Below are 56,005 nucleotides of genomic sequence, written 5' to 3'. Positions count from 1 at the left end.
GCACCGCTGATCTACATTGCAACCACGCAGCTGGCCGCCACCTATGCCAGTGCCGATGAAATCGACGCGCTCAAGGCCATCCAGGCCCAGTTCCGCCAGGCGATCGAAGACCGTGATGTGGAAAACCGCGTGCTCTACAACGACGCCTTCCACCTGGAAATCGGCAAGATGGCGCACAACGACTACCTGCTGCCGAGCCTGCGTCGCTTGCTGATCGACCACACCCGGCTGGGCAAGATCTTCTATCGCCACCCGACCACCGATGACATGCAACGTGACCTGGAAACCGCTTGCGCGCAGCACGACCAGATGATCGATGCGATCGAGCGCCGTGACCCGCAAACGGCTGGGCAACTGGTGCGTGAGCACTTCGAGCTGTCGCGCCGGCGCATGGCTGAATACGCCGCACCACAAGGGCTGGATGTACCCATACAGATATGAATGACCCGGTCAGGCCGGCGCTGGCTGACCGCTCGACGACAACAAGCACCAGGTTAGCCCAATGACAAGAATAAGTTCGTTACCTGCCGATGATGCCACCTGTGGCTGGTATCACCTGAGCCAGCCCCGCACGCCAAGGCCGGCCCACAGCGGCAACACCCAGGCCCGCTGGGTGATCGTCGGCGCCGGTTTCACCGGCCTGGCTGCTGCGCGCCAACTGGCAACGAACTTTCCGCATGACGAAGTGGTGTTGGTCGAAGCCCAGGAGGTCGGCTTCGGCACCTCCGGGCGTAACGCCGGTTTTGCCATCGACCTGCCGCACGACATCGGGGCCGAGGACTACATTGGCGACATCGATATCGCCAAAACCGTGCTCAAGCTCAACCTGGGCGGGCAGTCGTACCTCAAGGAGCTGATCGAGCGCTACGCCATCGAGTGCCAGTTCCGCCACTGCGGCAAGTACCAGGCGGCCGTCGAGGACCGCGGTATTGCCGTGCTGGACGCCTACCGCCGCGGCCTGGACAAGCTGGGCCAGCCTTACGAGGTGATCGAGGGCCGTGACCTGCCCGGGCACATTGGCACGCATTTCTACCGCAAGGGCCTGTTCACCCCGGGCACTGCCTTGCTGCAGCCCTCGGCCCTGGTCAAGGGCCTGGCCGACAGCTTGCCGAGCAATGTTTCGCTATACGAGCACACGCCCATCACCGATGTGGAGTATGGCGACAAGGTAGTGCTGCGCCACGCCAAGGGCTCGATCACAGCCGACAAGCTGGTGCTGACCACCAATGCCTTCGGCATGAGTTTCGGCTTCCTCAAGGGCCGCATGCTGCCGGTGTTCACCTACGGCAGCATCACCCGCCCACTGACCGCTGAAGAGCAGGCGCGGCTGGGGGGCAACCCCTACTGGGGCGTGATCCCTGCCGACCCGTTCGGCACCACCATGCGCCGTACCGTCGACAACCGCCTGCTGATCCGCAACAGCTTCAGCTACAACCCCGACGGGCGCAGCAACCGCAAGTTCCTGCAGCGCTTTGCCGAGCGCCACCGTGAATCGTTCGCCCGGCGCTTTCCAATGTTGCCCGGGGTGGGCTTCGAGTACACCTGGGGCGGTGCCCTGGCGCTGTCGCGCAACCACATGGGGTTTTTCGGCAAGTTGGCGCCCAATGTAGTCGGCGCACTGTGCTGCAACGGCCTCGGCGTTACCCGTGGCACGGTCACCGGCAAGTTGCTGGCTGACTGGCTGGCGGGCGACAAGAACGAACTTATCGAGTTTTTGCTAAATGCCCCCGGGCCTTCCGCGAACCCGCCGCAACCCCTGGTTTCGTTGGGTTTGAACGCCAACTTGATGTGGGGGCAGTTCCGCGCTGGCAAAGAAAGCTGATCGCTGACAGGCATCAGGCATAGCACAGACAGGTCGGCATCCAGTTAGCCGGCACGGGCTCGCTCGGCCCGAAATTGACCACCGGTGGTTATTACCGGGTCCCCGGGGCTGAACAGTCTTTTCAGTTTCGCGGGCGCGTTCGCCTTGAAAACACGTAGTAAGCAGAAATGGTAGGAACAATAATGACAAGTCCGAATGTTTCGATTGAAGAAGTACCGATCAACAGCTTTCACCAGTTGCTGACCTTGCGTTCCGGTGGTGGTTCGTTCGTTGACGGCTATGTACTGAGCATCATTGGCGTGGCCATGGTGCAGATGTCTGCAGGCTTGAGCCTGAGCAGTTTCTGGCAAGGCATGATTGCCGCATCGGCGCTGATCGGCATTTTCTTCGGTGGTTTCTTCGGCGGCTGGCTCACCGACCACTTTGGCCGCAAAAGGGTGTTCTTCGTCGGCCCGACCTTGTTCATCCTGGCCTCGCTGGCGCAGTTCTGGGTGGAGTCGGCCCTGGCGTTGTTCCTGCTGCGGTTTGCCATCGGCATTGCCGTGGGCATTGAATACCCGGTGGCCACCTCGTTGCTGGTGGAGTTCCTGCCGAAGAAAAACCGCGGGCCGCGCCTGGCCACCCTGACCGTGCTGTGGTTTGCCGGTGCGGCCACCGCCTACATGGTCGGTGAGGCCATTCTGCGCCACGGCGGTGAAGACGCCTGGCGGCTGGTGCTGGCCAGTGCCGCGGTGATCGGCGCACTGCTGTTTGCCCTGCGCCTGGGTACCCCGGAATCGCCACGCTGGCTGATCAGCAAGGGCCGTTCGGCCGAAGCCGAGCAGGTGATCAAGCGTGTGTACGGCCCTGGCTTCTCGCTGAACAACCTGCCGGAAGAGCCCAAGACCCGCAAGCTGTCGTTCCTCAGCCTGCTGCACTCCGGTTACGGCAAGCGCATGTTGTTCGTCAGCCTGTTCTGGACGTGCTCGGTGATCCCGGTGTTCGCCGTGTATGCCTTCGCGCCCAAGGTGCTGGGCGCACTGAACCTGAAAGGGGACTGGGCCGCCATTGGTTCGGTGGCGATCACCTGCCTGTTCGTGGTCGGCTGCATTATCGGTACCCGCCTGCTGAATACCATTGGCCGGCGCACCACGCTGCTGCACAGCTTCTTCTGGTCGGGGCTGGCGCTGCTCGGGCTCGGCGCCTTCAGCAACGCCAGCGAGATGCTCATCCTGGCGCTGTTCGGCGCCTACGCGCTGTTCATCGGCGGCGCCCAGGTGCTGCAACTGGTCTACCCCAACGAACTGTTCCCCACCGAGATCCGCGCAGGCGCGGTGGGCGTGGGCACCTCGCTGTCGCGCGTTGGCGCCGCGATCGGCACCTGGCTGGTGCCCATCGCCCTGGACAGCTATGGCATCGGCGCGACCATGTACGCCGCTGCAGCGGTGACATTCATCGGCCTGGCGATTTCCGTCGCGCTGGCCCCGGAAACCCGCTCGCTCAACCTGCAACAAGCGGCTTCGCTGAGCTGAATGCGTATGACCCGCCGCAGCCACGTGTGCTGCGGCCTTCAAAACACTGAGCAACGCACTGGAGAATCTACCGTGAAATTCGAAGGCATCTACACCCCGGCAATCACCCCGCTGGCTGCGGACGGCTCGATCGACAAGGCGGCGTTCGCCGAGGTCCTCGAATACCTGGTCGAAGCGAAGATCCACGGCGTCATCATTGGTGGCTCCACCGGTGAGTACTACGCCCACACCGCCCAGGAGCGTGTCGAGTTGGCCGCCCAGGCCAAGGACGTGCTCAACGGCCGCCTGCCGCTGATCGTTGGCACCGGTGGCATCCGCACCGAAGACGCCGTGGCCTTCGCCCAGCATGCCAGGGAAATCAAGGCCGATGCGCTGCTGGTCGGTACCCCGCCGTACGCGCTGCCGACCCAGCAGGAAATCGCCCTGCACGTCAAAGCCGTGGACGCTGCCGCCGGCCTGCCGATCATGCTCTACAACTACCCAGGCCGCATGAGCGTGAGCATGGGCGAGGCGTTTTTCGACGCCGTGGCCGACGTGAAGAACATCGTCGCCATCAAGGAAAGCTCCGGCGACATGGCCCAGCTGCACCGCCTGGCCATCCATCGCCCGAACATCCAGTTGTCCTGCGGCTGGGACGATCAGGCCCTGGAGTTCTTCGCCTGGGGCGCTCAGAGCTGGGTCTGCGCCGGCTCCAACTTCATCCCGCGCGAGCACGTGGCCCTGTACGAGGCCTGCGTGATCGAAAAGAACTTCGACAAAGGCCGCAAGATCATGAGCGCCATGATGCCGCTGATGGACTTCCTCGAAGGTGGCAAGTTCGTCCAGGCGATCAAGCACGGCGTTGCCCTCAACGGCCTGAAGACCGGTGGTGTGCGCAAGCCGCTGTACGACCTGGATGACGCCGAGAAGGCCGAACTTCAGCGTGTGGTCACCGACCTCAAGGCCACCATCGCCCAGATCAAATAAGGAGGCTGGAAAAAATGGCTGAATTGCTGAGCAAGGAACAATACGCGGCCATCGCCGCCGACCTGCAACTGCGCACCCAGGCGTTCATCGACGGTGAGTTCCGCGATGCAATCTCTGGCCGCACCTTCGTCACCACCAACCCGGCCACCGGCAAGCAGCTGGCCGAAGTCGCCGCCTGCGACGTCAACGACGTGAACGTCGCCGTGGCGGCGGCCAAGCGGGTGTTCGAGGCAGGCACCTGGTCGAAGATGCAGCCGAACGACCGCAAGCACGTGCTGCAGAAGTTCGCCCAGTTGCTGGAAGACAACGCCCACGAACTGGCAGTGCTGGAAGCGCTGGACAGCGGCAAGCCGGTCAGTGAATGCCAGACCGTCGACGTGCCGGAGACCATCCACACTATCCGCTGGCACGCCGAGCTGATCGACAAGATCTACGACGCCACCGCCCCGACCGGCAACGCTGCCGTGACCATGGTGGTGCGTGAAGCCATTGGCGTGGTCGGCCTGGTGTTGCCATGGAACTTCCCGCTGCTGATGCTGGCCTGGAAGATCGCCCCGTCGCTGGCCGCCGGTTGCTCGATCGTGGTCAAGCCGGCCAAGGAAACCACCCTCAGTGCCCTGCGTGTGGCCGAGCTGGCCCATGAAGCCGGTATCCCGGCCGGTGTGTTCAACCTGGTGCCCGGTGGTGGCCGTGAAGTGGGCGAGGCCATTGGCCGCCACATGGACATCCCGATGGTCAGCTTCACCGGCTCCACCGACACCGGCCGCCTGTTCCTGAAATATGCTGCCGAGTCCAACCTCAAGCGCATCGTTCTGGAGCTGGGGGGCAAGAACCCGGCCGTGGTCATGAACGACTGCGAAGACCTCGACGAAGTGGCGCAGTTCGTCACCGCCGGTGCGTTCTGGAACATGGGTGAGAACTGCTCGGCCTCCTCGCGCCTGATCGTGCACAAGGACGTGAAAGACGAACTGCTGGGCCTGATCGCCAAGCACTTGAAGGACTGGAAGCTGGGCGACCCGCTGGACCCGGACAACCGCCTGGGCGCGATGGTCAGCAAGTCGCATTTCGAGAAGGTCAAGTCGTACCTGGAATACGCTGCCGGGCAAAAACTCAGCATCGTTCAGGGCGGCGAAACCGAGAACGGCGTGTATGTGCAGCCGACCATCGTTGACAACGTTGGCCGTGACAGCAAGCTGTTCGTCGAGGAAATCTTCGGCCCGGTGCTGAGCGTGACCAGCTTCGCAACGATTGATGAAGCCATCGAGCTGGCCAACGACACCGTGTACGGCCTGGCCGCCTCGGCCTACACCGGCAGCCTGCGCAATGCGCTGCGCCTGTCGCGTGAAATCCGCGCCGGGGTGGTCACGGTCAACTGCTTCGGCGAAGGTGACGTGACCACGCCGTTCGGTGGCTACAAGGAGTCTGGCTTTGGTGGGCGCGACAAGTCCATCTGGGCCCATGACCAATACACGGAGCTGAAGACCATCTGGATCAACGCTTCGTGAGCTGAGCAAGACCGGTGCTGTTCTGACGGAGTTCGGCACCTGGCCGCCCTTGCAGTGGCTGTACCGGCGATGAGCCGGTACAGCCACTGCAAGGGCGGCTTTTTACTTGAATTTGGGCCCCGACCGGGTATTCAGCCCCTTGGCCATACGGTCGTACAGCACCACATTCACCGTCGCCGCCAGGTTCATGCAGCCCTCGGTCGGGATGTAAATGGTCTCTTCACACCAACCGCGCACTTCTTCGCTCAGCGACCCGTCTTCTGGGCCGAAGATGTAGATGGCGCGGTCCGGGTGGGTGTATTCCGGCAGGGGCCGGGCGCCGTCCACCAGCTCTACCGCCACCGGGGTGCAGCCCAGCGGAATGATGCGTTGCAGGTCATCGATGCCGATCAGCGGGATGTCGTAGTGCACGCGCTTGGTGTCGGTGACGAAGTCACGGGCGCGCTCATACCGTTTGCCGGTGTAGAACACCGAGTTGACGCCGTAGCAGCCCGCGGCGCGCATCACCGAGCCGACGTTTTCCGGCGACTTGGGGTTGAACAGGCCGATGCAGCTGTATCGTTTGTTTGCCACGTACCGGGGCCCTTCGCGAAAAAAAGCGCGATTATACGGGCTGCCCGGTAGCAGCGGGGGGCGAATCGATGGTCAGTCTTTCTTCAGCAAGCCAGCCAGGCCGGCAAACGGGTTGTGCGTGGCCTTGGCGATGCTCGGGGTGCTGGTGGAGCCTTCGCTGAAGTACTGCTGGTCGGTGTACCGCGAATGCTCGTTGTCGTGGCAGTACAGGCACAGCAGCTCCCAGTTCGAGCCGTCCTGGGGGTTGTTGTCGTGGTTGTGGTCGCGGTGGTGCACGGTCAGCTCGCTCAGGCGCTTGCCGGCGAACTCGCGGGCGCAGCGGCCGCACACGTGCGGGTACATTCTCAGGGCCTTGTCGCGGTAGCCCATTTCCTTGTCACGCTTGGCGTCGGCGAGAATGCGGTCCAGGCGCGCGGTGGCGGCAGCGGAAGAGGAGGCGCTCATGGTGTTTCCTTTGTTCTGATCAGGCAGGTGACGGTTATGCCATTGAGTCTAGCGCGCTTGCAGGGCGGGCGGACAGGCGAAAGCGTTGATTTAGGCGTAGCCTGTAGGAAGGTTCCCGACAGGAGGTTACTGATGTTGCGCGCGATCCTAGCCGTGCTGTGGCTGGCGGGCCTGCCCATGGCAGATGCCGCCAGTACGCCGCCCCGGCTGGCGACCCCGGTGCCCGGTGCGCCGGGTACGCCAACGCCCACGCCTTACCCGCAGATCACCCCGAGCACGCCGCCCAAGGCTTATGACAGCCAGCCGGGTGCGCCTTTGCTGCCACCGATGCCGGTGCCCGGGCCGCCGAAGGACCAACCCTTGCCGGGGTTGCGGCCGGAGCCGGCGAAGCCGGCGCAGGATGATGACTGACTGCAGCGGTGCGTTGGCGGTGGGATTACTAGGGGGCCAGTGCCCTGTGGGAGATAACACAGCCCTACGGGCTGCGCTGTCGCGCAGAGAACTCAATTCGTAACCGCGACGCGGCCTGTGTGGGAGCGGGCGTGCCCGCGAAGAATCCAGCGCGGTGGCTGGCACCGGCTACGCCGGTGATCGCGGGCACGCCCGCTCCCACAAAGACCCCGCTAAATCAATAAGTTATGTACTGTTCTATGAGAGCGGCCTTGTGTCGTGAAAGGGGCGCAAAGCGCCCCCGGCAATCTCAAGCGATACCCAATTCGCCAAACACGAACGCATACTCCAGCGCCACATCCTTGAGCCCCTGATACCGCCCGCTCATCCCGCCGTGCCCGGCGCCCATCTCGGTCTTGAGCAACAGCAGGTTGTCATCGGTCTTGCGCGTGCGCAGCCGCGCCACCCACTTGGCCGCCTCCCAGTACTGCACGCGGCTGTCGTTGTAGCCCGCCACCACCAGCATCGCCGGGTAGGCCTGGGCCTTCACGTTCTCGTAGGGCGCATATGCCTTGATCCGCGCGTACACCTCCGGCTCCTCAGGGTTGCCCCACTCGTCGTACTCGGTCACGGTCAACGGCAGATCGGGGTCGAGCATGGTGTTGAGCACGTCGACGAACGGCACTTCGGCGGCCGCACAGCGGAACAGTTCGGGGCGCAGGTTGAGCACCGCGCCGATCAACAGGCCACCGGCACTGCCACCACTGATGGCCAGCCGGTCGGGCGCCGTCACGCCCTGGGCGAACAGGTGTTCGGCACAGGCGATGAAGTCGCTGAAGGTGTTGTGCTTGTGCGCCTGCTTGCCGGCACGGTACCAGGCTTCGCCCAGCTCGCCACCACCGCGTACATGGGCGATGGCGAAGGCCACGCCGCGCTGCAGCAGGCTCAGGCGTGCATGCGAGAACCACGGGTCGAGGCTTTCGCCATAGGCGCCGTAACCGTACAGGTACAGCGGCACGGTCTGGCCCAGGTCCTGGCGGCGACGCACCAGGCTGATCGGCACCTGGGTGCCGTCGGCGGCAGTCGCCCACAAGCGTTCGCTGACATAGTCGTCGGCATCGAAGGCGCCCAGTACCGGTGTTTGCTTGAGCACCACCTGGGCGCCGCTGGCCAGTTCCAGCTGGCGCACCTGGGCCGGGCGGTTGAGTGCTTCGTAGCGCAGGCGCAGGCGGGGGCTGGCGAACTCCAGGCTGTCTTGCACGTACAGGCTGTAGGCGGCATCCGGCAGCTCGACACGGTAGGCCGCCAGACCTTGCGGGCGCACTTCGATGATCGGCAGGCCGCCTTCGCGCAGGCTCAGGGTGAGTGCGCCGGCATTCAGGCTCAGCCCTTCAAGCATGACTGCCTCGCGGTGCGGCACCAGTGCCTGCCATTGCTCGCGGCCCGGTACCTCGGTAGCCGGGGCGTAATACAGGGCGAAGTTGATGCCGTCCTGGTTGGTGCGGATGAACCAGCACCACGCGCCGTCGAGCTGGCCGTGGTCGGGGAAGTATTCATGGCCCTCGACACGTGGCGCCAGGCAAACGAATGGTGCCTGTGGGGTTTCGGCGTTCAGCACCCAGGCTTCGCTGGTGGTCTTGCTGTTCAGCAGCAGCACCAGCTGGCGCTCGGAACTGGTGCGGTAGCAATGCAGGAAGAAGCGCCCGTCGGGCTCCTCGAACACGCGCTCGGCACCGGGGCTGCCCAGCGTATGGCGGCACAGGCGCCATGGCCGGTGGGTGTCGTCCAGCTCGGCGAAGAACAGGGTCTGGCTGTCGTTGGCCCAGGTCATGCTGCCATCGCAGTCTTCGAAGGGCAGGGCGGTGATCGCGCCGCTGGCGAGGTCTTTCACGTACAGGCTGTAGACCTCGTCGCCACTGGTATCCAGGCTGTAGGCCAGCAGGCGGTGGTCGGGGCTGACACTGAACGCGCCCAGCGACAGGAAGCCGCCGTTGGCCAGTGCGTTGGGGTCGAGCAACAGCTGTTCCTGGCTTTCATCGACGGTGTTGCTGTCGTCGGCCGGGCGTGGGCAGCGGTAGTGGCGCGGATATTCGTCGCCAGCAGTGGTGCGGGTGTAGTACAGGTACGGCCCCCAGGGTGAAGGCAGCGACAGGTCGGTCTCCTGGATGCGGCCCTTGATCTCTTCGAACAATTGCTCGCGCAGGGGCCCTTGGTCGGCCAGGCAGGCTTGCTGGTAGGCGTTTTCGGCCTGCAGGTAGGCGAGCACCTCGGGGGTGTCGCGCTGTTGCAGCCAGGCATACGGGTCGGCGGCCTGGTCGGCATGGGCAATCGGCGGTTGGGGCTTGGTCGGCATCGAGGATCTCTTGGTTGGGGTGGCCTGGGCCCGGCTGCGAAGCGGCCGGCGCAGGCAAACACTGTGTGCGCCCGGAAAAGTGTTTATCATAGGCACCTCTTTGCCTGGCTTGCACGAACACCATGATCGAGAACGACTACACCTTGGCCTGGGGCCTGTACGCGGTTGCCGCTTTGGGCTGCCTGCTGGTGGGCTTCAAACTGACCGGCTGGATGTGGCGCTGGTTGCGCGAGCCCCTGCGCGTGGTGCTGGCGGTGCTGTTGCTGACGCCGACCGTGGTTGACCCGGTCAAGGACAGCTTCGCTCCGGCCATCGCCATCACCACCCTGGATGTGGCGTTCAAGGTTGGCAACAATGCCTGGCGCGCAGTTTCCGATTTTGCCATGTACGGCATGATCGCCTTTGCCTTGTATGCCCTCTTCGTATTGCTGCGCTGGCCGCTGGAAAAGCGCGCCCGCGAGCGGCGGGCCCAGGCTGAGGCCGCGGCCCAGCGCGAGCAGGCCGAAGATGACCGGCTCGGCGCCCAGGCCCCTTTGGCCGCCGAGCGCAGCGACCGTTACCGTGACCTCCCGCCACCTGCGGCACCCCGGGGAAATGGCCGGGTCGAGCCCCGTCTGTAAGCGGAGACACAGCCATGTGCGAACTGTTGGGCATGAGTGCCAACGTCCCTACCGACATTGTCTTCAGCTTTACCGGCCTGATGCAGCGCGGTGGCCGCACCGGCCCGCACCGCGATGGCTGGGGCATCGGCTTCTATGAAGGGCGCGGCCTGCGCCTGTTCCAGGACCCGGCTGCCAGCAGCGAGTCGGAGGTAGCCAGCCTGGTGCAGCGCTACCCGATCAAGAGCGAAGTGGTCATTGGCCATATCCGCCAGGCCAACGTCGGCAAGGTCTGCCTGGCCAACACCCACCCGTTCATGCGCGAAATGTGGGGCCGTAACTGGTGCTTTGCGCACAACGGCCAGTTGGGCGCCTTCAAGGGCCTGGGCAGTTTCTATCGGCCGGTAGGCGATACCGACAGCGAGGCGGCCTTTTGCGACCTGCTCAACCGCATTCGCAGCGCCTTCCCCGAGCCGGTGCCGGTGGAACAGCTGTTGCCGGTGCTGGTCGAAGCCTGTGCCGGTTACCGCGGGCAGGGCGTGTTCAACTGCATGCTCAGCGACGGTGACTGGCTGTTCTGCTTCTGTTCGACCAAGCTGGTGCACATTACCCGGCGTGCGCCGTTTGGTGCGGCACGCTTGAAGGATGTCGACCTGATCGTCGACTTCCATACGCAAACCACCCCCAACGACGTGGTCACGGTGATTGCCACCGAGGCCCTGACCGAGAACGAGACCTGGCAGCGCTACGAGCCGGGTCAATGGGCCCTGTGGCGGCACGGTGAATGTGTGGCGCACGGCCAGAGCTAAGGACGCTGCATGTTCAGAAGTTACCTGCGGTTGCTGCTGTTCACCTTCGGCCTGTTGGCCGGTATTCAGGTGCCGGGGCTGGTGAAAGACTACAGCCAGCGGGTGGAGGCGCACCTGTACGAGTCGCGCGAGGCGCTGGACGGCTTCAAGCAGACGGCCGAGCGCTTTTTCAATGGCGACCTGCAGGCCTTGCTACGGCACTACCGCAGCAGTGATGACCCAGTGTTCAACAGTGACGCCAACAGCATCGAAAGCCTGATCATCCGCAACCAGTTGCTGGAGAACGAGTGGCAGGCCCTGCAAGGGCCTTGGGCCGCACGCACCTGGCATGTGCTGGTGCAGGCCGACCCGCAGCTGCGTGAAGAAACCCTCAACGGCTACAGCTACCAGATTCTGCTGGTGCCCGAGGCCATCGGCTGGGGTGTTGGCGCAGGGTTCGTGCTGGCGTTCTTGGTCGAAAGCCTATTGCTGGGGCTTGGCTGGGTGATCCTCGGGGGGCGGCGTCGGGTGGTGAAAGAGAGCTGGCGCTGAGTGCTGGCGCGCAGGTGCCGCTGTTCACGCCAGTTTTGCGCTTATAGGATTAACGGCATTTTCTTCCAGGCACTCGCTTGCTAGGCATCGCACCGCAATGCAGGAAAATTCCAAACAGAGTCATCCACCCTAACGCTGGATTTGACGTCAGTAAGAGTGGTTGGTAGCCGACAAACAAGAAGTAGGATTGTTCGATTGCTCTCATATAATACGTTATGAAGAACACGTTGTAGGCAAAGCAGATAAAGAGCAGCGAATAACCTAGATGTCGTCCGGAGCACAGGTGCCGTAATGTGAATGCAATGACTACGCTGCCTATGATCATTATTGAAAAAGACAGGGTATTCATTGTTTTTCCCACTCAACCAGGATTTGCTCTCCCGTCATCATGTGTATTCCGACCTCATATCCATGAAAAGCCCCAACTACAACTTCTGTCAGTTGAGGTGCGAAAGCTATAGCGCGCAGAGAGCGGATGTATGTAGGATGCTTCTGATCTTTGTGCTGACAATTAATAATTAATATTTCCGCTCGTTGTGCAGCGCGTCAGTTCGCTGCGTATTAACGCGTGCTTGTGGGATTACTATGCCCAATCACTCGACCGAGTTTGACTACAGGATCCGCGTTAGCGATGTTGGCGCAAGCTTGCAGCAAGCATCTGCAAACGCGGTAAGGTAGGCACATGCACGACAACAACGGAGGCCGCGTGGTGGAACGCCTGCTACTCAATTGCGACATGGGTGAAAGTTTTGGCAGCTGGCGCATGGGCCTGGATGCCGAGGTCATGCCCTACATCGACTGCGCCAACATCGCCTGCGGTTACCATGCCGGTGACCCTGGCATCATGCGCCGCACCGTGGCCCTGGCACTGGAGCACGGGGTGGCGATCGGTGCCCACCCGGCCTACCCGGACCTGGTCGGCTTCGGGCGCCGGTCCATGGCCTGCAGCCCCGAGGAAATTCGCGATTTGCTGCACTACCAGATCGGCGCACTGGAGGGCATCTGCAAGGTGCTCGGCGGCCGTGTGGCCTATGTCAAGCCGCATGGTGCGCTGTACAACGACATGATGGCCGACCCGCTCAAGCTGCGCACCGTGCTGGAAGCTGTGGCGGCTTACGGCAGCGACCTGCCGCTGATGCTGATGGCCACCGCCGACAACCGTACTGCCCAGGCGCTGGGCGATGAAATCGGCGTGCCGCTGTGGTTCGAGGCATTCGCCGACCGGGCCTATACCGCCAGCGGCCACCTGGTCTCGCGGCGCCTGCCCGGCGCCGTGCATCACGACCCGGCGCGTGTGGTGGAGCAGGCCGAGCGCCTGGCCCGTGGCGATACGCTGGTGGCGAACGATGGCAGTGCCTTGAAGCTGGCGGCCAGCACACTGTGTGTGCATGGCGACAACGACAGTTCGGTAGCAGCGGTGCGGCAGATTCGCCAAGCCCTCGATGCCATGGAGCGATGATGAAGCTGCGTATCGAAGTGGTCGCGGTCGACAGCCTGATGGTGCGCCTGTTCGAGCGTATCGACGAGGCCAACATGCCGTGGATGCTTGCTGCCAGCCAGTGCTTGCGCGCAGCGTTCGGCGAGCACCTGCTGGACTTGGTGCCGTCGTACACCACGCTGATGGTGCACTTCGACCTGCCGCCGGCCGAGGCGAGGGCGCTGATCGCCCAGGCCCTGGACGGTTTGCAGCCTGACGCCGGCAGTGGTGGCCGGCGCCACGAGATCCCGGTGTGGTACCACGCCAGCGTCGGCCCGGAGCTGCCTGTACTGGCTGCCCGCAGCGGCTTGACCGAGGGTGAAGTGGCCCGCTTGCACAGCGAGCGCGAGTACCCGGTTTTTGCCTTGGGCTTCGCCCCCGGGTTCGGCTTCATGGGCCTGGTCGATGAACGCCTGGCCAGCCCCCGCCTGAGCACCCCGCGCAAGCGCGTGGCGGCGGGCAGCGTGGGTATTGCCGAGCGCCAGACAGCAGCGTACCCGGCGGTGTCGCCGGGGGGCTGGAACCTGATCGGGCGTACCCCGGTGCGCCTGTTCGACCATGAACGTGAGGGCTATAGCCTGTTGCAACCCGGTGACCGGGTGCGCTTCGTGGCGGTTACGCGTGATGAGTTTCTGGCCCTGGGCGGCGATGTGGAGGCGCAAGGATGAAGCAGTTGACGATCGAGGCCAGCAACGCCTTGTGCCAGTTGCAGGACGCCGGGCGCTTCGGCGTACGGCACCTGGGCGTGACCCAGGGCGGGGCGCTGGACTGGGTGGCGATGTACTGGGCCAACTGGCTGTTGGGCAATTCGCTGGCCGCACCTGTGGTGGAGGTCGCGCTGGGTGGCTTCTGTGTGGTGGCGCAGCAGGATTGTGTGCTGGCGCTGGCCGGTGCCGACCTGGATGCGCGAGTTGATGATCAGCCGGTAGCGCCCTGGCGCAGCTTTGCTTTGGGCAAAGGGCAGCGCTTGGCCCTGAAGCAGCCCAAGCAGGGCGTTCGGGCGTACCTGGCGGCGCCTGGCGGGTTTCGCGGCGAGGCGGTGCTGGGCAGCTGTGCCACCGTGGTGCGCGAAGCGCTGGGCGGTACAGACGGCCAGGGCGCTGCGCTTGGTAAAGGCCAGCGGCTGGCTTTTGCGGGTACGCCGGCAACCCTTCGTGAAGTGCCGGATGCGTTGCGCCCGCGCTATCACCACAAGCCTGTGCTCGACCTGGTGATGGGCGCGCAGCTCGGCGATTTCAGCGGTACCAGCCTGTACCAGGCATTCAACACGGACTGGACCCTGGACAGCCGGGCCGACCGCATGGGCATCCGCTTGCTGGGGCCGCAGCTGGTCTACCAGGGTGCGCCGATGATTTCCGAGGGCATTCCCCTGGGGGCGGTGCAGGTGCCGCCGGACGGGCAACCGATCGTGTTGCTCAATGACCGGCAGACCATTGGCGGTTACCCGCGCCTGGGGGCATTGACGCCGCTGGCGTTGGCGCAACTGGCGCAGTGCATGCCGGGGGCGCAGGTGAAGTTCAGGGCGGTGGTGCAGGATGAGGCGTGGCGGGAGCAGCAGCAATACTTGGGCCGGTGGTTGTAAGGCTGCGGGCCCTTTCGCGGGCACGCCCGCTCCCACACAGGCCTGCGCCATACCTGTAGGAGCGGGTTTACCCGCGAAAGGGCCGGCACAGCCCCCCACTTGGACAGGTCTTATCCCTTCTTCCGTCTTCGCTAGAGCCCACAGATACCGTTTGTTTAGAACTATACCTCGCGGTAGTGTTTCTGATGTCATCTGAGTTCACCCTTGGCTGCAGTGGGCGCAAGCGCTTGAGTAACGGTCAGGTTACGCGTGCCTGATAATTCTGCTAGTTGATTCATGTGGGGCACTGACTATCCTGTTGAGAGGAGGTCGTTAGGCTTGTTTTCTGAGTCCACCTTGATTTTGAGTAGGCTTGAAAATTGATAAGGTGTCCACATGGATTACACACCGCATGGGTACTCTTCATCGCGGCTGATCGAATGTTTTGCGCTTGGGTATGCTGGTGAACGTATTGATAGAATATCGGGGTGCTATCCGCTCGGTGCTGGGAGACGTTCTTACAGTCCGATCCTGATGAGATTTACTTCGTCAGATGCTTTAAGCCCCTTTGGTGATGGGGGGGGAAACGGCTACGCGTATTGCAGTGGTGATCCAGTCAACTACAATGACCCGACAGGCAAGACCCGGGTGCCCAGTCGAATTATGGCGGGTAGGGGGCGTTCTCTTAAACTCACCTGGAATGAAACAAAGTTTAAACTCGACCAATCCAGCCCCGGCGAACTTTTGGAGCTTGTTAAGCGCTCACCGGATTATGCTCTGCAGATTGAAGCGGCTGAAGCGGCAAATGTGCTTAATCATATTGAAGCGCTGAGGCGTAATCCGCGAGCCGAGACGCCGCTGGGGCTGTTTGCCTTTAGCCGAAAAGTGTTTGAAGATGCGCGCTCGCTGTTTGTTAGTATGCCTTCCAGAATTCAGTCGCACTTGCAGGCGCCTTCGCCAGAGCAAAGGCAGCGTCTGGAGTGGCAGCTATACAAGTGGAGGAATATGATTCAGTTTGAGAGCGAACGCGCTCATATCCGCATCAATTCGGTTGCTAGAAAGTTGCTTGCTCCGATACAGGAAGACATTCGATCGTGGCGTGGTCAGTGATTGCGATAATGATCAGGCCGTTTCGCTGTCAACAATTGAACCCTACGGTCTACGGGCGCCTACGATAACCTGCTCGTATGCAGCCCGTAGGTACGTCATTTGGACAGATACCGCATCCCTTCCTCCAACCCCTGCAAGGTCAGTGGGTACATCTTGTCCTCGATCAACTCCCGCACCAGGTGGGTCGAGGCGGTGTAGTCCCAAGCCTGCCGGGGATAGGGGTTGATCCAGATGATCTTCCTGAATTTCTCCATGAAACGCTGCAGCCACACATACCCGGCTTCTTCGTTCCAGTGCTCCACGCTGCCACCGGGCTGGGTGATTTCGTAAGGCGCCATGGCCGCATCGCCAACGAAGATCACTTTGTAGTCGTCGCCATACTTGTGCAGCAGATCGAACGTGGAAAACCGCTCCGAGGTGCGGCGCAGGTTGTTCTTCCAAACCGACTCGTACACGCAGTTGTGGAAGTAGTAATACTCCAGGTGCTTGAACTCGGTCTTGCAGGCCGAGAACAGTTCTTCGCACACCTTGACGTGGGCGTCCATGGAACCACCGATGTCGAACAGCAACAGCAGCTTCACGGTGTTGCGCCGCTCCGGGCGCATCTGGATGTTCAACAACCCGGCATCGCGCGCGGTGTGGTCGATGGTGCCGTCGATGTCGAGCTCTTCGGCGGCGCCTTCACGGGCGAACTTGCGCAGCCGGCGCAGGGCCAGCTTGATGTTGCGCGTGCCCAGTTCCACCTGGTCGTCGAGGTTCTTGTACTCGCGCTGGTCCCAGACCTTCACCGCCTTGCCCTGGCGTTTGCCAGCCTCGCCCACGCGGATGCCCTCGGGGTTGTAGCCGCCCGAGCCGAACGGGCTGGTGCCGCCGGTGCCGATCCACTTGTTGCCGCCGGCGTGGCGCTCCTTCTGCTCTTCCAGGCGCTGCTTGAAGGCCTCGATGAGCTTGTCCAGGCCACCCAGCGACTGGATTTGCGCGCGTTCTTCGTCGCTGAGCGAGCGCTCGAACTCCTTGCGCAGCCAGTCTTCCGGAATCAGCGCCTCGATGTGCTGGTCGAGGTTTTCCAGGCCTTTGAAGTAAGCGGCGAAGGCGCGGTCGAACTTGTCGAAGTGGCGTTCGTCTTTCACCAGAATGGCGCGGGCAAGGTAATAGAATTCGTCCATGTCGGCGAACACCACGTGCTTTTGCAAGGCCTGGTGCAGGTCGAGCAGTTCACGCACCGACACCGGCACCTTGGCCGCTCGCATTTCATTGAACAGGTTGAGCAGCATGGCCCGGCTCCTGTCAGCGGTTGCCGCGCCGGCTCATGAAGGCCAGGCGCTCGAGCAGTTGCACGTCCTGCTCGTTCTTCACCAGCGCACCGGCCAGCGGCGGGATCGCCTTGGTCGGGTCGCGTTCACGCAGCACCGCTTCACCGATGTTGTCGGCCATCAGCAGCTTGAGCCAGTCGACCAGCTCGGAGGTGGAAGGCTTTTTCTTCAGGCCAGGTACCTTGCGTACGTCGAAGAACACGTCCAGCGCCTCGCTGACCAGCGCCTGGCTGATGTTCGGGTAGTGCACGTCGACGATCTGCTGCAGGGTGCTGCGGTCGGGGAAGGCGATGTAGTGGAAGAAGCAGCGGCGCAGGAAGGCGTCGGGCAGCTCCTTTTCGTTGTTCGAGGTAATGATGATGATCGGGCGCTGCCGGGCCTTGATGGTCTCGTCGATTTCGTAAACGTAGAACTCCATCTTGTCCAGTTCCTGCAACAGGTCGTTGGGGAACTCGATGTCGGCCTTGTCGATTTCGTCGATCAGCAGGATGACCCGCTCCTCGGCCTCGAAGGCCTCCCACAGCTTGCCTTTCTTCAGGTAGTTGCGCACGTCATGGACCTTGTCCACGCCCAGCTGCGAGTCGCGCAGGCGGCTGACCGCGTCGTACTCGTAGAGGCCCTGGTGGGCCTTGGTGGTGGACTTGATGTGCCAAGTGATCAGGCGCGCGCCGAACGAAGCTGCCAGCTGTTCGGCGAGCATGGTCTTGCCGGTGCCGGGTTCGCCCTTGACCAACAGCGGGCGTTCGAGGGTGATGGCCGCGTTTACTGCCAGTTTCAGGTCGTCTGTGGCGACGTAGTCGCGGGTGCCTTCGAACTTCATGGGGCTGTCCTCTGTTGTAAGCCTGTGCCGGCCTCTTCGCGGGCACGCCCGCTCCCACAGGAATTGCACAAACTTCTGAATCTGCGGAAGTACCTGTGGGAGCGGGCGCGCCCGCGAATGGCCCAACACCTGTTTTCGATTTGTTACCGACTATAACGCGGGCCCGGGCAGCTGCAAACGCGGACCGGGTATTCAGTCCCTGAATGTCCCGTCACGCTGTTTCAGTCGGACTTCGGCGCCGGTTGCTCATAGCGTGCATTGAACGCCTGGATGAAGCCGTTGCGCAGGATCTGCAGGAAGGCCTCGAAGGCGCTGATGTTCTGCTTGTGCACGCTGCCGCTGAGCTCCACCCGGGTGGCGAACTGGTTTTTCGGCTGGTTCTTCAGCACCGTCTCGGAGGCGCCCACCAGGGCCTCCCACACCGAGCGGAAGAAGCCTTTGTCCTTGTCCTCGACATCCTGCTGCCAGTCGAACACGTCCACGTCACGCAGCAGCGGTTTGATGTAGCCATTGAGGCGGCCGTTTTCCGCCTGCGCCTCGATGACCACGTCACCATGCCCTGCGCTGAAGTCGAACTTGCCGTAGGCACTGGCGAAGTCATTCAGGTTGCGCAGTTCTATGCCGGTGGCACGCAGGCGGAACTCGAAGTCATCGAAGTCACTGAACGGGTCGAAGGTGGCGCGGCTTTCGACCTTGGCATTGCCGGCGATCAGCGCCGTGCCCTCGAAGCTGGCGTCGCGCCGGCCTTGCTTGTCGCGCACGTTGGTCAGGTTGCTGATGGTGGCGTCCAGCCGGGTTGCCTTGAGGTTGACCGGGGGGTTGGAATTGAAATTGCGAAAGGTGAGGGTGCCATTGTCGATACGCACTTCATCGAGGGTAATCGGCAGCAGCTTTTCCAGTTGTTGCCGCCAGTCAGTGCCCTGGCCGGTCTGCGAGGCCTGCTTGTTGCCGCCGTCGACGAAGTTCAGTTCGGGCTGCTCGAAGATCACTTTCGCCACCACGGCCTTGTCGTAGATCAGCGAGTGCCAGCTGACCGCCAGGTCGATAACCGGTGCATCCAGCAGCGGCACTGGCACCTTGCCGCTGGTCTTGACGATCCGCAGGCCGTTGATCCGGTAGGCCCCGCGCCACCAGGCCAGGTCCACGTCGGCCACGTGGCCACGGTAGTCGCCCATGTCGGCCAGCTTGTCGTTGAGGTAGTCGCGTACCAGGTAGGGCAGCGCCAGGTGCAACGCCACCAGCAGCGCCACCAGGCTGGCCAGGCCGATCAGCGGCCAGCGATAACGGGCTTTCATCGGGGTGTCTCCCAGGAGGATGTGCGGTGGACCGCAATGCGCCCGGCTGAGTTCGAACAGGCTTTACGGGCCTACGGCCGGGGCTTACCCTTGAGGTCTTTTCCTGCTCGCTTTCATGCCAAGGACCCCTGCCATGAGCCGTATCTTTGCAGACAACGCCCATTCCATCGGCAACACGCCGCTGGTGCAGATCAACCGGATCGCCCCGCGTGGCGTGACCATCCTGGCCAAGATCGAGGGGCGCAACCCGGGCTACTCGGTCAAGTGCCGCATTGGCGCGAACATGGTCTGGGATGCCGAAAGCAGTGGCCGGCTCAAGCCGGGCATGACCATAGTCGAGCCCACCTCCGGCAACACCGGTATCGGCCTGGCCTTCGTTGCCGCCGCGCGTGGCTACAAGCTGATGCTGACCATGCCCGCCTCGATGAGCCTCGAACGGCGCAAGGTACTGAAGGCGCTGGGCGCCGAACTGGTGCTGACCGAGCCGGCCAAAGGCATGAAGGGCGCCATCGACAAGGCCAACGAAATCGTGGCCTCAGACCCGGCGCAGTACTTCCTGCCAGGCCAGTTCGAAAACCCGGCCAACCCCGCCATTCACGAAAAAACCACGGGCCCGGAAATCTGGAACGACACCGACGGCGCGGTAGACGTGCTGGTGGCGGGGGTGGGCACGGGCGGCACCATCACCGGTGTGTCGCGCTACATCAAGCATACCCAGGGCAAGGCGATCCTGTCGGTGGCCGTGGAGCCAGAGGCTTCGCCACTGATCACCCAGACCCTGGCCGGCGAAGAGCTCAAGCCCAGCCCACACAAGATCCAGGGCATCGGGGCTGGCTTCGTACCGAAAAACCTCGACCTGTCGATTGTCGACCAGGTGCTGACGGTGGCCGACGAAGAGGCCAAGGCCATGGCCATTCGTCTGATGCAGGAAGAAGGCATTCTCTGCGGCATTTCTTGCGGCGCAGCCATGGCGGCGGCCGTGCGCCTGGCGGAAAAACCGGAAATGCAAGGCAAGACCATCGTCGTGGTGCTGCCCGATTCCGGCGAGCGTTATTTGTCGAGCATGCTGTTCAGCGACATGTTCAGCGACCAGGAAAACCAGCAGTAACCGGCCATGCCGCTGACCGGGCTCAATGTTCGGCGGCCTGGTTGACTGCACAATCTTCATCGACACGATCCCGCCCGGGTGGTTTGTACCGCGGCGGGATCGGTTTATGATGGCAGGATGATTTTCAGGAGAGCAGGCCGCGCAGCCCTGTTTCTTCCCCTAGGAGTGATGCATGACCTTATCCTTTGCAGCCAAGGCGGGTGTCTTGCTGGTGTTCTTCGGCAGCGTGCTGTTCGTGCACCTGCGCGGCAAGGCCCGCCTGCCGGTGTTGCGCCAGTTCGTCAACCATTCGGCGCTGTTCGCCCCCTACAACGCCTTGATGTACCTGTTTTCCGGGGTGCCGTCCAAACCCTACCTGGACCGCCAGCGCTTCCCGGAACTGGATGTGCTCAAAGACAACTGGCAGGAAATCCGCGAAGAGGCCATGCGCCTGTTCGACGAGGGCTATATCCGCGCCGCCGAAAAGGACAACGACGCCGGCTTCGGTTCGTTCTTCAAGAAGGGCTGGAAGCGGTTTTACCTGAAGTGGTACGACAAGCCGCTGCCATCGGCCGAGGCGCTGTGCCCGAAAACCGTCGAACTGGTCAGCAGCATTCCCAACGTCAAGGGCGCGATGTTCGCCCTGCTGCCTGGCGGTAGCCACCTGAACCCGCACCGCGACCCATTCGCCGGTTCGTTGCGTTACCACCTGGGCCTGTCCACGCCGAACTCCGACGCCTGCCGCATCTACGTCGATGGGCAGGAATACGCCTGGCGGGACGGCGAAGACGTGATGTTCGATGAAACCTACGTGCACTGGGTGAAGAACGAGACCGACGTGACCCGGGTGATCCTGTTCTGCGACATCGAGCGGCCGTTGAGCAGTCCGCTGATGACCCGCATCAACCGCAAGGTCAGTGCCTTCCTGGGCCGCGCCACCGCGCCGCAGAACACCGACGACGAGCGGGTGGGCGGCATCAACCAGGCGTATGCCTGGAGCAAGCGCTTCTCCAACAAGCTCAGCACCCACGTGAAGCAGTTCAAACGGGCCAACCCCAAGGCCTACCGGGTCCTGCGCCCGGTGCTGGCGGTGGTCGTGGCTTATCTGCTTTACCGCTGGTTGTTCTGAGCGCAGGCAGGCCTGTGCGCGGGTTCACCCGCGCACAGGCCTGCTCACCTCACACTGGCGCCCGCTATTGCCCAATCGTGGATTCACCGCTATTCTCCACAACACTTCCTTCCCTGAAGCCTGAATCATGCCCGCCAAGCCCTCCACCACCAGCTTTGCCATCGCGCCAGTCGCGGGCATGGTCGTGCGTGGCAGCCAGCAGCCGGCCATGGTCAGTCATTACCCACCACCTGTCAGTGGCGCCGTAGGCGGCGTAGCTCCGCCATGCTGCGTGGTCGTGTTGGGCTGATCGGCTTAGGCCGAGTCCCTTCGCACACGCAACCCACTGAACCCGGCCGGCTACTTAGTGCGCTTTAGCGCAGGCCGTCCGCTTGGCTTATCTGCCTATCATCAGGTGGCAATACATGTCCTTTTTCAACAAAGCATCCGTGGCCTCGGCGGCCACTACCAGCCTGTTCGTCCTGCTGTGGAGCAGCGGGGCGATCGTTTCCAAACTTGGCCTGGCGCATGCCAGCCCGTTCGCCTTCCTGCTGCTGCGCTCTGCCTTGGCCCTGGCGGGCCTGTTGCTGATCGGGCCGTTGCTGGGGCTGCGCTGGCCACGCCGTAAGGGCGCCATGCTGCGTGCCCTGGGCACTGGCTGCGTGTTGCTCGGGGCTTACCAGATCTTCTATCTGCTGGCCCTCGACACCCACGTCACGCCAGGCATCATGGCCACGGTCATGGGCGTGCAACCGATCCTCACCGTCGTGCTGATGGAGCGCCAGCGTTCGATCAGCCGCCTGTTCGGCCTGGGGCTGGGCTTGAGCGGCTTGATCATGGTGGTGTACCAGGGGCTCAACCTGGGTGGGATGTCGCTGGCGGGCATGCTGTTCGCCCTGCTGGCGCTGGCCAGCATGACCTGCGGTTCGATCCTGCAAAAACGCATCACCGACAACCCCATGGGCACGCTGCCGCTGCAGTACCTGGCCGGCTTTGCCCTGTGCGCGCTGTTCGCACCCTTGCAACCCTTACAGGTGCAGTGGACCGGGGGTTTCGTGGCTGCCTTGCTGTGGATGGGCCTGGTGGTTTCGCTGCTGGCCACCTTGCTGCTGTATCGGCTGATCGCCAAGGGTAACCTGGTCAACGTCACCAGCCTGTTCTACCTGGTGCCGGCGGTGACCGCGGTGATGGACTTGCTGATCTTCGGCAACCGCCTGGCGCCGCTCAGCCTGCTGGGCATGGGGTTGATCGTGGTCGGCCTGCTGTTCGTGTTCCGCAAGCCTGCCAAGCGCCTGGCCGAGGCCTGAGCCCTAGCGGAACTCGGCGGGGATGGCGTGCCGGAGTACGCCTTCCTCGAAGTCCAGCAGCCCGGCTTCGCGCTGGGTGAGCAGGTAGTAGAGCAGGGTGTCGATTGAGCGCTGTTGCGGTACTGCCACGGCCAGCAGTCTTACCGACTGCTCGGTTTCACAGGCGCAGCCGAAATCCTGCAAGGCAGCGCGAACCTGATCGAGGGTTTCCGGGGGCTTGACCAGCACCCGGAACACCGAGGTGCCGCTGCTTTGGCGCAGTTCGGCGAACCAGGTCTGGCCGTCTTCTTCATAGGTGCCGATAAGGTCACCCGGCGCGATGCCGTACACATGAAAGGGGATGTTGTCCACGGCATGGCCGCCTTCCACAGCCTTGGCCCAAAGGCCTTCGACCGAGGCCGGTGGGTAGCCGTTGGCGTCCTGTTCCAGGCGGAACAGCACCTTCTTGCAGGTTGGGCTCATGCCGTTCTCCCGGTCAATTGCGCGCCGGGCGCAGTACCAGCCACAAGGCCACAGCAATCAGCAGGCCGCCATACAGGTGCGCCAGCGACAGCGGCTCGTCCAGCAGCCATGCGCCCCATAGCACGCCGAACACCGGGATCAGGAAGGTCACGGTGCTGGCCTTTACCGGGCCTATTTCTGCCAGCAGACGGAAGTACAGGATATAGGCGAATGCCGTGCACAGCAGGCCCAGGCCGAGCAGCGACAGCCAGACCTGCCAGCCGCCCCAGCTGGCGGGCGGCTGGCTGAGGGCGCTCCAGGCGAACAGCGGGCTGAGCATCAGCGTAGCGCCGAGCATGCTGCCCAGCGCCGACAGGCGGCTGTCCAGGCCGCTGACCCAGCGCCGCGCGAGGAACCCGGCAAAGCCGTAGCAGGTGGTAGCTGCCAGGCACGCCAGGGCGCCTTGCAGCAGGGCCATGTCCAGGGCCACCGGCCCGGCCCCGCTGAGGATGCCGACACCGAGCAGGCCAAGGAAAATGCCGCAGAGCTTGGCCAACGTCATGGGTTCACGGAAGCACAGCACGCCGATCAGCACGCCCATCAGTGGCGTGGTGGCGTTGAAGATCGCCGAGTAACCGGCTGGCAGCACCTGGGCAGCTACTGAATAGAAGGTTGCCGGGATGCCGGAGTTGATCATGCCCAGTACCAGGCAGGCCCCGAGCTTGCCCTGGAAGTCCCAGCGCACGCGGCTGGCGGCGACGATGGCGACCAGGCCCAGGCAGGCGATCGAGACGCGAAAGAACGCGGTCGGCACCGTGCCCAGCTCGGGGGCGATAATGCGCATGAACAGGAAACTCGCCCCCCAGACGGCAGCAAGGGTCAGCAGGCGGGTTAGGGCAATCGGGCTCACAACGGTCTCCGGAGGGCAGGGCAGGGGCGCGAGTGTACGCGAGGGGGCGGGGCGATACTTGTGCTTTCTTGCGCAGTGAACCTGGCCCGCATTTGCGTCAGGCCGACTAAGCTGTGTAACTCATTCACCCATGAGGTGCCCGGCATGCCCCAACCCTGGCCCGCTGTCGAAATCGCCCGCACCATCCTGGCGGGCTTCGACGATTACCGTGACCACTTCCAGCGCATCACCCTCGGCGCCCGCCAGCGCTTCGAACAGGCGCGCTGGCAGGAAATCCAGCAGGCCGCGGCTGCGCGCATCAGCCTGTATGAAGAAAAAGTCGCCGAGGTCAACGGCTGGCTGCGCCAGGCCTTCCCCGCGCCGGTGTTGCTGGACGTGGCGCAGTGGCCGCTGGCCAAACACGCCTACATCCAGCAGATCGACCCCCGGCTGGACGACGAGTTGGCCGAGACCTGGTACAACTCGCTGTTCTGCAGCCTGTTCAGCCACGACCAGATCAGCGATGGTTGCATGTTCATCCACACCACCCGGCCGTCGCTGCGCGGGCGTGAGCGCGCCGCGCAAACCCGTACCTATGCGCTGGGCGGTAGCCTGAAGGGAATGCTGCAGGCGATCTTTGCCGACTACCCGTTCGATGTCGCCTACGGTGACCTGGAGGGTGACCTGGCACGGCTGGAAGCGCAGGTGCGCGAATGCCTGCCCGACTGGATTTGCAAGGACCCGGAGCTGGCGGTGGAGCTGTTCGTGCCCGTGCTGTATCGCAACAAAGGTGCCTACCTGGTCGGCCGCCTGTACAACCGCGATGAGCAATGGCCCTTGGTGATTCCCTTGCTGCACCGCGAAGGCCATGGCATTGAGGTGGACGGGTTGATCACCGACGAAGCCGAGGTGTCGATCATCTTCTCGTTCACCCGCTCCTACTTCATGGCCGATGTGCCGGTGCCGGCCGAGTTCGTGCATTTTCTCAAGCGCATTCTGCCGGGCAAGCACATTGCCGAGCTGTACACGTCGATCGGTTTCTACAAGCAAGGCAAGTCGGAGTTCTACCGGGCCTTGATCAACCACCTGGCCAACAGCGATGACCGCTTCGTCATGGCGCCAGGGGTGCGTGGCATGGTCATGAGCGTGTTCACCCGGCCGGGCTTCAACACCGTGTTCAAGGTCATCAAAGACCGCTTTTCACCGTCGAAAACCGTTGACCGCGCCACGGTGATCGACAAGTACCGGCTGGTGAAAAGCGTGGACCGGGTAGGGCGCATGGCCGATACCCAGGAGTTCGCCGATTTTCGTTTCCCACGCAGCAAGTTCGAGCCCGATTGCCTGGCCGAGTTGCTCGAAGTGGCGCCCTCGACCGTGGCCCTGGAGGGCGACACGGTGCTGGTGCGCCACTGCTGGACCGAGCGGCGCATGACCCCGCTGAACCTGTACCTGGAGCGCGCGGGCGAAGGCCAGGTACTGGCGGCGCTGGAAGACTACGGCCTGGCCATCAAGCAACTGGCGGCAGCGAACATTTTTCCTGGTGACATGCTGTTGAAGAACTTTGGCGTCACCCGGCATGGGCGGGTGGTGTTCTATGACTATGACGAAATCTGCTTTCTGACCGAGGTGAATTTCCGCCACATACCGCCACCGCGGTATCCGGAAGACGAGCTGTCGGGCGAGCCGTGGTATTCGATCGGGCCGCACGATGTGTTCCCCGAAGAGTTTCCGCCGTTTCTGTTTGCCGACATGGGCCAGCGGCGCTTGTTCAGCCGCTTGCACGGCGAGCTGTATGACGCGGATTACTGGAAGGGCCTGCAGGCGGCCATTGGCGAGGGGAAGGTGATCGACGTGTTCCCGTATCGGCGCAAGGGGCGCTGATGGCGGTGTTGCAGGCCAAGCCCCTCACGCCTTCAGGCACTCTTCAGGCACTTCAGCTCACTGAAGTGGTCGCGCACCTTGGCCAACCGCGCTTGCAGCAACTGCCGCTGCTGCACGCTACTTTGCTGCACCAGGTCTACCAACAGGCTGCGCGCCTGTTGTTCGGTGTTCTGGAAGGCCGCGCGGTATTCCGGCGTCCATAGGCTTTCCTTGTGTTGCAACAAGGTCGCCAGGCGCGGCTCGAAGCTGGCGTCGTTGCGTTGGTTCATCGCCAGCAGCAGCTGTTGCTGCCAGTGGGCGCGGTTGGCGATCCATTCGCGGTTCTGGTCGCCCAGCGCTGCTGACCAGGCTTGTACGCGTTGCTTCTGCACCGCGGACAGTGGGCCAAACCAGGCGCTCAGGCGTTTTTCCATACGTGCGCTGCGCTCGCTGACCTGCTCGGCCAGCGGGGTATCGACGTACTCTTTTTGCCGCTCGGCGATGTCGTCGCGGAACGCTTCACGCATTTCGGCCACCTGGCGGTCGCTCATGCCGCGCAACAACTCGGTCGCCGAAGGGGTGATTTCCTCGGCCACACGGCCAATCGCCTGGCGCGCTTCGCGGGTGCGTTGCTGCAGCGCCTGGTCGGTCACCTGGTTGTCGGCGACCATGGCGCGGACCCGCTCCAGCCAGTCGAGGTAGCCCGGTAACTGGGTCTTGCAGTGCCAGGCCAGGTGTTGCTTGAGGCGGTCGTCGAGCAAGGCCTTTTGCGTGCCGTTCATGTCCAGGTAGTCGCCCAGCGACCACGGCACCAGGCGGTCGAGGTTGCGGTAGGCCAGGTCCATGCGGCTGCAGGCGCCTAGGGCCAGGGCGAATCCAAGGGCAATGAGCAGGGCTTTGGACAGGCGTGAAGGCATATGCTGTTCCTTGCAGTGGCTGGCCAGACGGTAGACGCGAGGGGGGCACGGCGGTTCCACTGCATCAGCGGTCGGGCGGCGCGCTGGCTTCAGGTGTAGAATAGCCGCCTTGTCATGAGGATCATCGGAAATGGCTCTGCTTGGGCGTTACAACAGTTTGCAAATCGTGAAACACGTGGACTTCGGTCTGTACCTGGACGGCGGCGCCGATGGCGAGATCCTGCTGCCCGGGCGCTATATCCCGAAAAACGCCGAAACCGAAGTCGATGACTGGTTGAACGTGTTCATCTACCTGGACAGCGAAGACCAGCTGATTGCGACCACCGAGAAGCCCAAGGTGCAGGTCGGTGAGTTTGCCAGCCTCAAGGTCAAGGACATCAACGGTGCCGGCATCTTCCTCGACTGGGGCTTGTCCAAGGACCTGTTGATGCCGTACTCGGAAGAGGCGCGGCCGTTGAAGATCGGCGACTACTGCGTGGTGCACGTGTACCTCGACAAGCGCACCCGCCGCATCACCGCCACTTCCCGCCTGGACCGCTACCTCGACGTGGCCCCGGCCGATTACAAGGTCGGGCAGCCGGTCGAGCTGTTGGTGGCTGGCGAAACGCCGATGGGCTTCAAGGCCATCATCAACAACCGCCACTGGGGCCTGATCCACAAGAACGAAGTGTTCAAGTTCCTGCGCTCGGGCATGCACGAGAAGGGTTTCATCAAGGAACTGCGCCACGACGGCAAGATCGCCCTAAGCCTGCAGCCGGTGGGCGCCGCCCTGGCCGACAGCCTGCAGGAGCAGATCATGGCGCGCCTGGAGGCCGAAGGCGGGGTGCTGGGGGTGTGTGACAAGAGCGACCCGGCGTTGATCAGCAAGCTGTTCAATGTCAGCAAGGGCAACTTCAAGAAAGCCATTGGCGGCTTGTTCAAGCAGGGCTTGATCGTCATCCATGACGACCGGATCGAAAAGGCCTGATCAGGCCTGAACGAAGTTGCGGAAGTCCAGCTGCTCGCCACCTGGGCGGGTGTCGCGCAGCAGCGAGTCGCGGTCGGCGCTCAGCGCCAGGCTGATGGTCGAGCGGCGCTTGCCAGGCTTGCGCACTTCCATCTGCTCCAGGTGGGCCTTGAGGAAGTTGGTCGGCACTTTCAGGTGCTGCAGCTCGTCGGTTTGCGGGGTGTGCAGCAGCAGGTTGACCCAGTCGGCCTGGCCCTTGCCCAGCAGCGCCACCGGCACTTCGAACCACCACAGGTTGCGTTTGTTGTCCAGAATGGCGAACAGGGTGTTGCTGCTGTTCAGCACCGGGCGGGCCAGTGCTTGGTTGCGCCGGGCGATGGCGGCGGGTTTGTCGAGTTTCATGCAGGTTCCTGCGGGTTGACGCTATGAAGGCCTGCATTGTGAGGGGTGCCACGGGGCGGGGCAAGGTTTGATGGTTGTGCCTGCTGCGGGCGCGCCAGGCGGGGGGCGCGGGCGCTGCCTTGGGTTGCGCCCCACCCCCGCCATCAGCCGGCCCTGGCGGTGCGTCAGCGACGAAGCGGCGGGCTCAGCTCGGAGGTTGCCCCGTCAGCGGTGGTCACGGTCGCGGTGAAGCTGCGCAACCCGGCGATGTCGTCCAGCGCCTGGGCAAACCGTGCCTGCCCTTGTGCGTCACTGTTCACCTGCACTTCGCCAAGGTAGTGCTCGGCCTCGGTGGCGTCGGCCTGGGCATTGCCGAAGAACTCAACGCGCAGCAGGCTCGATGCCGGCCCCTGTACTTCACCGCGCAGCACATTGCCTTCCAGCGCCAGCAGCCGTGGTGCCGGCTGATTGTGGTTGGGCAGCGGCTGGCACGGCTTGGGCTCGCCCTTGGCGTTGCAGATAAGTGCCTGGTCCTGCTTTGGCAGGTCGGCGCCAACCCCGCGTGAGCCCACATACAAGGCGTGTGCCTGGGCTGGCACGCCAAACACGATGGCCCCGGTGCGCTGCCCGGGTACGCATGAGCCGCCCGCCTGGCAGCGGCGGATATCCTGGCTGTTGGCCCAGATGCGGTTCCCGCTGAGGCGTGTGGTAGTCACCTCAGGCTCCGGGCGCAGGGCCACGCCGATGCGGTTGCCGTGGATCAGGTTGCCGTCGAGGATGTTGCCCTCACCGGTGACGCTGACCCCGATCGAGTTGCCGCTGAAGGTGTTGGCCGCCAGGTAGTTGCGTTTGCCCCAGTTGATCTGCAGGCCGTCGGAGTAGTTCTCGAAGCGGTTGCGCACCACGCTGTTGTCGTTGCCCAGCAGAATCTCGATACCCTGTGAGGGCTCGGGGTTGGCTGCTGTGGAGCGGAACAGGTTGTCGGCTACCAGGTTGAATGCTGCGCCACGGGTCAGCTCCAGCCCATCCCCGTTGTCGATCAGTTGGTTGCGCAGCACCTTGTTGTTGGTGGTGGTGGTGGCAGTGGGGTTACCCGCGCCGTCGTCGCCAGTCAGCATGATGCCGGCGCCGCCTTTGTTGGCGACGATGCGGTTGTCTTCGATGACGTTGTGGCTGGCGCGGTTGACCAGGATGCCGATGCAGAAATTGCGCACTTCCAGGCCGCGCAGTTGCACGCCCTGAGTGTCACGCAGCACCAGCCCAGGGTTGGTGGTGGTGCGCACATTGGTGCCGAACTGGCCGGGCAGGGCGCCGGGGCAGGTGCGAACACCCTGGTCCTTGATGTAGGCGGAGCCGTCGATGGCAATGTACTGACCCTCGCGTGCCCAGGCCAGCCCGGTGATGCTGACCGGGCCTTTGATTTCCGGCAGCGCGTGGCTGGGGCGGATCACATAAGGTGGCTTGCCCACGGCGGCGATGTCGATACGGTAATGGCCGGGGTTCCGGTTACTGGTTTCAATGGCCCAGCGCAGGGTGCCGGGGTTGCCGTCGTCGGTGTAACGCTCGACACGCAGGGTTTCAGGGCTGGCGGCAGCGGTGGCCAGGGTGGACAGGGGCAGCAGTGGCAGCAAGGCCAGCAGTGCAGGCATCAGACGCATGGGGCGGGTATCCGAAAACATTGTTCTTGTCGTGTGCTCGCCTGGCTTGAGGCGCACATTTGCACCGCATTCTAGGGGAGCCGTGGCGTCAACGCAGGGCTGCCTGTGTGATTTGGTGCGGTATTCGCCCGTAGATTGACCGCTTGGCTTGCGGGGTGAAAATTCGTTGAAACTCTTGCGCTGGGTGCTGGGTCCACCTTTTGTCGACACTGTACACGTGTCTCCATTTGCAGGAGTTTTGCCATGAGCGGTACTAAAGACAAAGTCAAAGGCCTGGCCAATGAGGCGATGGGCAACGTGAAACAAGGTGTCGGCAAGGTGACCGACAACGACAAGCTGCGTGCCGAGGGCAAGGCGCAAGAGCTCAAAGGCGAGGCGCAGCAAGTGAAGGGCGATGTGAAGGACGCGGTAAAAAAACCGTGATCTGAACACGCCTGTGCCGGCCTCTTCGCATGCGTGCGGAGAGGCCGTTACTTTTGCCGCCAATTTCTTCAATCGCGACTGGGAGCAGCACAGCATCGGCACGGTCTATTAGACTTGTGTGTTGATTCGATCAAGCGGCGAAAGGAGACGCTATGATTTTTTCCGCCCTGCAGGGCCTGCCTTTGCACCGCGTGCTGGCGCGCACCGTCAAGGAATTTCTCGATGACGAGATGTCCACCTATGCGTCGGCGCTGGCCTACCAGGCGCTGTTCTCGCTATTCCCATTCTTGCTGTTCCTGATTGCCCTGATCGGCTTTTTGCACCTGCCCGACTTTTTCTCCTGGCTGCGCCTGCAATCGGAGCTGGTATTGCCACCCCAGGCCCTGGAGCAGGTGAACCCGGTAATCGACCAGCTACAGCAATCCAAGGGCGGGCTGTTGTCGGTCGGTATCGTGATTGCCTTGTGGACCGCATCGGCCGGTGTGCGCTTGATGATGAGCGCCATGAACGCCGCCTATGATGTGCCCGAGGGCCGGCCGGTGTGGAAGCGCATCCCGTTATCCATTTTCTACACCGTGGGCCTGGCCGGCATGCTGTTGGCAGCCGCCGCGCTGATGGTGCTTGGCCCGCAAGTCATGGAGTGGATCGCCGCCCAGATCGGCATGCAGGAGTTCATCGTCACCTTGTGGACGGTGTTGCGCTGGCCGGTGATCGTCTTTCTGCTGATGGTGGCGGTCGCGTTGATCTACTACGTAATGCCTGATGTGAAACAGAAGTTCCGCTTCATCACGCCGGGCTCGGTGCTGGCGGTGGTGGTGTGGATCATCGCGTCGCTGGGCTTTGCCTACTACGTGAAAACCTTCGCTGACTACAACGCCATGTACGGCAGCATTGGTGCAATCATCGTGCTGTTGCTGTATTTCTACATCTCGGCTGCTGTGCTGTTGCTTGGCGCCGAAATGAATGCGGTGATCGAGCACATGTCGGCCGAGGGCAAAAACCCCGGTGAAAAGGATTTCGACGAGCACGCGCCCGCGCAGACCATCAGTGTTCTGGGCCATGAGCACCCCACTTCGGGCCAGGCGCAGACTTCCGAGCCTAACCCCCGATGATCCGTGACATTCTCAAGATGGGCGACGAGCGCCTGCTGCGCGTTGCCGCGCCGGTGCCCGCGCAGCTGCTGGGCAGCGGCGAGCTGCAGCAACTGATCGACGACATGTTTGAAACCATGCGCCATGTCGGCGGCGTGGGCCTGGCCGCGCCGCAGGTGGGCATCGACCTGCAACTGGTGATTTTCGGCTTCGAACGCAGCGAGCGGTACCCGGACGCCGAAGCGGTGCCGCAGACCATCCTGCTGAACCCGGTCATCACCCCGACTTCCACTGAACTGGAAGACGGTTGGGAAGGTTGCCTGTCGGTGCCCGGCTTGCGCGGCGTGGTACCACGCTTCAAGCACATTTGCTATGAGGGCATCGACCCACAGGGCAACGCGATCCGCCGCTTTGCCGAAGGCTTCCACGCGCGGCTGGTGCAGCATGAGTGCGACCACCTGATCGGGCGTTTGTACCCATCGCGGATCCAGGACTTTACCAAGTTCGGCTACACCGACGTGCTGTTCCCAGGGCTGGAAGCAGGCGACGACTGACCCTGCTGCAGGGCCACCAGGCGTTTGCTGCGCTGGTAGCGTTGCAAGCGGCCATGCAGGGTGTCGGGCAGGCACTGCGCCAGTTCGAAACCCAGGCGTTGATAGAACGGCAGCAGGTCGGGGTGGCAAAACAGCCAGGTTGGCCCGTCAGCCTGGGCCAGCGCCGCCTTCACCAGTTTGCCGGCTACCCCTTGCTGGCGCCGTTGCGGGTCGACGAACAGGCCGGTCAGCCAGAAACCCCCGGTTACCCTGGCCAGGCTCAGCCCGGCAATGATCCCCGGCCCCCTGGCTACCCACAACTGCGCATCGCTTGCCGCGCGCATGCGCGAGCTTTGTTGCCGGTAAAAATGGTCCAGCAGCCGGCGTTCTGTATCCGCAAGTGTCGAGCAGGTTAATTGTTCAGAAATGGCGAATTTCTCCTGAGTACAGAGCAGAGGCTCTGGCGTAATGCTTTGCGGGTATTTTGTCGCAGATTGTTGCAAATTCGGCAAGAGTGAATATCCGAGTTCGGGGTTCAACTATTAACCGCCAGGCGTAGAATTTCAGGCATCCCCCCTGCAGTACGAAGCGGGATCGGTACTTCGTGCCATCTTCACCGTAGATGGCAACTTCTCCGCGCCGGAAACGGCATTAGAAGTCAATCGATCAGCTTGAATGCTCAAAAGGCAAAACACCATGAAACCATTACTGATTCTTGCATTGGTCGGTATGTCCTCGTTCGCCCTCGCCGATGAGGCCAAGCCCGTCTCCACCCAGCCAGTGGCCCAGCAGTACGACTACTCGATGAACCTGGATATCAAGCGGATAATCGACCTGTCGACCATTCCCAATGTCTGCGAAGTGGTGCCTGCCACCATGACCTATGAAGACCACCACGGCCAGGTGCATACCATCCAGTACCGTGCCATGGGCGAGGGCTGCCAGCAGGGTTGACCGGCTACAGGAGGTTCGAGCGCCCCCGCGCGGCGCTCGAACGCCGTGGGCCGTTATCGCCAAACGCACTGAGCCGCTGCTCGGCGGGCCACCCTCGTGGGGCGGGCCTGGTCTATCGTGGACGTGGGGAATTCGCACAGCCTTGCTGTGTGAACTGCCACCCTGACTGCCACGGAGACAACACCCGATGAGCCTTGCCCCTGCTGCGCAAGCGCAACATGAGTTGTTGATCAGTCGCCTGATCGACGCCCCACCGGCCAAAGTGTTCCGCGCCTGGACCGAGCCCGAGTGGCTAAGGCAATGGTGGGGGCCGCATGGCATGAGCACCCCGGAATGCGAGATGCAATTGTGGCCCGGCGGCCTGTTCCGCACCTTGATGCGGGCGCCGGATGGCAGCGAGTACCCCACTCAGGGCGTGTTCCTGGAAATTGCGGCACCGCGGCGCCTGGTGTTCACCGATGCGTTTGGCCCCGGCTGGGTACCGTCGAACAAGGCGTTCATGACCGCCGTGATCAGCCTGGACGAGGAACGGGGCAAAACCCGTTATACCGCCCGGGCCTGGCACTGGAATGCTGCCGATTGCAAGGCCCACGAGGACATGGGGTTCTACCAGGGCTGGGGTGAGAGCCTGGACCGCCTGGTGGAGTTGGTCACCCAGCGGATGCCAGACTGATGGTTGCCTGGGGGCGGGCATTCGCCCGCCGCAGGGCCGGTAGTTCCAGCGCTATGCTCAGCTGGCAACGAAATTCGGTGGCGATACCAGTTCCACGGTCTGCTGCTTGCGTGGCGCCAGGATTTCCGCTTCGCCCTGCACCACCAGCTCATCGTTCTGGTTGTACACATTGGTCGCGATGCGCACTTTGAACTTGGGCAGTTTTTCCAGAATTTCCAGGCGTACGGTGAGCGTGTCGCCAATCTTCACCGGCTTCTGGAAGCTCATCTGCTGGCCCAGGTAGATGGTGCCAGGGCCTGGCAGGGTGCAGGCCACTGCCGCACTGATCAACGCGCCGCTGAACATGCCGTGGGCAATGCGTTCGCGGAACATGCTCTTGGCCGCAAACTCGGCGTCCAGGTGCACCGGGTTGTGGTCACCGGACATCGCCGCGAACAGCTGGATGTCGCGCTCTTCGACGGACTTCTGGTATTGCGCCTTCTGGCCAACTTCGAGGGCTTCGTAAGGCGTGTTGGTGACCTGGGACATCGGGGTTTCCTTGAGCGGTAGGCGAGGGTGGCTGTCATTCACTGCGCACAGGCCGATCAATGGCCAGTGCCTGTTCAAGCCAGCCGACAATGTCGGCAGTGACCTCGTTACGGTTGGTTTCGTTGAGTACTTCATGCCGCGCTTCAGGATAGACGCGTAGCTGTACATGTCGATTGCCGGTGGCGCGCAGGGCGTCGGCCAGATGGGTGAGACGCTTGCCGGCACTGACCGGATCACATTCCCCACCCATTATCAGTATCGGCAGGTTCGGATCAATCTGTGCGAGGTTACCCGGCTGGCTGATCTGCGCCAAGCCTTGCAGCAGGTCCAGCCACAGCTGGTTGCTGCACCGAAAGCCGCACAGCGGGTCGTTGACGTAGCGGTCGACCTCGGCCGGGTCGCGGCTGAGCCAGTCGAACGGCGTGCGGTTGGGCTTGAAGGCCTTGTTGAACGCGCCGAAGGACAACCATTCGATCACCGCACTTTTGCCCAGCGGCCCCTGGCGCCAGGCCTCCAGCCGCGCCACCAGCCGGGCCATGCGGTACAGCGCGGCAGGCTGGTAGTTGGAACCGCTCAGGATCGCCCCGTGCAGGCTGGCGCTGTGGTGCAGCAGGTAAGCCTGGGCGATATAGCTGCCCATGCTGTGGCCGAACAGGAACAGCGGTGTGCCCGGGTAGTGTTGGCCAATGTACTGGGCCAGCCGGCCGAGGTCGTCGACCACGGCATTCCAGCCATGATGGCGGCTGAACAGGCCCAGGCTGCCGTGCTCGGCGCTACGCCCGTGGCCACGCTGGTCAGCGGCGAACACGGCAAAGCCAGCCGCGGCCAGGGCCAGGCCCAGGCGCTGGTAGCGCCCGGCATGCTCGGCCATGCCATGGGCCAGCAGGACTACGGCTTTCACTGGCGAGGCTGGCAGCCATTGGTGCACGTACAGGCGGCAGTGTTCGCTGACGGGCAGCCAGAAGGCGTCGTGGGGCATGGCGGCTCCTTGTGCGCATGGGGTACCGGAACAGTGTATGCACAACCGGCCCGATTGCAGGAAGGGCACAAATAAGATTCACAATGTTAATGGCGGCACTTGGCGTATAGGCCACCCTGGGCTTACCTGCTAACGTCGAAGCAACGCCTGTTTGCCGGTTGGCGACCAGGTCAAGGATCCAAGGACGCAGTGCAGGTCCAGGCAGAGGAACAATAATAAATGCAAGCCGACTTCTGGAATGACAAGCGCCCGGCGGGCGTGCCTTCCACCATCGACATCAATGCCTATGCCTCGGTGGTCGAGGTGTTCGAGCTCTCTTGCAAGCGCTTTGCCGACCGCCCGGCATTCAGCAACCTGGGCGTGACCCTGACCTATGCGCAACTGGAGCGACATTCAGCCGCGTTTGCCGCCTGGTTGCAGCAGCACACCGACCTGCAGCCGGGCGACCGTATCGCGGTGCAGATGCCCAACGTGCTGCAGTACCCGATCGCCGTGTTCGGGGCCATGCGTGCCGGGCTGATCGTGGTCAATACCAACCCGCTGTACACCGAGCGCGAGATGCGCCACCAGTTCAATGACAGCGGGGCGCGGGCGTTGGTCTACCTGAACATGTTCGGCAAGCGGGTGCAGGCCGTGTTGCCCGACACCGGCATCGAGTACCTGATCGAAGCGAAAATGGGCGACCTGCTGCCCACCGCGAAGGGTTGGTTGATCAACACGGTGGTCGACAAGCTGAAAAAGATGGTGCCGGCCTACCACTTGCCCCAGGCACTCTCGTTCAAGCAGGTGCTGCGCCAGGGGCGCGGCCTGTCGCCGCAACCGGTGCCGCAGAGCCTGGACGACATCGCCGTGCTGCAGTACACCGGCGGCACCACCGGGCTGGCCAAAGGCGCCATGCTTACTCACGGCAACCTGGTGGCCAACATGCTGCAGGTGCTGGCGTGCTTTTCGCAGCACGGCCCGGACGGGCAGAAGCTGCTCAAGGATGGCCAGGAGGTCATGATCGCGCCGCTGCCGCTGTACCACATCTACGCGTTCACCGCGAACTGCATGTGCATGATGGTCACCGGCAACCACAACGTGCTGATCACCAACCCGCGGGATATTCCCGGCTTCATCAAGGAGCTGGGCAAGTGGCATTTCTCTGCATTGCTCGGGCTCAACACCCTGTTCGTGGCGCTGATGGATCACCCGGGTTTTCGCCGGCTGGATTTCTCGGCACTGAAAGTTACCAACTCCGGTGGCACGGCGCTGGTCAAGGCCACTGCCGAACGCTGGGAGGCGCTTACCGGCTGCCGCATTGTCGAAGGCTATGGCCTGACCGAAACCTCGCCGGTGGCCAGCACCAACCCCTACGGCCAGTTGGCCCGGCTGGGTACGGTGGGCATCCCGGTGGCCGGTACCGCCTTCAAGGTCATCGATGATGACGGCAACGAGCTGCCGTTGGGCGAGCGTGGCGAGTTGTGCATCAAGGGGCCGCAGGTGATGAAGGGCTACTGGCAGCAACCTGAGGCCACCGCCCAGGCCCTGGATGCGGACGGTTGGTTCAAAACCGGTGATATCGCCGTGATCGACCCCGACGGCTTCACGCGGATCGTCGACCGCAAGAAGGACATGATCATCGTCTCGGGTTTCAACGTGTACCCCAACGAGATCGAAGACGTGGTGATGGGCCACCCGCAGGTGGCCAACTGCGCGGCCATCGGCGTGCCCGACGAGCGTTCCGGCGAGGCGGTGAAGCTGTTCGTGGTGCCGCGCGAGGGGGGGCTGAGCGTGGATGAGCTCAAGGCCTACTGCAAGGCCAACTTCACCGGTTACAAGGTGCCCAAGCACATCGTGCTGCGCGAGTCACTGCCGATGACGCCGGTGGGCAAGATTCTGCGCCGGGAGCTGCGGGATATCGCTTGAGTCAGCTGCAAGCTGCAAGCTGCAAGCTACAAGCTAGAAGCTAGAAGCTAGAAGCTAGAAGCTAGAAGCTAGAAGCTAGAAGCTAGAAGCTAGAAGCTAGAAGCTAGAAGCTAGAAGCTAGAAGCTAGAAGCTAGAAGCTAGAAGCTAGAAGCTGCAAGCGGTGAATCAGAGCCTTTGGCGCGCTCTATCTTGCCGCTTGAAGCTTGTAGCTTGCCACTTTAAGCTAAATACTCTAAAAATGACCTAAATTGTTCATTGAGTCATTTTTGTGACCGTAAGGCCCGTTTTGGCCTCTAGGCGACCCCAGGCAAAGCTGTTACTCTCGGCCCGCTTTCAGATGATCCGGTTTGCAACGAACCGTCATCTCATATCAATAATAAGCGCATCGACGCGTGAATCGAACTTCGCTGTTGCTGAAGGAGTGGGCTTCCATGATCGAACATTTTTGGAAGGATAAGTACCCAGCCGGGATTACGGCGGAAATCAATCCTGACGAATTCCCCAATATCCAGGCAGTACTCAAGCAATCCTGCCAACGCTTTGCCGACAAACCGGCCTTTAGCAACCTGGGCAAGACTATCACTTATGGCGAGTTGTATGCGCTGTCGGGGGCATTTGCCGCCTGGTTGCAGCAGCATACCGACCTCAAGCCGGGTGATCGCATTGCCGTGCAACTGCCCAATGTCCTGCAATACCCGGTCGCGGTGTTCGGTGCCATACGCGCCGGGCTGATCGTGGTCAACACCAACCCGCTGTACACCGCGCGGGAAATGGAACACCAGTTCAACGACTCTGGCGCCAAGGCCTTGGTGTGCCTGGCCAACATGGCCCACCTGGCTGAGAAAGTGGTGCCCAAGACCCAGGTCCGGCACGTCATCGTCACCGAAGTGGCCGACCTGTTGCCGCCGGTCAAGCGCTTGCTGATCAACAGCGTGATCAAGTACGTGAAGAAGATGGTACCGGCCTACCACCTGCCGCAGGCCGTGCGTTTCAACGCTGCGCTGGCGCTTGGCAAGGGCCAGCCGGTAACCGAGGCCAACCCGCAGGCCAACGATGTGGCGGTGCTGCAGTACACCGGCGGCACCACCGGCGTGGCCAAGGGTGCCATGCTGACCCACCGCAACCTGGTGGCCAACATGCTGCAGTGCCGGGCGCTGATGGGCTCGAACCTGCACGAAGGCTGTGAAATTCTCATCACCCCGCTGCCGCTGTACCACATCTACGCGTTCACCTTCCATTGCATGGCGATGATGCTGATCGGCAACCACAACGTGTTGATCAGCAACCCGCGTGACCTGCCGGCGATGGTCAAGGAACTGGGCAAGTGGAAGTTCACCGGCTTTGTCGGCCTGAACACCCTATTCGTTGCCCTGTGCAACAACGATGGGTTCCGTGCCCTGGACTTCTCGGCGTTGAAAATCACCTTGTCGGGCGGCATGGCCCTGCAGTTGAGCGTGGCCGAGCGCTGGAAGGCGGTGACCGGCTGCGCCATCTGCGAAGGCTACGGCATGACGGAAACCAGCCCGGTGGCCACGGTCAACCCTGCCGAAGCGAACCAGGTCGGCACCATTGGTATTCCGGTGCCGTCGACCCTGTGCAAGGTAATCGACGAGGCTGGTAACGAGTTGCCGTTGGGCGAAGTCGGCGAACTGTGCATCAAGGGCCCGCAGGTCATGAAGGGCTATTGGCAGCGCGAAGAGGCCACTGCCGAGATCCTCGACAACCAGGGTTGGCTGAAGACCGGCGACATCGCCTTGATCCAGCCAGACGGCTACATGCGTATCGTCGACCGCAAGAAGGACATGATCCTGGTCTCCGGCTTCAATGTGTACCCCAACGAGCTGGAGGATGTGCTTGCCGGCTTGCCTGGCGTGTTGCAGTGCGCGGCCATCGGGGTGCCGGACGAGAAGTCGGGCGAAGTGATCAAGGTGTTCATCGTGGTCAAGCCGGGCATGACCGTGACCAAGGAGCAGGTGATGGAGCACATGCGTGCCAACGTGACCGGCTACAAGGTGCCGCGCCATATCGAGTTCCGCGATGCGCTGCCGACCACCAACGTAGGCAAGATCCTGCGCCGCGAGCTGCGTGATGAAGAGCTGAAGAAGCAGGGCTTGAAGAAGATCGCCTGACCCTGCGTTGCCCTTGTAGGAGCGGCCTTGTGTCGCGATGGGCCGCAAAGCGGCCCCGTCCATTTCAGCGCCCATGCCAAGATCCAGGGGCCGCTTTGCGGCCCATCGCGACACAAGGCCGCTCCTACAGCTAGGGCATGGGTTTTGGGCTCAGCGCAGTTTTTCCAGCATCTGGTAATACCACATGCCGGCCGCCAGCAGCGGGTTGCCCAGCAAGTCACCCATCGGCACCCGCACATGCTTGCACTGGGCGAAGGTGTCGAACTGCTCGAGCGTACCGGTCAACGCCTCGGCCATGATCTCGCCCATGATGTGGCTGGTGGCAATGCCGTGCCCGGAATACCCCTGGCAATACCACACGTTGTCCGACAGCTTGCCCAGCTGTGGAATGCGGTTGACCACGATGCCCATGGCGCAGCTCCACTGGAACTCGATCGGCACGCCCTTCAATGCCGGGAACGTGCGCTCGATGCATGGCCGCAGCTCGCCTTCGATATCCCGCGAGTCACGGCCGGAGTAGTTGGCGCCGCCACCGAACAGCAGGCGCTTGTCGGCCGTCAGGCGGTAATAGTCGAGCACGAAGCGGCAGTCGTACACCGCCAGGTCGTGGGGGTTGATCTGCTCGGCCAGTTCGCCCAGTGGCGCGGTGGTGACGATCCCGCCCATGGCCGGGAATATCTTGCCCTTGAGTTGGCGCTTTTCCAGCTTGTGGTACACATCGCCGGCCAGCATCACCTGGCGTGCCTCGACCCGGCCGTGGGCGGTAACCACCGCCGGGCGCGGGCCATGCACGATGTCCAGCACTTCGGAATTCTCGAACACCAGTGCGCCCAGGCCATGTGCGGCGCGGGCCTCACCCAGGCACAGGTTGAGCGGGTGCAGGTGCAGGTTGCGCAGGTTCTTCAAGGCGCCCATGTACAGTGGGCTCTGCAGGTGCTCAGCCACTGCCGCGCGGTCGAGCATTTGAACCTGCTCGCCCATGCCCCGGCGTTGCGCTTCGGCCTCGAACGCGCGCAGCTCGTTCATGTGCGAGGGTTTCATGGCGGCATGCAGGTGGCCACGCTTGAGGTCACAGTCGATGCCGTAGCGCGCTACGCGCTGCTCGATTACCTGGTGGCCACGCCAGCGCAGGTGCCAGATGAAGTCATCGACCTCGGCGCCCAGGTGGTTGCGCATCTGTGAGCGCATGGCTTCGTCGCCCGACAGGCTGCCAGTGACTTGGCCACCGTTACGGCCGCTGGCACCCCAGCCTATACGGTTGGTTTCGACGATGGCCACCTTGAGGCCGCGCTCGGCCAGCTCGACTGCCGTGGCCACGCCGGTGAAGCCGCCGCCGATGATTGCCACATCCACCTGCACCGTGCCCTTGAGTTGCGGGTACTCGGTAGGGTCGTTGAGGGTGGCGCTGTAGTAGGACGGCGCGCGCTGCGCCGGGCCTTTGTGCAATGCTGCGTTCATGGGTGTTCCTTGAATGTTGAGGGGCTCAGGCCTGGTGCAGGTACCAGCGCCAGTCCTGTTCGCTGACTTCGGCCATGAACTGGCGGTACTCGGCGCGCTTGACCTTCAGGTACACGCCGAGGAAGTCCTCGCCCAATGCTTCGCGGGCCCAAGCCGACTGCTGCAAGGCGTCGAGCGCCGTCAGCCAGTCGGTGGGCAGGTGTTCGGTGGCCTGGGCATAACCGTTGCCTTGCACCGGTGCCCCTGGGTCCAGCTGTTCGCGAATGCCACGGTGGCTGGCTGCCAGGATCGCCGCCGCCGCCAGGTAGGGGTTGGCATCGGCGCCGCAGATGCGGTGCTCCACATGCCGGCTGTTGGCCGGGCCACCGGGTACGCGCAGGCTCACAGTGCGGTTGTCCACGCCCCAGGTGGGTGCCAGTGGTGCATAACTGTTGGCCTGGAAGCGGCGGAACGAATTGGCGTTGGGGCAGAACAGCAGCAGTGATTCGCGCAGGTGGCGCAGCATGCCGGCGACCGCCTGGCGCAGCAGCGGCGTGCCAGCCTTGTCGTCGCTGGCGAACAGATTGGTGCCGGCGTGGTCAGCCAGGCTCAGGTGCATGTGCATGCCAGTACCCGCCAGGTGCGCGAATGGCTTGGCCATGAAGCAGGCCTGCATGCCGTGGGCATGGGCCACGCCCTTGACCAGGCGCTTGTAGCGTACCGCCTGGTCCATGGCCTGCAGTGCGTCACCGTGCTCCAGGGTGATTTCCACCTGGCCGGGGGCGTATTCGGAAATGGCCGTGCGGGCCGGGATGCCCTGGGCTTTGCAGGCGGCATACAGATCGGCGAGAAACGGCTCGATCTGTTCCAGTTCGCGCAGGCCGTACACCTGGGTGCTGCGCGGGCGCCCGCCATCGTTGTCGAGTGCCGGTTGCGGGCGGCCTTGGGCGTCGCGCTGCTGGTCAAGCAGGTAGAACTCCAGTTCGCAGGCCATCACCGGGTGGTAGCCGTCGGCCTGCAGCGCCTCGATGGTGCGCAGCAGCACGTGGCGCGGGTCGGCGATGCTGGCAGGCAACCCCTCACTCGGGTGCATGCTCACCTGCACCGCGGCGGTCGGCACCCGGCGCCAGGGCAACCTTGTCAGGCTGCCCTCGAGCGGGTAGGCGCGGCAGTCGATATCACCCACATCCCAGACCAACCCGGAGTTTTCCACATCGTCGCCGTTCAGGGTCAGGCCGAGAATGGTACTGGGTAGCGGCCGGCCGCTCTGGTACACGGCCAGCAATTCGTCGCGGTGCAGCAGCTTGCCGCGGGGTACGCCGTTGGCGTCGAGAATGAACAGCTCGAACAACTCGATATCAGGGTTGTCGGCCAGAAAACGGGCGGCGTGCTCTACGGGGGCAAAATGCATGTTGGGTTCGCTCACGGCTGCGCAGGGCCACCGCACTGGCGGGCGGCCCGGCTGGGGCAAACGGCCAGAGGCTGGCCGGGTTTGGTCACAACGGCGTGAGGGCGGTATCCGGTGGGCGGGCGTGGCGGCAGTGCCACAAGGCCCAGAAGGCGAGGATGATGTGCACCAGCGGGTTTTCCCCGGCACGGCTGCGGGCCTTCGGTAGCGAAGGGCGCGGCAACGGTGGGGCGATGGGCTGGGCGGGCGTCATGGTTTTGATACTCACATGCGGCATAAGGTTGATTAAAGCAGTGAATGGCAACCTTCACATAAGGACTTGCTAAACTTTCAGCCACTGTGCGATCCCTTGCAGGAGCGGCCTTGCGTCGCGATGGGCTGCGGTAGCAGCCCCAAAATCTGCGCCCCGGCACAAATCCACGGGGCTGCTGCGCAGCCCATCGCGACGCAAGGCCGCTCCTACACAGTGCGCGCCAGCCTGGACAGCAAAACAGGCGCAAATCTGCGACAATCGCGCATCCTCAGAATGCCGATCATGAAAAAGCAGGCTCACCTGCATCATTAAAAAGCCCCATGACTGACCACGCCATCGACAAATTGCTGCACAACCTCGACCACGCCATGATTGCCGACCGCCACCGCTTGCGGCGGCAATTGCATGAGCTGCGCAAGCGCCCAGACGAGGCCAAGCTGGCGCAGTGGGTGGACAAGGTCCAGGCCTCTTGTGCCCAGGTTACCGCGCGCCAGCAGAGCGTGCCGGTCGTGCGCTACGACGACAACCTGCCGATCGCCGCCAAACGCGACGAAATCAAGAAGGCCCTCGCCGAACATCAGGTGCTGGTGATTGCCGGTGAAACCGGTTCGGGCAAGACCACGCAGTTGCCGAAGATCTGCCTGGAACTGGGCCGTGGCAGCCATGGCCTGATTGCCCACACCCAGCCACGGCGCATTGCCGCGCGCAGCGTGGCGGCGCGGGTGGCCGAAGAGCTGGGTACGCCGCTGGGTGGGTTGGTCGGCTACCAGGTCCGTTTCGAAGACCAGAGCGACGCCAACACCCTGGTCAAGCTGATGACCGACGGCATCCTGCTGGCCGAAACCCAGCATGACCGCTTTCTCGAACGCTACGACACGATCATCGTCGACGAAGCCCACGAGCGCAGCCTGAACATCGACTTCCTGCTCGGCTACCTGAAGACCTTGCTGCACCGCCGGCCCGAACTGAAGCTGATCATCACCTCGGCGACCATCGACCTGGAGCGCTTCTCCAAACACTTCGACAATGCGCCGATCATCGAGGTGTCTGGCCGCACCTTCCCGGTGGAAACCTGGTACCGCCCGCTGACCAGCGAGCAGGACGAAGAGGGCAACCAGATCGAGGACGACCTGACGGTCGACCAGGCGATTCTCGCCACCCTCGACGAGCTGGCCCAGCATGAGCGCGGCCAAGGCAAAGGCCCTGGCGACGTGTTGATCTTCCTGCCGGGCGAGCGGGAAATCCGCGATGCCGCCGAGATCCTGCGCAAGGCGCAACTGCGCCATACCGAGATTCTGCCGCTTTACGCGCGCCTGTCGCCGGCCGAGCAGCAGCGCATCTTCCAGCCGCACACCGGGCGCCGGGTGGTGCTGGCCACCAACGTCGCCGAAACCTCGCTGACCGTGCCGGGCATTCGCTATGTGATCGACACCGGTACTGCGCGCATCAGCCGCTACAGCTACCGCGCCAAGGTTCAGCGCCTGCCCATCGAGGCGGTGTCGCAGGCCAGTGCCAACCAGCGTAAAGGCCGTTGCGGCCGGGTTGAGCCGGGCATTTGCGTGCGCTTGTACAGCGAAGAGGATTTCAACAGCCGGCCGGCGTTCACCGACCCGGAAATCCTGCGTACCAACCTGGCGGCGGTGATTCTGCAAATGTTGCACCTGCGCCTGGGTGCCATTGACGCGTTCCCGTTCATCGAGCCGCCAGATGGCAAGGCCATCAGCGACGGCTTCAACCTGTTGCAGGAACTGTCGGCGGTCAACCGCGAGAACCAGCTGACGCCTATCGGCCGCCAGTTGGCGCGCCTGCCCATCGACCCGCGGCTGGGCCGCATGCTGCTGGAGGGCGCACGCCAGGGTAGCTTGCAGGAAGTGTTGATCGTCACCAGTGCGTTGTCGGTGCAGGACCCGCGCGAACGCCCGCCCGAGCGCCAGCAGGCGGCGGACCAGGCGCACGCGCAATGGAAGGATGTGGACTCCGACTTCGCCGCGTTGGTGAATTTGTGGCGCGGCTTTGAAGAACAGCGCCAGGCGCTGACCGCCAACCCGTTGCGTAACTGGTGCCGCAAGCACTTTCTCAATTACCTGCGCCTGCGCGAATGGCGCGATGCCCATCGCCAGCTGGCATTGATTTGCCGTGACCTGCAACTGACGGTGAACAAGGAACCGTCCGACTACCAGAAGTTTCACAAGGCCATCCTCAGCGGCCTGCTCAGCCAGATCGGCCACAAAACCGAAGAGGGCGACTACCAGGGGGCTCGCCAACGGCGCTTCTGGGTGCACCCGTCGTCGGGCCTGGGGCGTAAGCGCCCGCAGTGGGTGATGGCCGCCGAGCTGGTCGAAACCACCAAGTTGTATGCACGCGTGGTGGCCCGGATCGAACCGGACTGGATCGAGCCGCTGGCCGGCCACCTGGTCAAGAAGAACCACTTCGAGCCGCACTGGGAGAAAAAGCGCGGGCAGGTCGTGGCCTATGAGCAGATCACCTTGTACGGCCTGATTCTGGTCGGGCGGCGCCCGGTGCACTTTGGCCCGATCGACCCGGCCACCTCGCGGGAGCTGTTCATCCGCGAGGGCCTGGTAGGCGGCGAGATCCAGTCCCGGGCCAAATGCCTGGCGGCCAACAAGCGCCTGCTGGAGCAGCTTGATGAACTGGAGGCCAAAGCGCGTCGGCGCGATATTCTCGCCGATGAAGAAACGCTGTATGCGTTCTACGAGGCGCGCCTGCCCGAAGAAATTCACCAGACCGCCACCTTCGATGCCTGGTACCGCATGGGCAGCCAGAAGGACGCCAACCTGCTGATCATGCGCGAAGAGGACGTGCTGGCGCGTGAGGCCAGCGAGGTCACGGCGGCCCAGTACCCCGACAGCCTGCAGGTGGGCGAACTGCGCCTGCCGCTGACCTATCACTTTGAACCGGGGCACCCGCGCGATGGCGTGACCGTGCGCGTGCCTGCGCCGTTGTTGCCGAACCTGCCGGGTGAACGCCTCGAGTGGCTGGTGCCGGGCCTGCTCGAAGCCAAGTGCGTGGCGCTGGTACGCAACCTGCCCAAGGCCCTGCGCAAGAACTTCGTGCCGGTGCCCGACTTCGTCAAGGCGTCGCTGGCACGCATGCCGTTCGCCCAGGGGGCCTTGCCCCAGGCCCTGGGCCAGGAATTGCTGCGCATGACCGGTGTGCGTGTAGCCGACGAGGCCTGGGCCGAGTCGGTGAGCCTGGTCGAGGGCCACCTGCGCATGAATATCGAGGTGGTCGACGGCCAGGGCAAGTTCCTGGGCGAGGGCCGCGACCTGGCCGAGCTGACTGCCCGTTTTGCCGCCGCCAGCCAGGCCGCGTTGGCCGTACCGCGCACGGCTGACGCCGAAAAGCCGGTGCAGGCCAAGGCCTTCAGCCCCGTGGCGCAGACCACCCAGCAAAAGATCGCCGGCTTGTCGATGACGGTCTACCCGGCATTGGTGGACGAAAACGGCACGGTGCGCGAAGGCCGCTTCTCGACCCAGGCCGAAGCCGAGTTCCAGCACCGCCGTGCCTTGCAGCGGCTGCTGCTGCAGCAACTGGCCGAGCCGGCCAAGTTCCTGCGGGGCAAGCTGCCGGGGCTGACCGAACTGGGCCTGCTGTACCGCGAGCTGGGGCGTGTCGAAGCGCTGGTCGAGGACATTTTGCTGGCCAGCCTGGACAGCTGCATCCTCGAGGGTGAACACCCCTTGCCACGCGAGGGTGCGGCCTTGGCCGGGCTGGCCGAACGCAAGCGCGGCAGTTGGGCCGAGCACGCCGAGCGCCTGGCCCGGCAGACGCTGGAAGTGTTGAAGCTGTGGCACGGCCTGCAGAAGCGCTTCAAGGGCAAGATCGACCTCAGCCAGGCCGTGGCGCTGAATGACATCAAACAGCAGTTGGGCAACCTGGTGTACCCAGGGTTCGTGCGCGAAACCCCGGCCACCTGGTTCAAGGAACTGCCGCGTTACCTCAAGGCAGTGGAACTGCGCCTCGAGAAACTCGGTGCGCAGGTGCAGAAGGACCGGGTATGGAGCGGCGAGCTGGCCAACCTGTGGGCGCAGTACAAGGCCCGCGCCGACAAGCATGCCCAGGAGGGCAAGCGCGATGAGCAACTGACCCTGTACCGTTGGTGGCTGGAGGAATACCGGGTGTCGCTGTTCGCTCAGCAACTGGGCACCAAAGTGCCGATTTCTGACAAAAGATTGAGCAAGCAGTGGGGCCAGGTGGAAGGCTAAACTTCCACAGTTGTGGCAGTATTGATGCAATTTGGGGCCGCCTGGCGGCCCTTCGCGGGTGAGCCCCTCGCCCCTAACTTGGCACTAAAGTGCCACTAGGCTGTCCTATTCCCGCCAGCGCCTCCGTGGCGATGGCCTTCGAACAGAGGAACGACCGTGCATAACGTCGTGATCAGCGGCACCGGCCTGTACACCCCGGCCCAGAGTATTTCCAACGAAGAACTGGTGGCCTCCTTCAACGCCTGGTCCCAGCAGTTCAACCAGGACAACGCCGCCGCCATCGAGCGTGGCGAAGTCGAAGCGGCGCCCTTGTCGGATGCCGCGTTCATCGAAAAGGCCTCGGGCATCAAGAGCCGCTTCGTCATGGACAAGGCCGGCATCCTCGACCCCCAGCGCATGAAGCCGCGCCTGCCGGAGCGTTCCAACGACGAACCCTCGGTGCTTTGCGAAATGGCCGTGGCCGCGGCTCACCAGGCCTTGCAGCGTGCGGGCCGCACGGCTGCCGATATCGACGGCGTGATCGTCGCCTGCTCCAACCTGCAGCGCCCGTACCCGGCCATTGCCATCGAAGTGCAGCAGGCGCTGGGCATTCAGGGCTTTGCCTTCGACATGAACGTAGCCTGTTCCTCGGCCACGTTCGGCATCCAGACCGCAGCCAACAGCGTGGCCCTGGGCCAGGCGCGTGCAGTACTGATGGTCAACCCCGAGGTGTGCACCGGGCACTTGAACTTCCGTGACCGCGACAGTCACTTCATCTTCGGAGATGCGGCCACCGCAGTGGTGCTCGAGCGCGCCGACAAGGCCAGCTCGGCGCACCAGTTCGATATCGTCAGCAGCAAGCTGTGGACCGAATTCTCCAACAATATCCGCAACAATTTCGGCTTCCTCAACCGTGCGGCGGAAGAGGGGCAGGGCGCTGCGGACAAGCTGTTCATCCAGGAAGGCCGCAAGGTGTTCCGCGAGGTGTGCCCGAAAGTGGCCGAACTGATCGGTGAGCACCTGCAGGAAAACGGCCTGAACCCAAGCGATGTGAAGCGCTTCTGGTTGCACCAGGCCAACCTCAGCATGAACCACCTGATCGTCAAGAAGCTGCTGGGGCGAGAAGTGGCCGAGGAAGACGCCCCGGTGATTCTGGACCGTTACGCCAATACCAGCTCGGCAGGCTCCGTCATTGCCTTCCACCTGTACCAGGATGACCTGGCCAAGGGCGCCTTGGGGGTGTTGAGCTCGTTCGGTGCGGGGTATTCGATTGGCAGTGTGATCCTGCGCAAGCGCTGATCACCTGGTCTGATCCGAGATAGCCGGGGCCGCTTTGCGGCCCATCGCGACACAAGGCCGCTCCTACAGCAAATCGCGTACCTGCAAAGGGCGCATTCCCCTGTAGGAGCGGCCTTGTGTCGCGATGGGCTGCAAAGCAGCCCCAGCTATTTCACAGGCAAAAAAGAGCGGGAAACGCCGGATGGGGTCGGCATTCCCCGCTGTTGCGTGTTTAGAACTTGGCTTCCAGGTCCAACTGCAGGGTATCCACGTCCGCATTGCTGTTGGGCAGGTTGGAGTAGTCGGTCTTGGCCATCAGGTAGGTTGCACCTACGCCGAAGTTCTTGTCGATTTCATAACCGACCTTGAACTTGTGGCCACGCGAACCTGTGAAGCCGGCGCCGAAGTCAGAGTCGGTGAACAGGCTGACCACACCGTTACGCTGCACGTCGCGGTAGTTGTAGTCCAGGCTCCAGGCGCCGATCTTGCTCTTCAGACCGGCCAGCCAGGCTTTATCCTTGCCGTCGGTGCTTTCGGTATTCTTGACGAACTGGCCGTAGGCAGACAGCGGTATGGCAAAGCCGGTGAAGTCGACCTGACCGAAGCCTTCCACCAGGTTGAACTCGTTGGTGGTGTTGCCCAGCGAGGCCAGGGCGGCCGAAGCCTTGTCGTTGTCGTAGCCGTAGATGCTGCCGCCCACGGTCACCTTGACGGTGTCGGCTGCGTTGAACCTGGTGCCCAGCTGGCCTGCGTACAGCTGCGCGTCATGCTTGAACTGCACGCCGTCGCCATCGACGTTGTCTTTCAGGTTGTAGTGACCAAGGCTGCCGAAGACTTCAGCCGGGCCAACGTTCATCTTGTAGCTAGCTGCCACACCTTCCGGGTTGATGTCGCTGTCCCAGATGATGTCGCCCATGCTGACCCACGGCTGGTTCATCTTGCCGCCGATCAGGTGCAGGTTGGGCACGGCAGTCGGGTGCCAGTCGAGGTAGGCCAGGTCGACCCACAGCGATTTCTTCTCGAAGTAGTTGTCCAGGCTCTGGTTGGTCGAGCGGGCATCGGCGCTGCTGCCGGTGGCCACACGCACGCCGGCGTCGACTTGCGGGTTGATCTCGCTGTAGAAGCCGACACGGGCACGTACGCGCTCACGGTCCTGGTTGCCACTGCGGGAGATCGGGTTGTCGACGTTGACGTCTTCGTAACGCAGGCGCACATCGCCCTTGATCTGGGTCTTGGCGGCCCATGCCACTTTTTGTTCAAAGGAGCTCATACGTTCGGACTGAGCTTTCTGGTCGGCCTTTTCCTTGGTTTCTTTTGCCAGATCGCCTTGCAGTTCATTGTACTGCGCCTGGTTGATCGAGCCGTTGGCGCGCAGCATTTCGAGCAGCTTGGCGTCGACAGCAGCACTGGCCGGGGCGCTCAGGGCCAGCATCATGCCGGTGAGGCTCATTCCGGTAAGTGTAGAAACAAGACGCATAAGGTTCTCCCTACTGAAAAAAATGGGGGAGGCTCAAGCGCCTGCCCCTGTGTTGGCATGTTTCCGGAAAGGGCCTGAATAGACAGGTTCTGGTGTTCCGGAAAACAGGCGCAAGTATTGCGAGGGGCGGTGACAGATTAATGTCTGATTAGTGGCACTGTTGTTAAGTAAGTGAGAAGAAAAGGGGCAGCCTGACGTTCATCATTTGAGTGACGCGCCTGGGTTGGGGATACTGAACGCCTCCCGACTGCGAGCCAAAACCGTGACCAGCCTGTACAGCCTTGCCCATTTGCGTGATCTTCCGGCGGCCACCTGGGATGCCCTGGTGCCTGCCGGCCAACCCTTCCTGCGCCACGGCTTTCTCAGCGCCATGGAGGACAGCGCCAGCGTTGCTCCTCAGACGGGCTGGGCTGCCGAGCACCTGGTGCTGGAGCGTGACGGGCAGGTGCGGGCGCTGTTGCCGGCCTACCGCAAGTGGCATTCGTTTGGCGAGTACGTGTTCGACCACGGTTGGGCCGATGCCTGTGAGCGGGCCGGCATTGCCTATTACCCCAAGTTGCTGGGGGCGGTCCCGTTCAGCCCGGTCAGCGGCCCGCGTTTGCTGGCCGACGACCCGGCCGATGGGCTGCTGTTGCTGCAGGCGTTACCTGAGTACCTGGGCAAGGGCGGGCTGTCGGGTGCCCACATCAATTTCACCGATGCGGCGCTGGACCAGCAGTTGGCCGGCCTGCCGGGCTGGCTGGAGCGCCTGGGCTGCCAGTTTCACTGGCAAAACCGCGGCTACCGCGATTTTCAGGACTTTCTCGACAGCCTCAGCTCGCGCAAGCGTAAGCAGATGCGCAAGGAGCGCGAGCAGGTGGCGGGGCAGGGCATCGATTTTCGGTGGTACCGGGGCAATGAACTGGACGAGGCGCAATGGGACTTCGTGTTCCGCTGCTACGCCAACACCTATGCCGTACGGCGCCGTGCGCCCTACCTGACCCGTGCGTTCTTCAGCCTGCTTGCCGAGCGCATGCCCGAGGCGCTACGGGTAGTGATGGCCCGCCAGGGCGGGCGGGATGTGGCCATGGCCTTGAGCCTGGTGGGGGGTGATAGCTTGTTTGGCCGCTATTGGGGCTGCCTGGACGAATTCGACCGGCTGCATTTCGAAACCTGTTTCTACCAGGGCATGGACTTCGCCATTGCCGAAGGTTTGCAGCGCTTCGATGCCGGTGCGCAAGGTGAACACAAGCTGATTCGCGGGTTTGAGCCGGTGCTGACGCGGTCGTGGCATTACCTGCTGCACCCTGGGTTGCGGCGGGCGGTGGAGGATTTTCTGGTGCAGGAGCGGGAAGGGGTGAAGGGTTATGCCGAGGAGGCGCGGGGGATGTTGCCTTACCGCCGTGACTGAGAGACTTGTATTGCTTGTAATGGCCCTATCGCTGGCAAGCCAGCTCCCACAGAGATCGCCTCAGGGCTGACAGGTGTTTGCCACAAGGTATGGCAGCGCCTGTTAGAGCGAGCGCCGCCCGCGATTGCGCCGCGCGGGCGGCGCTCGATCTCACAGGCGCTGAAGATGCTCCGGCTACCCTTGCCAGAAACCATAGAATCTCCCACAGGATCACCCCACACCTTGAAATCTGTAGGTACCTGTGGGAGCTGGCTTGCCAGCGATAGGGCCATTACAGGCGTCAGTCAACCCCGACAAACCCCCCGGTCTGGTGGTGCCACAACCGGGCATACAGCCCCTGCTGTTGCAGCAGTTCACTGTGGCTGCCAAGTTCGACAATGCGCCCTTTGTCCAGCACCACCAGCCGGTCCATCCGGGCAATGGTGGAAAGCCGGTGGGCAATGGCGATCACCGTCTTGCCCTGCATCAGCGTCTCCAGGCTTTCCTGGATTGCTGCCTCGACCTCTGAGTCCAGCGCCGACGTGGCTTCGTCCATGATCAGGATCGGCGCATTCTTCAGCAGTACCCGGGCAATCGCGATACGCTGGCGCTGGCCGCCCGACAACTTGACCCCGCGTTCGCCCACATGGGCATCGAAACCGCTGCGGCCCTGGGCATCCGAGAGCTGTGGGACGAACTCGTCGGCGCGGGCCCGGTGCACGGCTTCCTGAAGTTCGGCGTCGCTGGCGCCGGGGCGGCCGTACAGCAGGTTGTCGCGGATGGAACGGTGCAGCAACGAGGTGTCCTGGGTGATCATGCCGATCTGCGCGCGCAGGCTGGCCTGGCTGACTTCGGCAATGTCCTGGCCGTCGATCAGGATGCGCCCGCCCTGCACGTCGTACAGCCGTAGCAGCAGGTTGACCAGGGTCGACTTGCCAGCCCCGGAAGGGCCGATCAAGCCGATTTTCTCGCCGGGGCGGATGTCCAGGTTCAGGCCTTCGATCACGTTGCTGGCCTTGCCGTAATGAAAGTCGACATTGTCGAAACGTACAGCGCCACGGCTGACTTTCAGGGCCGGGGCGTTGGGCCGGTCGGTGACGGTGACAGGCTGGGCGATGGTCTGCAGGCCATCCTGGACCATGCCGATGTTTTCGAAGATGCCGTTGACCACCCACATGATCCAGCCGGACATGTTGACGATGCGGATCACCAGGCCCGTGGCCAGGGCAATGGCGCCGACGGTTATCAGCGATTGGCTCCACAGCCACAGCGCCAGGCCGGTGGTGCTGACCACCAGCAGGCCGTTGAGGGTGGTGATGACCACGTCCATGCTGGTAACCACCCGCGAGGCCAGTTGGGTTTTCTCGGTCTGTTCGCGGATCGCTTCGCGCGCGTACTGCTGCTCGTGATCGGTGTGGGCGAACAGCTTCAACGTGGCGATGTTGGTATAGCCGTCCACGATACGCCCCATCAGTTTGGAGCGGGCGTCGGATGAGATCACCGAGCGCTCTTTCACCCGGGGTACGAAGTAGCACAGCGCGCCGATGTAGCCGACGATCCACAGCAGCAGTGGCAGCATCAGGCGCCAGTCGGCCTCGGCGAACAGCACCAGCGAGGTAACGGCGTAGATCAGCACATGCCACAGCGCGTCCACCGCCTGCACGGCGGAATCACGCAGCGAGTTGCCGGTTTGCATGATGCGTTGGGCAATGCGCCCGGCAAAGTCGCTCTGGAAGAAGTTCAGGCTCTGCTTGAGCACGTAGCTGTGGTTTTGCCAGCGGATCAGGCTGGTCATGCCGGGGTTGATGGTCTGGTGCACCAGCAGGTCGTGCAGGCCGAAGAACAGCGGCCGCAGCAGCAGGATCACGACCAGCATCCAGGCCAGCTCACCCTTGTGCTCACTGAAGAAATTGACGTTGGGTGTGCCCTGGGCCAGGTCGATGATGCGGCTGAGGTAGCTGAACATCGCTACCTCGATCAGCGAGGCGAACAGGCCGACCACCAGCAGCGCCAGGAAGCTGGGCCAGACCTGGCGCAGGTAATACAGGTAGAACGCCCACACGGTGCTCGGCGGCGACTCGCTGGGTGCTTCGCGGAAGATGTCGATCAGTTGCTCGAAACGACGGTACAGCATGGGTAGCGACACTCCTGTTCCAGCCTGCCTTCAGGCGGTTGCACGTCCCTGTGCAGCCTGCGGTCAGTCGATACGTTTGGCCGACTTGATGAACACCGGGTCAGCCGGCACATCGCGCATGCCTTTCTTCACGGTAGTGGGCGAGTTGACGATCTGGTCGACCACCTCCATGCCTTTGGTTACCTTGCCGAACACGGCGTAACCGGCATCGCGGCCCGGGTTGAGGAAATCGTTGTCAGCGACATTGATGAAGAACTGGCTGGTAGCCGAGTTGGGGTTGGAGGTGCGTGCCATCGACAGGGTGCCGCGGGTGTTCTGCAAGCCATTGCTGGCTTCGTTCTTGATCGGGTCCTTGGTGTCTTTCTGCACCATCTGCTCGGTAAAGCCGCCACCCTGGACCATGAAGCCGGGGATTACCCGGTGGAAAATGGTGTTGTTGTAGAAGCCGCTGTCGACGTACTGCAGGAAGTTCTTCGTGCTGACCGGTGCCTTCTCGGCGTTCAGCTCGATTTCGACCTGGCCGAAGCTGGTGTCCAGCAGCACGTGCGGGGTCTTGTCGGAGGCCATGACGCTGGTGGCGAAGGCGAGTGAGCAGGCGGTGAGCAGGAGTTTTTTCAGCATGGGCTCAAAGATCCTTGAGGGGTGGAAGCGGCTGCGAGGAACTGCAGCAGGGTCTGGTTGAAGACCTCGGGTTGATCGAGGGGTGTAGCGTGCCGGGAATCGTCGACGACGACCAGCCTGGCGTTGGGGATCAGGGCGACGTAGCGTTGTTTCAGGTGTATCGGCGTGTAATCGTGGTCGGCGGCAATCACCAGGGTAGGACACTGGATCTGGCCGATGCGTTCCTGCACGCCCCAGTCGACGATGGCATCGAAGCTTTTGAGGTAGGCGCGCTTGTCGTTGCGCGCCCAGCGCTGGGCCATTTTCTGCCGCAGCGCGGCCTGCTCGGGTTTGGGGAACAGCCGTTCGGCCAGGCCTTTGCCCACGGTTTCGACACTCAGGACGCGTGCCAGGCCCCAGCGCTTGAGCCACCATAACCAGTCACTGCGGCTGCGGCGCTTGACCTCGGGGGCACTGTTGACGATGCACAGGCTGCGCAGCCACTGAGGGTGGTCGACGGCAAACTGGAAGCCGACCATGCCGCCCATCGACAGGCCCACGAAGTGCACCGGCCCGGTGTGCAGGTGTTCGAGCAGGGCCAGCAGGTCGGCACTGAAGGTTGCAATGTGGTAGCCGTCCTGTGGCTTGTCGGAGCGGCCGTGGCCACGGATGTCCATGAGGATCACCCGGTAGTGCTGGCTGAGCACGGGCACCTGAAGCTCCCAGTCCTGGCTGCTGGAGCCCAGCCCATGCAACAACACCAGGGGTTGGCCTTGGCCGTATTCCTGATAATGCAGCGTGCATCCTTCGTGTTCGAAGTAGGCCATGGGCGCGGTCCTTTCAAGCTTGTGGGGGGGCTGCGAAGGGCACGTCCAGCGGCGCAGTGTCGAAGTTGCGCAGCAAGTCGATGAGAATCTGCGTGGCCGGGCCCAGGGTCTTTTCCTTGCTTGAATAAAGGTAGAACAGTGGGTGGCGGCTGCCACCCTGGTCCAGCGGCAATGGCTTGAGTACGCCTTCGCGCAGCTCGCGCTCGATCATGTGCCGGGGCAGCCAGGCAAAGCCCAGGCCGCTGCTGACGAAGGTGGCGGCGGTGCCCAGGCTACCGACGGTCCAGCGCTGTTCGGCACCCAGCCAGCCAACGTCGCGTGGCTGGGCCCGGCCAGAGTCGCGGATCACCACTTGCAGCTGGCTTTCCAGGTCCTGGAAGGTCAGTTCACGGCCCAGGCGGTGCAAGCTGTGTTCGGGGTGGGCAACGGCAACGAACTCCACGGCACTCAGCTCGGCGCCCAGGTAGCCGCCGATGCTGTAGCTGCTGATGGCCAGGTCGGCGATGCCTTCGTGCATCACTTCTTCCACGCCCGACAGCACTTCTTCACGCAGGCGCACGCGGCAGCCACGGCTTTGCGGCATGAAGGCGGCCAGCGCGCGGACCAGCCGGGCGCTGGGGTAGGCGGCGTCGACCACCAGGCGTACTTCGGCCTCCCAGCCCTGCTCCATGTGGTGGGCCAGGTCCTCGAGCTGGCTGGCCTGCTTGACCAGGTGGCGCGAGCGGCGCAGCAGCACACTGCCGGCTTCGGTCAGCACCGCCTTGCGGCCGTCGATGCGCAACAAGGGCACGCCCAGTTGTTCCTGCATGCGGGCCACGGTGTAGCTGACCGAAGATTGCGAGCGGTGCAGGGCCTCCGCGGCCTGGGCAAACCCGCCATGGTCGACCACTGCTTGCAGGGTCCGCCACTGGTCAAGGGTTACGCGCGGCGCTTTCATCTTTCGCTCCTGTTGTCCTAAGCTGCGCTCTTTGCAAGGAGAGCGGCCATGAAGAAATGTTGTGCGGCAATATTGATGTGCCTGCCCCTCGGGGCCATGGCTTATCCCATCGATGTGGACAAGCACCTGGACGGGGTCAAGCTCGACTACACCGCCTACGACACCGCCTACGACATCGGCGCCATTACCCTGAACAACTATGGGCAGGTCGCGGCGGTCTGTAAGGTGACCTTCCGTAATGGCCCGGAGGCGCCACGGGTGCGCCGGGTGAACGTAGCGGCCGGGAAAAGCGCCGACGTCACGGCCAAATTCAACCGGCAGATCATCAAGCTGCGCATCGCCGTGCAATGTAGTGCGAAATAAACTGATTAATCGATAGGTTGAACCCACTTTTTACGCTTTTTTATCGATAGGTCAAGCCTTAATCTCACCTCCATCGAATCGCAACCCTTTTGCCGATGGAGGCACCGCTCATGGCCCACGTACTGATCATCGAAAGCAGCGCCCGCCAGCAGGATTCCGTTTCCCGCCAGCTGACCCAGGACTTCATTGCGCACTGGCAAGCTGCCCACCCGGCCGATCAGATCACGCTGCGCGACCTGGCGCTGAACCCGGTGCCGCACCTGGATGCCAACCTGCTGGGCGGCTGGATGAAGCCCGAAGCGCAGCGCAGCGCTGCCGAGCTGGAGGCCCTGGCCCGCTCCAACGAACTGACCGACGAATTGCTGGCGGCCGATGTGCTGGTAATGGCTTCCCCCATGTACAACTTCACCATCCCCAGCACCCTGAAGGCCTGGCTGGACCACGTGCTGCGTGCCGGCATCACCTTCAAGTACACCCCGACTGGCCCGCAAGGCCTGCTGACCGGCAAGCGCGCCATTGTCCTGACCGCCCGTGGCGGCATCCATGCCGGTGCCAGCAGCGACCACCAGGAACCGTATCTGCGGCAGGTGATGGCCTTCATCGGTATTCACGATGTCGACTTCATCCATGCCGAGGGCCTGAACATGAGCGGCGAGTTCCACGAAAAGGGCCTCAACCAGGCCAAGGCCAAACTGGCGGCGGTGGCCTGAACGTTATCGAATTCCCAACCCTGACACCTGTTTTTGCTCCTTTGGGTGTACCTGCCCGGCCTTGATGGCCGGGCTTTTTTATGCCTGGTGTGTTGTGGATGGCTGTGCCGGCCTG

General features: G+C 63.0%; 53 protein-coding genes (1 of these 53 running past the window's edge). 31 read left to right on the top strand and 22 right to left on the bottom strand.

The window, feature by feature from the left end; genetic code table 11:
- From DMX12_RS12490 to DMX12_RS12470, 5 genes are all read left to right on the top strand, one after another.
- Positions 1–441, top strand: partial view of a GntR family transcriptional regulator gene (locus DMX12_RS12490; RefSeq protein ID WP_054913774.1) — the 3' portion only. Its footprint begins 276 nt before the window's first position; only the last 441 of its 717 coding nucleotides appear in the window; the start codon falls outside the window, past its left edge; its stop codon occupies positions 439–441.
- Positions 442–502: 61 nt separating this feature from the next.
- Complete coding sequence (locus tag DMX12_RS12485) at positions 503–1,822, top strand: FAD-binding oxidoreductase (protein WP_110677837.1); 1,320 nt, start codon at positions 503–505, stop codon at positions 1,820–1,822.
- Between the two features lie 182 nt (positions 1,823–2,004).
- The gene (locus DMX12_RS12480; protein ID WP_110677835.1) at positions 2,005–3,333 is read left to right on the top strand and encodes an MFS transporter; all 1,329 of its coding nucleotides are present in this window, start codon (positions 2,005–2,007) and stop codon (positions 3,331–3,333) included.
- Positions 3,334–3,405: 72 nt separating this feature from the next.
- On the top strand, positions 3,406–4,299 hold the full coding sequence (locus DMX12_RS12475; protein ID WP_110677833.1) for a dihydrodipicolinate synthase family protein: 894 nt from the start codon (positions 3,406–3,408) through the stop codon (positions 4,297–4,299).
- 14 nt (positions 4,300–4,313) lie between these two features.
- Positions 4,314–5,804, top strand: coding sequence for an aldehyde dehydrogenase (locus tag DMX12_RS12470; protein ID WP_110677831.1), 1,491 nt, complete (start codon positions 4,314–4,316; stop codon positions 5,802–5,804).
- Between the two features lie 102 nt (positions 5,805–5,906).
- Here the strand turns inward: DMX12_RS12470 and DMX12_RS12465 are convergent, their stop codons facing one another.
- The gene (locus DMX12_RS12465; RefSeq protein WP_009686799.1) at positions 5,907–6,377 is read right to left on the bottom strand and encodes an RNA methyltransferase; all 471 of its coding nucleotides are present in this window, start codon (positions 6,375–6,377) and stop codon (positions 5,907–5,909) included.
- Between the two features lie 72 nt (positions 6,378–6,449).
- Complete coding sequence (locus DMX12_RS12460; protein WP_009686798.1) at positions 6,450–6,821, bottom strand: YajD family HNH nuclease; 372 nt, start codon at positions 6,819–6,821, stop codon at positions 6,450–6,452.
- A gap of 132 nt (positions 6,822–6,953) precedes the next feature.
- Here DMX12_RS12460 and DMX12_RS12455 point away from each other — a divergent pair, with 132 nt between their 5' ends.
- Complete coding sequence (locus DMX12_RS12455) at positions 6,954–7,232, top strand: hypothetical protein (RefSeq protein WP_009686797.1); 279 nt, start codon at positions 6,954–6,956, stop codon at positions 7,230–7,232.
- Between the two features lie 289 nt (positions 7,233–7,521).
- On the opposite strand, the gene DMX12_RS12450 is transcribed toward DMX12_RS12455, so the two are convergent.
- Positions 7,522–9,564, bottom strand: a complete 2,043-nt coding sequence (locus DMX12_RS12450; RefSeq protein WP_110677829.1) for a S9 family peptidase — start codon at positions 9,562–9,564, stop codon at positions 7,522–7,524.
- Between the two features lie 122 nt (positions 9,565–9,686).
- On the opposite strand from DMX12_RS12450, the gene DMX12_RS12445 reads away from it, so the two are divergent.
- The 7 genes from DMX12_RS12445 to DMX12_RS12410 all read left to right on the top strand — a co-directional run bounded on the left by DMX12_RS12445 (position 9,687) and on the right by DMX12_RS12410 (position 15,651).
- Complete coding sequence (locus DMX12_RS12445) at positions 9,687–10,184, top strand: hypothetical protein (protein WP_009686795.1); 498 nt, start codon at positions 9,687–9,689, stop codon at positions 10,182–10,184.
- Between the two features lie 14 nt (positions 10,185–10,198).
- Complete coding sequence (locus DMX12_RS12440) at positions 10,199–10,972, top strand: class II glutamine amidotransferase (RefSeq protein ID WP_009686794.1); 774 nt, start codon at positions 10,199–10,201, stop codon at positions 10,970–10,972.
- Between the two features lie 9 nt (positions 10,973–10,981).
- Positions 10,982–11,503, top strand: a complete 522-nt coding sequence (locus DMX12_RS12435) for a DUF2937 family protein (protein ID WP_110677827.1) — start codon at positions 10,982–10,984, stop codon at positions 11,501–11,503.
- A gap of 682 nt (positions 11,504–12,185) precedes the next feature.
- Entirely contained in the window at positions 12,186–12,962 is a 777-nt protein-coding gene (locus DMX12_RS12430; RefSeq protein WP_110677825.1) for a 5-oxoprolinase subunit PxpA, read from the top strand.
- The gene (gene pxpB / locus DMX12_RS12425) at positions 12,962–13,648 is read left to right on the top strand and encodes a 5-oxoprolinase subunit PxpB (RefSeq protein WP_110677823.1); all 687 of its coding nucleotides are present in this window, start codon (positions 12,962–12,964) and stop codon (positions 13,646–13,648) included. The genes DMX12_RS12430 and pxpB overlap by 1 nt, the downstream gene beginning before the upstream one ends.
- A complete protein-coding gene (locus DMX12_RS12420) occupies positions 13,645–14,562 on the top strand; it encodes a biotin-dependent carboxyltransferase family protein (protein WP_110677820.1) in 918 nt (305 codons plus the stop codon). Before pxpB ends, DMX12_RS12420 begins: the two co-directional genes overlap by 4 nt.
- A 375-nt stretch (positions 14,563–14,937) precedes the next feature.
- Complete coding sequence (locus DMX12_RS12410) at positions 14,938–15,651, top strand: RHS repeat-associated core domain-containing protein (protein WP_110677816.1); 714 nt, start codon at positions 14,938–14,940, stop codon at positions 15,649–15,651.
- A gap of 95 nt (positions 15,652–15,746) precedes the next feature.
- On the opposite strand, the gene DMX12_RS12405 is transcribed toward DMX12_RS12410, so the two are convergent.
- From DMX12_RS12405 to DMX12_RS12395, 3 genes are all read right to left on the bottom strand, one after another.
- Positions 15,747–16,925 carry a VWA domain-containing protein gene (locus DMX12_RS12405; RefSeq protein WP_009686787.1) on the bottom strand — a complete coding sequence of 393 codons (1,179 nt, stop codon included), beginning with the start codon at positions 16,923–16,925 and terminating at the stop codon, positions 15,747–15,749.
- 13 nt (positions 16,926–16,938) lie between these two features.
- On the bottom strand, positions 16,939–17,784 hold the full coding sequence (locus DMX12_RS12400) for a MoxR family ATPase (protein ID WP_009686786.1): 846 nt from the start codon (positions 17,782–17,784) through the stop codon (positions 16,939–16,941).
- Between the two features lie 221 nt (positions 17,785–18,005).
- Positions 18,006–19,079, bottom strand: a complete 1,074-nt coding sequence (locus DMX12_RS12395; protein ID WP_110677814.1) for a DUF748 domain-containing protein — start codon at positions 19,077–19,079, stop codon at positions 18,006–18,008.
- Positions 19,080–19,212: 133 nt separating this feature from the next.
- Between DMX12_RS12395 and cysK the strand changes: the two genes are divergently transcribed.
- The 4 genes from cysK to DMX12_RS12375 all read left to right on the top strand — a co-directional run bounded on the left by cysK (position 19,213) and on the right by DMX12_RS12375 (position 22,581).
- Complete coding sequence (gene cysK, locus DMX12_RS12390; protein WP_009686784.1) at positions 19,213–20,187, top strand: cysteine synthase A; 975 nt, start codon at positions 19,213–19,215, stop codon at positions 20,185–20,187.
- A 172-nt stretch (positions 20,188–20,359) separates the two neighbouring features.
- Entirely contained in the window at positions 20,360–21,295 is a 936-nt protein-coding gene (locus DMX12_RS12385) for an aspartyl/asparaginyl beta-hydroxylase domain-containing protein (RefSeq protein ID WP_009686783.1), read from the top strand.
- Positions 21,296–21,422: 127 nt separating this feature from the next.
- A complete protein-coding gene (locus tag DMX12_RS29290; RefSeq protein ID WP_009686782.1) occupies positions 21,423–21,584 on the top strand; it encodes a hypothetical protein in 162 nt (53 codons plus the stop codon).
- A gap of 115 nt (positions 21,585–21,699) precedes the next feature.
- Complete coding sequence (locus DMX12_RS12375) at positions 21,700–22,581, top strand: DMT family transporter (protein WP_110677810.1); 882 nt, start codon at positions 21,700–21,702, stop codon at positions 22,579–22,581.
- 3 nt (positions 22,582–22,584) lie between these two features.
- Here the strand turns inward: DMX12_RS12375 and DMX12_RS12370 are convergent, their stop codons facing one another.
- Complete coding sequence (locus tag DMX12_RS12370) at positions 22,585–23,043, bottom strand: DUF4265 domain-containing protein (RefSeq protein ID WP_054881627.1); 459 nt, start codon at positions 23,041–23,043, stop codon at positions 22,585–22,587.
- A 13-nt stretch (positions 23,044–23,056) separates the two neighbouring features.
- Positions 23,057–23,932, bottom strand: a complete 876-nt coding sequence (locus DMX12_RS12365; RefSeq protein WP_110677808.1) for a DMT family transporter — start codon at positions 23,930–23,932, stop codon at positions 23,057–23,059.
- Positions 23,933–24,076: 144 nt separating this feature from the next.
- On the opposite strand from DMX12_RS12365, the gene aceK reads away from it, so the two are divergent.
- Positions 24,077–25,792, top strand: a complete 1,716-nt coding sequence (gene aceK, locus DMX12_RS12360; protein ID WP_110677806.1) for a bifunctional isocitrate dehydrogenase kinase/phosphatase — start codon at positions 24,077–24,079, stop codon at positions 25,790–25,792.
- Positions 25,793–25,824: 32 nt separating this feature from the next.
- On the opposite strand, the gene DMX12_RS12355 is transcribed toward aceK, so the two are convergent.
- Positions 25,825–26,688, bottom strand: coding sequence for a DUF6279 family lipoprotein (locus tag DMX12_RS12355; protein WP_054912669.1), 864 nt, complete (start codon positions 26,686–26,688; stop codon positions 25,825–25,827).
- Positions 26,689–26,818: 130 nt separating this feature from the next.
- Here DMX12_RS12355 and DMX12_RS12350 point away from each other — a divergent pair, with 130 nt between their 5' ends.
- Entirely contained in the window at positions 26,819–27,655 is an 837-nt protein-coding gene (locus DMX12_RS12350) for a S1 RNA-binding domain-containing protein (protein ID WP_009686776.1), read from the top strand.
- Here DMX12_RS12350 and DMX12_RS12345 read toward each other — a convergent pair whose 3' ends face one another.
- Together DMX12_RS12345 and DMX12_RS12340 are read right to left on the bottom strand one after the other, a co-directional pair.
- Positions 27,656–28,036: a hypothetical protein gene (locus DMX12_RS12345; protein ID WP_009686775.1), complete on the bottom strand. Its 381-nt coding sequence runs from the start codon at positions 28,034–28,036 to the stop codon at positions 27,656–27,658.
- Positions 28,037–28,200: 164 nt separating this feature from the next.
- Complete coding sequence (locus DMX12_RS12340) at positions 28,201–29,673, bottom strand: nitrous oxide reductase family maturation protein NosD (protein WP_110677804.1); 1,473 nt, start codon at positions 29,671–29,673, stop codon at positions 28,201–28,203.
- Positions 29,674–29,916: 243 nt separating this feature from the next.
- Here DMX12_RS12340 and DMX12_RS12335 point away from each other — a divergent pair, with 243 nt between their 5' ends.
- From DMX12_RS12335 to def, 3 genes are all read left to right on the top strand, one after another.
- Positions 29,917–30,096 (top strand): CsbD family protein, encoded by a 180-nt coding sequence (locus tag DMX12_RS12335; RefSeq protein ID WP_029885390.1) that lies wholly within the window; start codon positions 29,917–29,919, stop codon positions 30,094–30,096.
- A gap of 152 nt (positions 30,097–30,248) precedes the next feature.
- Entirely contained in the window at positions 30,249–31,208 is a 960-nt protein-coding gene (locus DMX12_RS12330; RefSeq protein WP_009686772.1) for a YihY/virulence factor BrkB family protein, read from the top strand.
- A complete protein-coding gene (def, locus tag DMX12_RS12325; RefSeq protein WP_110677802.1) occupies positions 31,205–31,741 on the top strand; it encodes a peptide deformylase in 537 nt (178 codons plus the stop codon). Before DMX12_RS12330 ends, def begins: the two co-directional genes overlap by 4 nt.
- Here def and DMX12_RS12320 read toward each other — a convergent pair.
- Entirely contained in the window at positions 31,696–32,100 is a 405-nt protein-coding gene (locus DMX12_RS12320) for a GNAT family N-acetyltransferase (protein WP_110677875.1), read from the bottom strand. The genes def and DMX12_RS12320 overlap by 46 nt on opposite strands.
- A 316-nt stretch (positions 32,101–32,416) precedes the next feature.
- Here DMX12_RS12320 and DMX12_RS12315 point away from each other — a divergent pair, with 316 nt between their 5' ends.
- Positions 32,417–32,674 carry a DUF2790 domain-containing protein gene (locus tag DMX12_RS12315; RefSeq protein ID WP_110677800.1) on the top strand — a complete coding sequence of 86 codons (258 nt, stop codon included), beginning with the start codon at positions 32,417–32,419 and terminating at the stop codon, positions 32,672–32,674.
- Between the two features lie 187 nt (positions 32,675–32,861).
- Positions 32,862–33,347, top strand: a complete 486-nt coding sequence (locus DMX12_RS12310) for an SRPBCC family protein (protein ID WP_009686768.1) — start codon at positions 32,862–32,864, stop codon at positions 33,345–33,347.
- Between the two features lie 57 nt (positions 33,348–33,404).
- On the opposite strand, the gene DMX12_RS12305 is transcribed toward DMX12_RS12310, so the two are convergent.
- Positions 33,405–33,875 carry a MaoC family dehydratase gene (locus tag DMX12_RS12305; protein WP_009686767.1) on the bottom strand — a complete coding sequence of 157 codons (471 nt, stop codon included), beginning with the start codon at positions 33,873–33,875 and terminating at the stop codon, positions 33,405–33,407.
- A 34-nt stretch (positions 33,876–33,909) separates the two neighbouring features.
- Positions 33,910–34,854: an alpha/beta hydrolase gene (locus DMX12_RS12300; protein WP_110677798.1), complete on the bottom strand. Its 945-nt coding sequence runs from the start codon at positions 34,852–34,854 to the stop codon at positions 33,910–33,912.
- 219 nt (positions 34,855–35,073) lie between these two features.
- Here DMX12_RS12300 and fadD2 point away from each other — a divergent pair, with 219 nt between their 5' ends.
- Positions 35,074–36,762 (top strand): long-chain-fatty-acid--CoA ligase FadD2, encoded by a 1,689-nt coding sequence (gene fadD2, locus DMX12_RS12295; RefSeq protein ID WP_110677796.1) that lies wholly within the window; start codon positions 35,074–35,076, stop codon positions 36,760–36,762.
- Between the two features lie 432 nt (positions 36,763–37,194).
- Positions 37,195–38,892, top strand: a complete 1,698-nt coding sequence (gene fadD1 / locus DMX12_RS12290) for a long-chain-fatty-acid--CoA ligase FadD1 (RefSeq protein WP_009686764.1) — start codon at positions 37,195–37,197, stop codon at positions 38,890–38,892.
- 150 nt (positions 38,893–39,042) lie between these two features.
- Here fadD1 and DMX12_RS12285 read toward each other — a convergent pair whose 3' ends face one another.
- The 3 genes from DMX12_RS12285 to DMX12_RS29485 all read right to left on the bottom strand — a co-directional run bounded on the left by DMX12_RS12285 (position 39,043) and on the right by DMX12_RS29485 (position 41,990).
- Complete coding sequence (locus tag DMX12_RS12285; protein WP_029885384.1) at positions 39,043–40,350, bottom strand: FAD-binding oxidoreductase; 1,308 nt, start codon at positions 40,348–40,350, stop codon at positions 39,043–39,045.
- 25 nt (positions 40,351–40,375) lie between these two features.
- Positions 40,376–41,740, bottom strand: a complete 1,365-nt coding sequence (locus tag DMX12_RS12280; protein ID WP_009686761.1) for a glutamine synthetase family protein — start codon at positions 41,738–41,740, stop codon at positions 40,376–40,378.
- A gap of 85 nt (positions 41,741–41,825) precedes the next feature.
- Positions 41,826–41,990 carry a hypothetical protein gene (locus DMX12_RS29485; RefSeq protein WP_009686760.1) on the bottom strand — a complete coding sequence of 55 codons (165 nt, stop codon included), beginning with the start codon at positions 41,988–41,990 and terminating at the stop codon, positions 41,826–41,828.
- Positions 41,991–42,310: 320 nt separating this feature from the next.
- Between DMX12_RS29485 and hrpA the strand changes: the two genes are divergently transcribed.
- Together hrpA and DMX12_RS12265 are read left to right on the top strand one after the other, a co-directional pair.
- Positions 42,311–46,216 carry an ATP-dependent RNA helicase HrpA gene (hrpA, locus tag DMX12_RS12270; RefSeq protein ID WP_110677793.1) on the top strand — a complete coding sequence of 1,302 codons (3,906 nt, stop codon included), beginning with the start codon at positions 42,311–42,313 and terminating at the stop codon, positions 46,214–46,216.
- Between the two features lie 156 nt (positions 46,217–46,372).
- The gene (locus DMX12_RS12265) at positions 46,373–47,494 is read left to right on the top strand and encodes a beta-ketoacyl-ACP synthase III (protein WP_009686756.1); all 1,122 of its coding nucleotides are present in this window, start codon (positions 46,373–46,375) and stop codon (positions 47,492–47,494) included.
- A gap of 211 nt (positions 47,495–47,705) precedes the next feature.
- Here DMX12_RS12265 and DMX12_RS12260 read toward each other — a convergent pair whose 3' ends face one another.
- Entirely contained in the window at positions 47,706–48,950 is a 1,245-nt protein-coding gene (locus tag DMX12_RS12260) for a putative porin (protein WP_110677791.1), read from the bottom strand.
- A gap of 262 nt (positions 48,951–49,212) precedes the next feature.
- Between DMX12_RS12260 and DMX12_RS12255 the strand changes: the two genes are divergently transcribed.
- The gene (locus DMX12_RS12255; RefSeq protein WP_110677789.1) at positions 49,213–50,340 is read left to right on the top strand and encodes a GNAT family N-acetyltransferase; all 1,128 of its coding nucleotides are present in this window, start codon (positions 49,213–49,215) and stop codon (positions 50,338–50,340) included.
- A gap of 280 nt (positions 50,341–50,620) precedes the next feature.
- On the opposite strand, the gene DMX12_RS12250 is transcribed toward DMX12_RS12255, so the two are convergent.
- The 4 genes from DMX12_RS12250 to DMX12_RS12235 form a co-directional block, all read right to left on the bottom strand.
- A complete protein-coding gene (locus DMX12_RS12250) occupies positions 50,621–52,453 on the bottom strand; it encodes an ABC transporter ATP-binding protein (RefSeq protein ID WP_110677787.1) in 1,833 nt (610 codons plus the stop codon).
- A 63-nt stretch (positions 52,454–52,516) separates the two neighbouring features.
- Entirely contained in the window at positions 52,517–53,074 is a 558-nt protein-coding gene (locus DMX12_RS12245) for a peptidylprolyl isomerase A (protein WP_009683102.1), read from the bottom strand.
- Positions 53,068–53,880 carry an alpha/beta fold hydrolase gene (locus DMX12_RS12240; protein WP_110677785.1) on the bottom strand — a complete coding sequence of 271 codons (813 nt, stop codon included), beginning with the start codon at positions 53,878–53,880 and terminating at the stop codon, positions 53,068–53,070. Before DMX12_RS12240 ends, DMX12_RS12245 begins: the two co-directional genes overlap by 7 nt.
- A 13-nt stretch (positions 53,881–53,893) precedes the next feature.
- Positions 53,894–54,817: a LysR family transcriptional regulator gene (locus DMX12_RS12235; RefSeq protein ID WP_009683100.1), complete on the bottom strand. Its 924-nt coding sequence runs from the start codon at positions 54,815–54,817 to the stop codon at positions 53,894–53,896.
- A gap of 48 nt (positions 54,818–54,865) precedes the next feature.
- Here DMX12_RS12235 and DMX12_RS12230 point away from each other — a divergent pair, with 48 nt between their 5' ends.
- Together DMX12_RS12230 and DMX12_RS12225 are read left to right on the top strand one after the other, a co-directional pair.
- Complete coding sequence (locus DMX12_RS12230) at positions 54,866–55,180, top strand: 3-phosphoglycerate kinase (RefSeq protein ID WP_110677783.1); 315 nt, start codon at positions 54,866–54,868, stop codon at positions 55,178–55,180.
- Between the two features lie 110 nt (positions 55,181–55,290).
- Entirely contained in the window at positions 55,291–55,890 is a 600-nt protein-coding gene (locus tag DMX12_RS12225) for an FMN-dependent NADH-azoreductase (RefSeq protein WP_110677781.1), read from the top strand.
- Positions 55,891–56,005 lie beyond the last annotated feature (115 nt).

The sequence above is a fragment of the Pseudomonas sp. MB-090624 genome, assembly GCF_003205245.1.
Classification (GTDB): Bacteria; Pseudomonadota; Gammaproteobacteria; order Pseudomonadales; family Pseudomonadaceae; genus Aquipseudomonas; species Aquipseudomonas juntendi.
Note: the sequence above shows the minus strand (reverse complement) of the source record. Positions and strands in the feature narration are given on the sequence as shown.

Excerpts from the sequence above, each read along its gene's own strand:
- DMX12_RS12240 (WP_110677785.1), bottom strand. The coding sequence starts at position 53,880 with ATGGCCTACTTCGAACACGAAGGATGCACGCTGCATTATCAGGAATAC.
- DMX12_RS12300 (WP_110677798.1), bottom strand. The coding sequence starts at position 34,854 with ATGCCCCACGACGCCTTCTGGCTGCCCGTCAGCGAACACTGCCGCCTG.
- DMX12_RS12355 (WP_054912669.1), bottom strand. The coding sequence starts at position 26,688 with ATGCCTTCACGCCTGTCCAAAGCCCTGCTCATTGCCCTTGGATTCGCC.
- DMX12_RS12335 (WP_029885390.1), top strand. The coding sequence starts at position 29,917 with ATGAGCGGTACTAAAGACAAAGTCAAAGGCCTGGCCAATGAGGCGATG.
- DMX12_RS12395 (WP_110677814.1), bottom strand. The coding sequence starts at position 19,079 with ATGAAAGCCCGTTATCGCTGGCCGCTGATCGGCCTGGCCAGCCTGGTG.
- DMX12_RS29485 (WP_009686760.1), bottom strand. The coding sequence starts at position 41,990 with ATGACGCCCGCCCAGCCCATCGCCCCACCGTTGCCGCGCCCTTCGCTA.
- DMX12_RS12385 (WP_009686783.1), top strand. The coding sequence starts at position 20,360 with ATGACCTTATCCTTTGCAGCCAAGGCGGGTGTCTTGCTGGTGTTCTTC.
- DMX12_RS12250 (WP_110677787.1), bottom strand. The coding sequence starts at position 52,453 with ATGCTGTACCGTCGTTTCGAGCAACTGATCGACATCTTCCGCGAAGCA.
- DMX12_RS12370 (WP_054881627.1), bottom strand. The coding sequence starts at position 23,043 with ATGAGCCCAACCTGCAAGAAGGTGCTGTTCCGCCTGGAACAGGACGCC.
- DMX12_RS12235 (WP_009683100.1), bottom strand. The coding sequence starts at position 54,817 with ATGAAAGCGCCGCGCGTAACCCTTGACCAGTGGCGGACCCTGCAAGCA.
- aceK (WP_110677806.1), top strand. The coding sequence starts at position 24,077 with ATGCCCCAACCCTGGCCCGCTGTCGAAATCGCCCGCACCATCCTGGCG.
- DMX12_RS12305 (WP_009686767.1), bottom strand. The coding sequence starts at position 33,875 with ATGTCCCAGGTCACCAACACGCCTTACGAAGCCCTCGAAGTTGGCCAG.
- DMX12_RS12420 (WP_110677820.1), top strand. The coding sequence starts at position 13,645 with ATGAAGCAGTTGACGATCGAGGCCAGCAACGCCTTGTGCCAGTTGCAG.
- DMX12_RS12450 (WP_110677829.1), bottom strand. The coding sequence starts at position 9,564 with ATGCCGACCAAGCCCCAACCGCCGATTGCCCATGCCGACCAGGCCGCC.
- DMX12_RS12330 (WP_009686772.1), top strand. The coding sequence starts at position 30,249 with ATGATTTTTTCCGCCCTGCAGGGCCTGCCTTTGCACCGCGTGCTGGCG.
- DMX12_RS12430 (WP_110677825.1), top strand. The coding sequence starts at position 12,186 with ATGCACGACAACAACGGAGGCCGCGTGGTGGAACGCCTGCTACTCAAT.
- DMX12_RS12310 (WP_009686768.1), top strand. The coding sequence starts at position 32,862 with ATGAGCCTTGCCCCTGCTGCGCAAGCGCAACATGAGTTGTTGATCAGT.
- DMX12_RS12485 (WP_110677837.1), top strand. The coding sequence starts at position 503 with ATGACAAGAATAAGTTCGTTACCTGCCGATGATGCCACCTGTGGCTGG.
- DMX12_RS12460 (WP_009686798.1), bottom strand. The coding sequence starts at position 6,821 with ATGAGCGCCTCCTCTTCCGCTGCCGCCACCGCGCGCCTGGACCGCATT.
- cysK (WP_009686784.1), top strand. The coding sequence starts at position 19,213 with ATGAGCCGTATCTTTGCAGACAACGCCCATTCCATCGGCAACACGCCG.
- DMX12_RS12410 (WP_110677816.1), top strand. The coding sequence starts at position 14,938 with ATGGATTACACACCGCATGGGTACTCTTCATCGCGGCTGATCGAATGT.
- DMX12_RS12245 (WP_009683102.1), bottom strand. The coding sequence starts at position 53,074 with ATGCTGAAAAAACTCCTGCTCACCGCCTGCTCACTCGCCTTCGCCACC.
- DMX12_RS12315 (WP_110677800.1), top strand. The coding sequence starts at position 32,417 with ATGAAACCATTACTGATTCTTGCATTGGTCGGTATGTCCTCGTTCGCC.
- DMX12_RS12480 (WP_110677835.1), top strand. The coding sequence starts at position 2,005 with ATGACAAGTCCGAATGTTTCGATTGAAGAAGTACCGATCAACAGCTTT.
- fadD1 (WP_009686764.1), top strand. The coding sequence starts at position 37,195 with ATGATCGAACATTTTTGGAAGGATAAGTACCCAGCCGGGATTACGGCG.
- DMX12_RS12405 (WP_009686787.1), bottom strand. The coding sequence starts at position 16,925 with ATGCTGCTCAACCTGTTCAATGAAATGCGAGCGGCCAAGGTGCCGGTG.
- pxpB (WP_110677823.1), top strand. The coding sequence starts at position 12,962 with ATGAAGCTGCGTATCGAAGTGGTCGCGGTCGACAGCCTGATGGTGCGC.
- DMX12_RS12280 (WP_009686761.1), bottom strand. The coding sequence starts at position 41,740 with ATGCATTTTGCCCCCGTAGAGCACGCCGCCCGTTTTCTGGCCGACAAC.
- DMX12_RS12445 (WP_009686795.1), top strand. The coding sequence starts at position 9,687 with ATGATCGAGAACGACTACACCTTGGCCTGGGGCCTGTACGCGGTTGCC.
- DMX12_RS12345 (WP_009686775.1), bottom strand. The coding sequence starts at position 28,036 with ATGAAACTCGACAAACCCGCCGCCATCGCCCGGCGCAACCAAGCACTG.
- DMX12_RS12230 (WP_110677783.1), top strand. The coding sequence starts at position 54,866 with ATGAAGAAATGTTGTGCGGCAATATTGATGTGCCTGCCCCTCGGGGCC.
- fadD2 (WP_110677796.1), top strand. The coding sequence starts at position 35,074 with ATGCAAGCCGACTTCTGGAATGACAAGCGCCCGGCGGGCGTGCCTTCC.
- DMX12_RS12455 (WP_009686797.1), top strand. The coding sequence starts at position 6,954 with ATGTTGCGCGCGATCCTAGCCGTGCTGTGGCTGGCGGGCCTGCCCATG.
- DMX12_RS29290 (WP_009686782.1), top strand. The coding sequence starts at position 21,423 with ATGCCCGCCAAGCCCTCCACCACCAGCTTTGCCATCGCGCCAGTCGCG.
- DMX12_RS12400 (WP_009686786.1), bottom strand. The coding sequence starts at position 17,784 with ATGAAGTTCGAAGGCACCCGCGACTACGTCGCCACAGACGACCTGAAA.
- DMX12_RS12260 (WP_110677791.1), bottom strand. The coding sequence starts at position 48,950 with ATGCGTCTTGTTTCTACACTTACCGGAATGAGCCTCACCGGCATGATG.
- hrpA (WP_110677793.1), top strand. The coding sequence starts at position 42,311 with ATGACTGACCACGCCATCGACAAATTGCTGCACAACCTCGACCACGCC.
- DMX12_RS12435 (WP_110677827.1), top strand. The coding sequence starts at position 10,982 with ATGTTCAGAAGTTACCTGCGGTTGCTGCTGTTCACCTTCGGCCTGTTG.
- DMX12_RS12440 (WP_009686794.1), top strand. The coding sequence starts at position 10,199 with ATGTGCGAACTGTTGGGCATGAGTGCCAACGTCCCTACCGACATTGTC.
- DMX12_RS12225 (WP_110677781.1), top strand. The coding sequence starts at position 55,291 with ATGGCCCACGTACTGATCATCGAAAGCAGCGCCCGCCAGCAGGATTCC.
- DMX12_RS12350 (WP_009686776.1), top strand. The coding sequence starts at position 26,819 with ATGGCTCTGCTTGGGCGTTACAACAGTTTGCAAATCGTGAAACACGTG.
- DMX12_RS12285 (WP_029885384.1), bottom strand. The coding sequence starts at position 40,350 with ATGAACGCAGCATTGCACAAAGGCCCGGCGCAGCGCGCGCCGTCCTAC.
- def (WP_110677802.1), top strand. The coding sequence starts at position 31,205 with ATGATCCGTGACATTCTCAAGATGGGCGACGAGCGCCTGCTGCGCGTT.
- DMX12_RS12375 (WP_110677810.1), top strand. The coding sequence starts at position 21,700 with ATGTCCTTTTTCAACAAAGCATCCGTGGCCTCGGCGGCCACTACCAGC.
- DMX12_RS12340 (WP_110677804.1), bottom strand. The coding sequence starts at position 29,673 with ATGCGTCTGATGCCTGCACTGCTGGCCTTGCTGCCACTGCTGCCCCTG.
- DMX12_RS12470 (WP_110677831.1), top strand. The coding sequence starts at position 4,314 with ATGGCTGAATTGCTGAGCAAGGAACAATACGCGGCCATCGCCGCCGAC.